Consider the following 56,303-nt stretch of genomic DNA (forward strand, 5'->3'; position numbering starts at 1 on the left):
GGATCCGTACCGCCTGTTCCGCTGCCACACGATCATGAACTGCGTCGACGTCTGCCCGAAGGGACTGAACCCGACCAAGGCGATCGGCAAGATCAAGGAATTGATGGTGCGTCGCGCGGTTTGAAGCACTTCCGATAGAACCTATCGGCATAGCATCGCGTTTGCCTGGAGTCTCGTTCCGAGACTCCAGCGCTACACGTTCAATCGCAGTTACAGATAGCTGCAGACGTAGTCGAGCGTTTCGATCACGTCGATGTCGAAGCGGCTCTTGCCGGGCACCGAAAACGACTCGCCCGCGCGATAGGTCTTCCATTCGTCGCTGCCTTCAAGGCGGATGCGGCACTGGCCGGCTTGCACTTCCATCAGTTCGGGCGCGTCCGTTCCGAAGTTGAGCGTGCCCGGCAAAATCACACCCAGCGTCTTGCGCGTGCCGTCCGCGAAGAGAACGGTGTGCGAAACGCACTTGCCGTCGAAATAGACGTTGGCACGTTTGATAACGGAAACCTGATCGAATTGCGTTGCGGCCGTCATGGCGGTCTTCCTATGAATCGTCGTGAAGGAATGCGTTGGCGCTGCGTTGCGGCAGCCCGTTGTGCGTAGTCTGCGCCGACCGTTTGCGCGAGCTTGCGGTCGAGCGCAACTCGCCATCATACAGACGTCGCGCATCGACATCGGCATAACGCCGAACATCAATCAGGCTTACGCCAGCGGCCCGAATCCGGACACACGACGACCGGTTCGCCATTCAGCAATACCTGCTCTTCAGCGGGCTGTGAGATGGGTAAAGGTGCAACGTCGAATTCGACTTGAAGCGCGCGTGCGACATGTACGTCTTCGATAGGAAGCTCCCACGTCAGGAAGATCTGCACGCTATCGCGATCCGGCGTGAAGTCGTCCACGTTGAAGCCGCTGCTGCCTCGCCGGATCACACCATGAGGCTGACCTGTGTCGAATATCACGGCCGTTCCGCGGGTCAACGGAATGCGCTGCCCCGAAGAGGCGAAATGCAGGTCGAGCCCCTTGTCGTCGCTCAGGAACAGGTTGCAGAATGCCGCGCCGCCGTATTGCATGGCGTCATGGTGATACGTGGCGCCGCGGCAAGCCATTAAGGCGACGTCGCTAGAGGCAAGTACGTCGGGCAATCCGAGTAAGCGCGTCCAGTCCGACATCGCCTGAACACAGAGCGTGTAATCCGGCCAACGCATACGTGTTCGCGCGAAAGGCATGACTTCCACATCGCCGGGATCGAGAACCATGCGCGACGACGTCTCCCTCTCCCAATCGACCAGCACACGATGAGGCAGTTCGGGCACGTCGACGACGCCCGACAGCACGATGTCGCTCACGCGCCGTGTGCGAATGGCGTCGCCACTGGAGAAACAGGAGATCAGCATGTCTGGCGCTCGATGCCATTGGGAAGGCAAAACATCCGCATATTGTAGCGATAGCGAGCCGCTCGCTCGCGCTGCGCCAGCCGCTTGCTAGTCAACGGAACTACCGCCCGCCGCTGCATAACGTCCGGGGGTGGTTCCCGTTGCGCGCCTGAACATGTCGATGAAAGCGCTCACGTTCTCGTGGCCTAGTTCGAGTGCAATGGTCGTGACGCTGACACCATCGGCGACCAGTTCCAACGCGCGCAGCAATCTGGCCTGCGCGCGCCATTGCGCAAAGCTGAACCCCGTCTCGGCGACGAACCGCCTGCTCAGCGTGCGCGGCGAAAGCCCTGCCCACTCGGCCCATTGTTCGAGACGGCGCGTGTCGGACAGATTGCAAACGAGCGCGTCGGTGATGCGCACTAGCCGTTCGTCTTCTGGGCCCGGCAAGCCCAGCAATTCCGCCTTCGACGCCGCCAGTTCGTCCAGGATCGTTCGGCCAGCAGACCACGAAAGACCTGTCGCCCGACGAATTCAGTTCGATGCGGGGCAGGACCATGACCGAAGAGAGCTACAAGCGGCTGGCCAACAGCGTGCGTGAAGTGACCGGCGTTGATGCGACGCCCGAGGCCTGGAAGGAGATCATCAATGGCTACATGATCGGGCCGCTGACGGGCATTGCGATGACGTTCAACGAGCCCGGCGAAAAGGGCCCCGCGCCGACCAACCGGGAACAACTCGGGCTGTGGGACGCGTTCGGCGCGTCGCGCATGCTCAAAAAGAATGCGCGTGAAGTCGAACGCTGCTCTATACCGAAGCTAGACCTGAGGAACGAGACATTCCGGGCAGGAGTGGCCGATACATCCAACTCGCGCCCGTTCCCCGCGTTCACCGCTCCGACCAGTCACGATCTGCGCGACCTGGAGGATCACTACCGCGACAATGAAGCGATCCTGACGCTCGTTGCGGAACTCCGGGATGCGCGGGTATTCATTCTCCAGCTGGGACGGTCCCACCAGGTCATAGCACGCTGCTGGCGCGCGGAATCAGACCGCGATCTCGCCGCGCTTGAAGAGTTGAGGCTTCGGCTGGATGCAGAGGAGGTGCGGGCCGGTCTCGCCGCACCAGCTGGGTCAGTACAGCGTGGAAGCTTGCGGTGGGCTGCCGCATTCTGTAATGAACTTCACCGGGTAGGCATGCCTATTCCTACGGCTGAATAGATGAAGTCTGACAAACGAAGTTGTGGAGTACTACGTTTAAATCCATTCAGCATGATTTAAGTTATCCTTGGTGAAAGTCAGGTGTAATTTTAAGAGTTGTCGCATTCCTCGTTCTTGGCGGTCCCGGTAGGTTGGTTGTGCATCAAACAACCATTCAATAACCGGCAGGGACGAAAAATGAAAAGACGCCGACGCTTGGGAGTGGCGACTGTATTCGCGAGACGCCTCTTTCCAGCTTTCACGCTGTTCCTCTCAATCAACGCAAACGCGGCAGACTGCTCGTCGCTATATGCGCAGTCCGGCGCGACGCCGGGTTCCCCGACGTGCAAGCTCGATGTAACTTCAAATTCGCCCACAGGAATGGGGAATTACGCCTGCATCAATGACCTTGTGCAGATTGAGCAGTGGTGTAACACACCGGCCGACCCGCCCGCAGATGGAACTTGCTCCGTCGCTGATCCGGTGTTCCCTGCTAACGGCATCGTCACCCTTTCGGAGACAGACTTCGCCAGCGGCGACGCTTCACCTCTTGTGTTTGCCCGCAGCTATCTTCCAAAGCCATTCGACAAAGCACAATCAGCTATGGGCGGATATTGGGTAAGCAACTGGCAGCGAAGGCTTGATCTGACCGCTGTCAATGCAAGCGCGCCTAAAATCACAGCCTACCAGAGCAGCGGACAGCCCCTGATCTTTAGGCCCAGCGGCGGAGCGTGGACCGTACCGGGAACTTCGGGCGTATCCCTGACGAAAAGTAGCGACGGTTACTACTACCTGAAAGACGAGCGACTCGGTACAACCGAGACATATTTTTTTGATACGGGTCGGCTGCACTCCGAGACAACGCGAATGGGCTTCTATCGCGAAGTTATCTATGACGGACAGCGAATAGATGGAATCGCACAGTGGCCCGTTGATCGGGTCGGGCAAACACCGTCGAGGCTGACGCTTAGCCTGACGTACGACAGCAGCGGTCGCGTCGTGAGCGTGGTACCGCCTTCGGGTAATGCCACGCACTATGCGTACGATACGAAAGGTAATCTCACTTCAGTAACCGCGCCAATCGGCTATGTACGTCAATACTTGTACGAGGATGCCCGCTTCCCCAATGCGTTGAGCGGCATAAAGGACGAATCGGGCTCGCGAATCGCGACATGGTCCTACGATTCCAAGGGGCGCGCAATCTCCGTTACGCATCCTGACACGACGCGCAATGTTTCGTTAGCCTACGGCTCCGGCACTACAACGGTCGGCAACTCGACTGGCAACACCATATATTCATTCATCGTCGGCGACGCGTCGCGTCCTGCATCGATTGCTACGCCCGGTGGCACGGTGTCCCGCACATGGGACACGTCTGGAAACCTTAAACAGAAAACAACCCCGGATGGTAATACCCAATACACCTGGGACGCCGTGAATCGGCCAACAAAAGCCACAGCAATCGTTGACGACATCAAGACGGTAACGACCGTCGAATACAGTGACGGCAATTCGCTGCGGCCGCACCTTGTGGCAACACCTGGAAAACTCAGGGCGTTCGTTTACGACACAGCAGGCAACGTCACTGGCTACGCTGAATGGCAGACCACGGACCAGACGGGCGAACAGGGATTGCACGCAGTCGCGGCAGGCGATCAGATGACCGTAGGGGCGCGCTACGATGCGGCGGGCCGAATGCTGTCTGCTACGGTCGTACGGAACGGTGCGACGACCGAAGACTGGACATATACGTATGACGTACGCGGCAACATCGCCACCACAATAGATGCCGTATCGGGATGGGCGATGCGGACTCTCAGCCGTAACTCCGAAAACCGTGCGATGCAGATAGCTGGTAATAGCGGGCAGGCAAGCGTCGCCTACGACGAGCGCGGTCGTGTCAAGAACTTCCAGTACAACGAGCCGGCAAGCACAATTAACGGAGGGCGGGCTCGTGTATTAACAGTGGACTATCAGTACGCGGCCAGCGGTACCGTTTCGTCGCGTTCGGCGAAGGTTTCTACCAACGGTGGATGGTGGCAACCAATAAGCGACACTGAACTTGGAGCATGGCTTGCCAATTGGGAACTAGGTAATGATCCGGTGGCTCCTCCTGCCAACCTCAGCGGCGTTAAGTCGGATGACCAGGCATTCGTTCCTGACATGTGTGTTGAGTGCTACGTCAGTTGGAAAGCGAAATTGACAGGCAGACTTTATCCAAACGAAGTTAGCGAGGCGCTTCCGAAGTGGGGAGAGACAACGGAGTTGATGCTGGCTGCTCAATCGCAGCTTCCCGTCATCTACCTCATACCCGAACTTGCGGCATCTTCGAAGAGGTCGATGATTTACACTGATTCTGTCTCCTCAGCCAAAAGCCTGGACAATGGATTCGTCAAGTGTGGAGGGAGCGGAGATAATGAATGGCGTGAAGCGGACTGTCACGCAAAGTACGAGCGCGATGTCTTCAAGTGCAACACGTTCGCCAAATACATGGGTGGTTTGCCCGGCCTCGCGCTTTGCAAGAAGCAGGCGTTTGATGACTACCAGGAATGCAGAGGACACTGACGATGAAATTTCCACCATGTTCAGTGGTCGTTACTTACGATCAGGACCGTCAACGGTTGATCCTGCAGACAGCCGACCGGGCAAAAATAGCCGGGGCGCTCAAAGGGGAATCCGAGATTCCGGTTTTGCTTGATGACTTTAAGTTCAAGCTTGACGACGAATTCGCGCGTCGATTCGGCGCCGGCGTGCTCGCTCTAATTGCGCTCGGCCAACCTGATCTCAAGCAATACATCAGCTTTACAGAGGCACCGCCCGACGAGCCGTCAGACGAGTAAGTTGTTCGCGATGGTGACTCGACCTAACGGCGCGACGCTGGTCGGGCAGCAGCGTGTCAAGCACCCAGCGCTGCACGTTAATTGCATGCAGGTTCGCCGCACGTGCCAGTTCTGCGCCCACGAACATTGCAGCGAGGTTGGCGAACCACAGCCGTTCGCCGCGGGCGGCATCCGTCGGGCGCATGAGTTCGTCGCATTTCTGCTGGATGAGCAGTGGCAAACGGTTTTGGTTGGCAACCAGCCATTGTGCATGGATGATTCCGGCGTGCCCATAGTTGCATGCCACCTGGTGGGTGATGGGCATTTCGCTAATCCATTGCCGGTCGTCAGGATCGATGCGGGGCAACTGCACTTCAGTGAGGCGGTTGAGGACCGCGACGTGATCCGCCTCCGCGCCGTTGACCAGCATTTCGCGGATTGACTTGTTGGCGCTGGAGAGGAACATCGCACGCCAGCTTGTCCCTTTGACGAGGTGCTGGTGTGCGTTCAGCCGGTTCGGCACGACGGCAACTGACGCGCATTGATCGAACGGTGGCCGCGTCGCCGAACCCTGGCAGATGAAATTCGATGCGCGTGCGCGAGCCGGCAACAATTCCAGCCACAGCGACGCGCTGGCGTTGACACATCTTCACTGCTGCGCATGCTTCGCTGCGTCTTCGATCACCGCGGCGACTTCCTTGGGACGCGATTCATACACGGAGTGGCTTGCACCCGCCAGTACCGTGGTGTGGCTATGCGCGCGCCGGTAGTAAAAGCGCTCGAGGTCCGGATTGATGATCTTGTCGTCGGCCGCCACGATGCCCCAACTCGGTTTCATGGTCCAGGCGGCGACCTTCATCGGCTCGGAGAAGACCTTGGCTGCCGTGAGAATCTGCGCCCGTGACTCGAACTCCGCTTCCTTGAGCGGCAGATCGGCTGCGAAATCTTTCGCGAAATCGGCGGGATTCAGATAGGTGTAACCGTCGTCCGTCTTCTTGATGGCGCCTGCCTGCTGCGACGTGTAGCTGGGCATCTTCTTACCCAGATCGCTTTCGTCTTCGCCCACTGCCGGCGCATGAGCCGCGACGTATACGAGCCCCGCTACTTTCGGATCGACGCCGGCCTCGGTGATCACCGAGCCGCCATAGCTATGCGCGACCAGAATGGTGGGACCGTCCTGCATGTCGATCACCCGCTTCGCTGCGGCTACGTCGTCGTCGAGCGAGGTCAGCGGCTCCTGCACCATTGTGACGTGGTAGCCGTCTTTGGTCAGGATGTCATAGACCGGCCTCCACCCCGAGCCGTCGACCCACGCGCCATGAACGAGAACGATATTGCGGATCGGCGCTTTGGCGGGTTGCGTGTCCTGCGCCATTGCGCTGGCGGATGCGAACATGCATGCAGACAAGGAAAGAACCGTTGCGGCTAATGGCAAGATTTTCACGGCGAAACTCCATTGATAACGATTAGATAACCAGTTGGGATCCTGTGCACGACTGCATGGTCCACAGGATCCGGCGTGCGGCACTTAACTACCGGCGTAGAGGTTGCAGAAGCTGACCGGGCCGACGCACGCAGATTGCATTGCCGTATGCGACGCAGCACCCGACGCTGAGCTGCCGCTTTGTGCGACACCGCCGACGGCTTGCATCGTCAGTTGCTGGTCGCCTTGTGCTGCGACTTTTGCTTCTGCTGCCTGGACATCTGCCGGGTAGTTAACATCGTCACCGCTGGTAGGCCGATATCCAGCGTGCTCGACGCGGACGAGATCTGCACGAACTTCCGCACGTGTGAGCGGAGCGCTGCTTTGAGCGAAGCTGAGTACCGGGGCGCCGAGAGCGGAAACGGCGAGAGCGAGGCTTACGAACAACTTGGACATGATCAATACTCCTTAATTAAGTGAATGGTTCGCGGCGGCAAGCCGCGGATAAAATCGCTTTGCACAGACCGACAGGATCATCTCCGCCGAACAACAATTACTATCGGATTCCTAACTATCTGACTTTCCGGTCTCACGGGTCGGCATTCGTTCCTTCGAACTTCCTTCTCGTCGGGTTCCGGATTAATGCGTTTGTATCTGGCTACATTGGGGCAAACACAGGGCCCCGACGTTTATTCCAAAGTTTTTTTGAAATTGATGGATCGCGGCGCTCACCTCGCGGCGAAGCCTTAGCAGGCGGCGTGCAAGCGGACATAAAGGAAAATGCAAGGAATGCGGTTGCGAGCCCGCGCACAAACGCCTGTTTGTTTCCGCGAGGCATGCCGCTGCGCGGCTCGGCATCCTGGTAAGAGACGTCGCGAAGTGCGCGTTCGCGCCGCCCTTATAGCTGGTAGCGGAAGATTCTGGACTTATCTACCCTGAAAATCAGCGAAAGATGCGTCCAGCTGACGAGCCTATAACCGCGCTTCTCAAGATAGTCGTACACTTTCGAGCCGACGACATCCCGCATTGAAGTAGATGAGGACTCGACAATGATGATTTTCGGCTTGTACTTTTCAATATTGATCGACATCAACACCTGATAATCGTGACCTTCGGCGTCGATGGAAAGTAGGTCGATCTCATGATCGGAGTAACGGCTGTGTTCGAGCACGTCGTCCAACGTCGTGGTCTCGACGCTGCGCACCGATGTAGGCGACGCCGTTCCATTTGCGGCTACTTCGGCATCGAGAGTGGAGGTCAACCCATAGCTCGAGAAGTTATAGACGTTCTTCACAGCCTTTTCGCTTGAAATAGCCGCACACACGTTGGTATCGGACGCCCGCGCGAGTCTGAACGCCTCGATCTTGATGGGGTCCATATCAATGTTGATGCCCCGCCAGCCGCGCTTGTACAACGCATACGTATTTGAAAACTTGATTGGGTGATAAGCACCCACATCCACATAGACGCCCTTGGAGCACGCAGGGCTGATTATCTCGCGGAGTACAGCATCTTCTCCGAACTGGGAATAATACAAGCGCGCTCCCCGTGTCAGCCACGTTTTCCGCACAAGCCAAAGAAAATGCCCGAAGGTCTTAAGCGAACTCATAGTAGCCCCACGCCCTGAAATCGATGCGATGGCGGAAGACTAATCAACATTCAGCGCTTTTCAAGGACATTAATTCAACGAATTGGGCCTTTCAGAAACAGGGGCCTATCATTTGCGTCTTTCGAAGACTTGATGTGCTAAGTCTTTAACACCTTTCAGCAGGCCGTCACTTTATTCTCAGTTCCTGAAAATCACCGCATAAAAAGATCTGCTTGATGTCGCGGGCTCGCAGCCCGGAAGAAGCGATTATGTCGTTGCTTTCGGGCCAGCATAGGATCTTTAGAACTTCGCAATCTGCGGAATCATGGCCGCCTGGCCACGCACCACGCCTGAGTCGTCGAATAACTGCCACACCGTTGCATGCTCGATCCAGAAACGCTGCCCGGACTTCGTCATGCGAATGCCACGATACCCGGTGACGAAACCGTCGCGCGCGACCTGATCCAGAAACGCCTGGCGCTCCCCGCGCTCCGGAAGTTCCGCTGAAAGCCGCGAGCGCAGAGACGTGATTTCGTCCCAGTCGTATCCGAAGATCGTCTGCGCTTTTGAGTTGCCATAGATAAACATCGGGTCGGCCTGCGTATCGTGCGCGAGAAGGCCAAACGGCGCTGACGAATAGAGCCATGCAGCGCCCTCGGTGTCGCTAATGCCGGACGGCACCAGCGATTTACCGAGCAAACGGCGATAGCTATTCGTGAGGAGGCGGAAGAATTCGACATCCGTCTTCAGTGACATGGTGTAGATCGCTCCAAATCTGGTTATCCAAAGCAGTGCAATGGGACCATTGTGAATACCGCTCGTCGCAACACGTGCGAGATTACGCAAATCACGACCGTTCTATCAACCGACAGAGAGAACGGGATCGATCTCTTTGTGCGTGAAGCCAAACCTCGCCATTTGCTCGCGATGCGCTGCCGAGCCCAAATACGATCGCAATTCCCGGTTAACCGCGTGGCGCAGATCATCGCTGTTCTTGCTGAACGAAAATGCACCGAAGGGTATTTCGAGCGCGCTGCCTGTCACTGGCCGATGCTCGACTGCACGGAGCACCGAGCCGCCAATGTGCTCAGCCAGTATGCGATTCCCGAGGGCGGTGCTCGCATAAGCGTCCACGGTGCCTGCGCGAACTGCCTCTATCGCTTCAGCCTGCTGCTGATAGACGACAATCTGGTCCTCGCTTACGCCAGCCGCTCTGGCCGACTCGTGCTGCACCTGTCCTGCGATGATGCCAAGCCGGGCATCGCGCCGCTCGGCGACCGACGCATAGCTGTCCAGCGCCTTGTCGTTGTCTGTACGAACGAGAAAGCCGTCTGCCATCGCCCACACGGGAACGCTGAAAGCCACCTGCTGTGCCCGCTCCGGCGTGATGAACAGAGGAACGTTCATATCCCAGCGGCCAGTTGCTACGCCATCAAGCAACTCGCTAAATGTAGTGAGGCAATGCTCGATCTCCGTCGCACCAATGGCACGAAGAACAACCGTGGCCAGATCGATATCGGCGCCCATAGCCGCCCCGTCCGGTCCGCTCCATCCAAACGGAGGTTCTTCCAGATACGCAATCCGAATCTTCATTGCTGCCTCGCACATCCGCGACGTCGATGGTGCGTCGATTGTACTGGCGCACGCGGCATCGTGAGAAAACGCAAAGTCTGATGCAAAGAAAAAGCCACCCATGAAGGGTGGCTTTTTCAATGTTTGGTGGGCCTCCCGTGAGTCGAACACGGCACCAACGGATTATGCTAACCAGCTACGGCTTTCGCCGCCCCTTTCGGGTTTGTGGTCTGGACTGTCTCTTGTCTTTACGACCTGCCCGTTCAGTCTCTACACGTTCTCTCAAAGAGAGCTTCGCTCGGGATTGCCACGCTGCGAGAACAGCAGAGGTTTCCCCGAATTTGAGCAGTTCTACCAAGGGGCAGAGCTAACTTACCCCAAGGCAACCCATTCATGACTCACCATGCCGTGCTGCGAGGTTTAGGTGAGTCTTTGCTAAGTCCGCTGCTCTAACCAAGCATGAGCTAGAGGCCCTGAGAACTCGAGATTTTACCGTATCTGAAGCTACCAACGTACAGCATGTTGCGCATGCCTGCTTGTCGAGTGGCCGCCATACTACACGAAAAAGGGGCCTCCGCGACCGCTCCGCTTTGACGGAACAATTGGGAGACCCCTTCAAACTGCTACTTACTCACTACGGCCACACCTGCCGATCAGTTGCCCTCAAGGAACGACTTGAGTTTGTCCGAGCGGCTCGGATGACGCAGCTTGCGCAGCGCCTTTGCCTCGATCTGACGAATCCGCTCACGCGTGACGTCGAACTGCTTGCCGACTTCTTCGAGCGTGTGATCGGTGCTCATCTCGATACCGAAACGCATGCGCAACACCTTCGCTTCGCGCGGCGTCAACGAATCAAGCACGTCTTTCACGACGTCGCGCATACTCGCGTGCAACGCAGCGTCTGCCGGCGCCACGGTGTTCGTATCTTCGATAAAGTCGCCCAGATGCGAATCGTCGTCGTCACCAATCGGCGTTTCCATCGAGATCGGCTCTTTCGCGATCTTCATGATCTTGCGGATCTTGTCTTCCGGCATTTCCATCTTCTCGGCCAGCGTTGCCGGATCCGGCTCGAGGCCGGTTTCCTGCAGAATCTGACGCGAGATGCGGTTCATCTTGTTGATCGTTTCGATCATGTGAACCGGAATACGGATCGTGCGCGCCTGGTCCGCGATGGAACGCGTGATGGCCTGACGGATCCACCACGTTGCATACGTGGAAAACTTGTAGCCACGACGATATTCGAACTTGTCCACCGCCTTCATCAGGCCGATGTTGCCTTCCTGAATCAGGTCGAGGAACTGCAGACCGCGGTTCGTGTACTTCTTCGCAATCGAGATCACGAGACGCAGGTTTGCCTCGGTCATTTCGCGCTTCGCCTGGCGCGCCTTCAGTTCGCCGGCCGCCATTTGACGGTTGGTTTCCTTCAGGTCCTTCAGCGGCAGCACCACACGCGCCTGCAGATCCAGCAGACGTTGTTGCTGCTCGCGAATGGCCGGAATGTTCCGCGTGAGGATCGCGCTGTACGCGTGACCTTCGCTGACGATCTTGTCGGCCCACTCGAGGTCCGTTTCGCTACCCGGGAAACGCGCGATGAACTCCGCACGCGGCATGCCGCACTTGTCGACCACCGTATGCAGGATCTGGCGCTCGACCTGACGCACTTCGTCCACCTGCGCACGCAACGTGTCGCACAAACGCTCGACGGTGCGCGCGGTGAAGCGGATCGTCATCAGCTCGTTCTGGATGGTTTCCTGCGCTTTCAGGTACGACTTCGACTTGTAGCCTTCCTTCTCGAACGCGCGACGCATCTTGTCGAACCACTCGCTGATCAGGGCGAATTTTTCGAGCGACGCACGCTTGAGCGCTTCCATTTGCGCTGCGTTGGCCGTGGCCTGCGCGGTGCCGTCGTCTTCTTCCTCGTCCTCTTCGTCTTCTTCCTCGGCTTCTTCGTCCTCGCTCTCGATCGCTTCCGCTTCCTGCACGGAGAAGCCGTCCGCGTCTTCTGCGTCGGCGTCGATCAGGCCGTCGACCAGTTCGTCGATGCGGATTTCCTCGTTCGCGACGCGCTCAGCCATGGCGAGAATGTCGGCGATCGTGGTCGGGCACGCGGAAATGGCCATCACCATGTGCTTCAGGCCGTCTTCGATGCGCTTGGCAATTTCAATTTCGCCTTCGCGCGTCAGCAGTTCGACCGTGCCCATTTCGCGCATGTACATGCGCACCGGGTCGGTCGTGCGGCCGAATTCCGAGTCGACGGTGGACAGCGCAACTTCCGCTTCTTCTTCGACTTCGTCGTCTGACGAAGCGGCGGGCGCGTTGTCGTTCAGCAGCAGCGTTTCAGCGTCGGGCGCCTGCTCGTACACAGCCACGCCCATGTCGTTGAACGTGCTGATGATGCCTTCGATCGCCTCGGTCTCGGTGAAGTTGTCCGGCAGGTGATCGTTGATTTCAGCGTACGTGAGGAAACCGCGCTCCTTGCCGAGCTTGATGAGCGCGCGCAATTTGGAGCGGCGCTCCTCGAGTTCCTCCACCGTGCCGGGCGCCGATGAAGAAAACGCGTCTTTCAGAAGCGCCTTTTCTTTGGCACGGCGGTCGCGAGCCTTGGCCTTTTCCACTTTGCCGGAAGCGGCCACAGGGGTTTCTTCGCTCTGGGTTGCGTCGTCATCGACGGGTACTTCATTCAGCTTTTTCGTCATGGAGTTCGCCGTACCGGCTGTAGTCTCGACTCGCGGCTGGTGGACAACAGCCGGTTGAACCGTGGATACTGGAGTCTCACGCACTGCCGCATCGTCCTGCGCGACAGCCGCTTCCCTTGCGCTTCTGACACCCGGTCGTTTCGCGGCCGGAGGTGGTACAGTTTTCGCCGCCTTGGCGACCGCCTTTGCCATCTGAGCCGGCTCCGCTCGCGCGGCCGGAGTGGCTAAAGACTTCTTCCCGGCAGCCGGTGTAACGCTAACGGCAGACGCTTTCCGGACGGAAGAATCTAACCTGGCCGAAGTGACCTTTCTGGTCTGCTCTCTGGAGCGTGGGCCGGGTGTGTTCTTTCCGCCTGTAGTCTTTGCCATCGCATCGCCTTTTCGCCTTTGCTAGGAAAACCCTTTGAAAAACAAACCGCTGGAAACCTTTTATTATACCACTCAGGTTTCTGCGCTTCCGCCTACAAGCCGAGCTGGCGCTTCATGTCAGCCCGCTTCCTGTTGAGCTCTGCAAGCTCCGCGAACTCCTCCGGCGTGTGCCGGGATTGTCGTGAAAGTTGCTCGAGACGATCGCAATAAGCGTCGTATCGCATCTTCAGAATCGCCGCTTTCAGCTCCTCTCCGACGATCCTCTCCTGCTCGCGCCGCTCTTCTATGACGGTCGCATCTTCCGGGTCCTTCAGCAACAAATCCCGGACATTTTCATCATAGTCCAGAATTTTGCGAAAGATTTCCTCGAAAGTTGGGGCGTTTGCGCCGTTTCGCAATAGGTCGGAGAGCAATTGAAACTCCGCCGAATCGCCGAGTGCGCGCGCATGCGTCGTCACTTCTTCAAATAGTTCGCCGTGCCGGGTCACGGTGAGAAGCGCCTGTTCGGCTTCTTCGTCGAGCACCGCGACCGTGCGCGGATACATCACAAGATTGCGCAGCGTCTTTTCTTCGATCCCAGTCACGCTGCGCCGGTCCTTACGGGCCGGCGCCGAACGCGCCGCCGCCGCAATGCGCGAGTCGACCTCGCAGAGCGCGGCAACCTCGTCGAACGGCACGTCGAGCCGATCGGCGAACATATGCATGATCTGCGCGCGCAGTGCATTGGCCGGCAGCGCCTGCAGCAGCGGCTTGGCGTCGAACAGCGCGCGTGCTCGGCCTTCCGGCTGGTCCAGCTCCTTGCCGGCGAGCACCTCGTTGAGCATGAACTGCGAGAGCGGCATGGCGCGTTCCACCTGCTCGGCGAACGCCTCGGTACCAAACTCGCGGACGTAGCTATCCGGGTCGTGTTCAGCCGGCAGAAACAGGAAGCGGATGGTCCGGTTGTCAGCCGCGTGCGGCAAACAGGCGTCCAATGCGCGCCGCGCGGCGCGCCGGCCGGCTGAATCGCCGTCGAAACTGAAGATGACCGTGTCTGTCTGGCGCATCAGTTTCTGCACGTGAATCGGTGTGCAGGCCGTGCCCAACGTCGCGACCGCGTTCTGAAACCCCAATTGGGCCAGCGCGACCACATCCATATAACCTTCGACGACCAGCACGTAGTGCTGTTCCCGGATCGCAAGACGGGCCTCGAAAAGCCCGTACAACTCGCTGCCTTTGTTAAATAGAGGCGTTTCCGGCGAATTCAAATACTTCGGCTCGCCGCCGTCCAGCACCCGGCCGCCGAAGCCGATTACCTGCCCCTTCACGTTGCGTATAGGGAACATGATCCGCTCGCGAAAGCGGTCGTAGCGGCGATTCTGGCCCTGCGCGTCCGACTTCTCGCTGACGATTACCAGACCCGATTCGACAAGGGAATCGTCGCGATAGTTCGGAAAAGCCGTTTCCAGGTTCTGCCAGCCGTCCGGCGCGTAGCCCAACCCGAAGCGAGCGGCGATCTCGCCGGTCAGGCCGCGTTTCTTCAGATATTGAATCGCGACAGGCGCGCCGCGCAATTGCTTGCGGTAGTAGTCGCAAGCCGTCTGCATGACGTCGGAAAGCGCGGTAGTTACTGCTTTCGAGGCCGTCGGTGCATAGCCGCCGGAACCGCCGCCTCCGTAGCCCGGCGAAGGCTCGTTCGGCACCGTCAACCCGACGGATTGCGCGAGTTCGTTGACTGCCTCGGGGAACGAGGCGCCGACGTGTTCCATCAGAAAGCCAATGGCCGTTCCATGCGCGCCGCAGCCGAAGCAGTGATAAAACTGCTTGGTCGGGCTCACCGTGAACGACGGGCTTTTCTCGTTATGAAACGGACACAGCCCCATGAAGTTCGCGCCGCCCTTCTTCAACTGCACGTACCGCCCCACCACGTCGACGATATCGACGCGGTTGAGCAGATCCTGCAGGAATGACGGAGGAATCACGTTAGACGACGCCAGCTTAGGAGCTCGATACCGCGCGCGCCGCCCATGGCGGCCGCGCGGGCCACAACGCGCGGTTTACTTCGCGAGCGCGGCTTTGACTTGCGCGGAAACGGCGGTCATGTCGGCACGACCGGCGAGCTTCGGCTTCAGCACGCCCATCACCTTGCCCATGTCCTGCGGGCCGGCGGCACCGGTTTGCGCGACGGCGGCCTGCACCTCGGCGACGATCTCCGCCTCCGACATCTGCGCGGGCATGTACGCCGACAGAATAGCCAGCTCGGCCTTTTCCTTGTCCGCGAGGTCCGTGCGGCCCGCGCCTTCGAACTGGCTGATCGAGTCCTTACGCTGCTTGATCATCTTGTCGATCACAGCAGTGATTGCAGTGTCGTCGAGCGTCACGCGCTCGTCGACTTCACGTTGCTTGATCGCGGCGAGCAACAGGCGAATCGTGCCGAGACGCTCCGTTTCACGTGCCCGCATGGCGGCTTTCATATCGTCGTTGATCCGGTCTCTGAGGCTCATTACTCACCTGAATGCGTTGAAAATTGAAAAACCGGCCGAGTGGACTGCATCGACATTCACCAACACGAATACCCGCTTGGGACAGCTTCCTCAAGCGGGTTGGCGCAATGTGCGTAGTGGATGCGACCCTGCCGGCTGGTCCGAAAAGACCTTGTTTTCCGTGGCAGCACCTGTTGTGCCGTCACCGGTTGCATGTCGCGGCTCCGTTTGAGCGGAACAGCGGCAACGCCAGAATCAGTAGAATTTCTTTGGCAGCATCTGGCCACGCAGACGCTTGAAATGACGCTTCACCGCAGCCGCCTTCTTGCGCTTACGCTCAGCCGTAGGCTTTTCGTAAAATTCGCGCGCACGAAGTTCCGTCAACAAACCGTTTTTCTCCATGGTGCGCTTGAAACGGCGCATGGCGACTTCAAACGGCTCGTTGTCTTTTACGCGGATGGTCGTCATTTTTCAATAACGGAACTTTGTAAAGGTTCAGGAGTATAGCAGAGCTTTCGCGCAAAGCCATTGCGCCGTCAAGCCCCCCGGGCATACTCCGCAGCGGCCTCGCCGGCCGCCACGCCTGATGCCCAGGCCCACTGGAAATTGTAGCCGCCGAGCCAGCCCGTTACGTCGACCGCCTCGCCGATGAAGTACAGGCCCGGCGCGCGGGCGCTCATCATCGAGGTGGACGAAAGGTCGCGCGTATCCACGCCACCGCGGGTCACTTCGGCCTTGCGGTAGCCTTCGGTGCCGTTGGGCGTGAGCGTCCAGCGCGACAAGGCTTCGCCGACACGGCGAAGCACCTTGTCCGGCAGGTCGGCCACGCGAGCTTCGGCGGGAATCTGATGGGTCTCGAGCCACACGTGGGCAAGCCGCTGCGGCACCCATTCCGACAACAGATTCGCAATCTGACGCCGCGTCCCGGTCTTCGCTTCAAGTAGCGCCGCGGCGGCGTCGCGGTCCGGCAGCAGGTTGATGTGAATCGGCTCCCCCGGCTGCCAGTAGCTGGAGATCTGCAGCACGCCCGGCCCTGAGAGGCCGCGGTGCGTGAGCAGCAGGTCTTCTTCGAATTCAGCGCCTGACTTCTTGTTGCCGGTCGCGATCCGCACTTCCAGCGACACGCCGGAGAGCGCCGAAAACGGCTCCCAGTCGGCGGCGGCGAACGTGAGGGGAACGAGCGCGGGACGCGTGTCGATGAGCTTGTGGCCGAACTGCTTGGCAAGACGATAGGCAAAGTCGGTGGCGCCGATCTTCGGGATCGACAAGCCGCCCGTAGCGACGACAAGCGCCCGAGCCGCAATTGAACCCGCGTTGGTGTCGAGCGTGAAGCGGCCTTCCACGTCATGCCTCACATGCTCGACCGAGAGCGGCGCACGCCATGCGACGCGTCCCGCGTCGCACTCCTTTTTCAGCACGTTGATGACGGCGTCGCTCGACTCGTTGCAGAAAAGCTGCCCCTTATGCTTCTCGTGCCACGTCACATGATGCCGCTTGAGCAGCGCCATGAAGTCGCGCGGCGTGTAGCGGGCGAGCGCCGAGCGGCAAAAATGCGGATTCGCCGACAGATAGTTGGCCGGGCCCGCATACAGGTTCGTGAAGTTGCAGCGGCCGCCGCCCGAGATCCGGATCTTCTCCGCGAGGCGCTGCGAGTGATCGATCAGCACCACGCGCCGGCCGAGTTGCCCGGCCACCGCCGCGCACATCATGCCGGCCGCGCCCGCGCCGATCACTGCAATATCGTAGGATTCCATGGGGCCGCATTGTACCTGCGCCGCCTGCGGCGTCCTGGCTCGCACTGCTATACTTTAACGCTTACCTTTTTGCATTTCGGGTGCGTCCAAGCGCCCGTTTCAGCCCACCAGACATGCTCGTTCTCGGCATCGAAAGCTCCTGCGACGAAACCGGCCTCGCGCTCTACGACACTGAGCGCGGCCTGCTCGCGCACGCGCTGCATTCGCAGATTGCGATGCATCGCGAGTACGGCGGCGTGGTGCCCGAACTGGCGTCCCGCGACCACATCCGGCGCGCGCTGCCCTTGCTCGAAGAGGTCATGGAGCGGTCGGGCACGGCACGCGGCGACATCGACGCGATCGCCTACACGCAAGGGCCGGGGCTCGCGGGCGCCCTGCTGGTGGGCGCGAGCGTCGCCAATTCGCTTGCCATGGCCTGGGACAAGCCGACCATCGGCATTCATCATCTTGAAGGGCATTTGCTGTCGCCTTTGCTTGTGGACGAGCCGCCGCCGTTTCCGTTCGTCGCGTTGCTGGTATCGGGCGGCCATACGCAATTGATGCGCGTGACCGACGTGGGCGTCTACGAAACGCTGGGCGAAACGCTCGACGACGCAGCGGGCGAGGCCTTCGACAAAACCGCCAAGCTACTCGGCCTCGGCTATCCCGGCGGCCCAGAGGTTTCGCGCATGGCCGAATTCGGCACGCCGGGCGCGGTGGTGCTGCCGCGTCCCATGCTGCATTCAGGCGATCTGGACTTCAGCTTCAGCGGCCTTAAAACGGCCGTGCTGACGCACGCAAAAAAGCTTGGCGGGGCGAATATCTGCGAGCAGGCGAAAGCGGATCTGGCGCGTGGCTTCGTGGACGCTGCCGTCGAAGTGCTCGCAACGAAGTCGATCGCCGCGCTCAAGCGCACGAAGCTGAACCGGCTAGTCGTGGCGGGTGGCGTGGGTGCGAACCGGCAGTTGCGCGAGGCCCTTTCGGCCGCCGCGCAAAAGCGCAACTTCTACGTGCATTACCCGGATCTGTCGCTGTGCACGGACAACGGCGCCATGATTGCGCTGGCAGGCGCGTTGCGGCTGCAACGCTGGCCCGATCAGTCGGGCAAGGACTACGCGTTCACCGTCAAACCCCGCTGGGATCTGACGTCACTCGCACGCTGAATGCTTGGCGAACGGCGCGTTACGCCGACAAAAAAGCCGCTTGTTTAGAGCGGCTTTTTTCATGCAATCAGGATTTCGAGGCAAAGCGTCAAACCAACCGCTTATCACGCTCGATCACGGCGTACGCGCTGTGATTGTGAATCGACTCGAAGTTCTCAGCTTCCAGCACGTATGCGACGATCCGCTCATCCGCGTTCAGACGCTGCGCGACGTCGCGCACCAGATCTTCGACGAACTTCGGGTTTTCATACGCGCGCTCGGTCACGAATTTCTCGTCCGGACGCTTGAGCAAGCCCCACAGCTCACACGACGCCTCTTCCTCGGCGATACGGATCAGGTCTTCTACCGCGACCTCGCCCGCCAGTTCCGCGTTGATCGTCACATGCGAGCGTTGGTTGTGCGCGCCGTACTGCGAAATTTTCTTCGAACACGGACAAAGGCTCGTGACCGGCACGAGCACTTTCAGGAACAGACGGGTTTCGCCGTTACGCGCGTCGCCGGTCAGCGTCACTTCGTAGTCCAGCAGGCTCTGCACGCCGGACACCGGCGCGGTCTTGTTCACGAAGTAAGGGAACGACACTTCGATGCGGCCCGCCTCGGCCTCGAGTTTCGTCAGCATCGCGGCGAGCATCTTGCGGAACGTGGCGGGTTCCAGCGGCGCCTTGTTCTCTTCGAGCAACGCAACGAAGCGGGACATATGCGTGCCTTTTTGCTCTGCGGGCAAATGCACGTCGAGATTCCATGTGCCGACCGTCGGCTGGGCGTCACCGCCTGGTGTGCGCACCGTCAGCGGATGGCGGACCGCCTTGACGCCGACCCGCTGAATTGGAATCTGGCGAGTATCGGGCGTGCTTTGCACGTCTGGCATCACAAAGGCGGGATTCATCTGATTCATGTTCTTGTCCTTTCAGGAAAACGCCGACCCGCCTCAGGCTTGCGGCTCCGCAGATAGCCCTGCGCCGGAGCAAATTTGCCGGACGTTGAGGCTGCCCATAACGGGCTTTGCGGAGCGACGGGGTCGGGAGTCCTCAGCGGCCGCGCGGAGCAGAAACCGCAACGGCAAACGCCGGCCCCTGCCGGCGTTCGATGATGAGCCACGCACGGGCCCATCGATTCAAGTTAGCGACTTCTATTGCCACCATGGCAACGGACGGCGCAATAAGCGGTGCCGGGCTTTACGGCGTGCCAGTCGATATGACTTTTATCGCCTGGCTCGCCGACAAGCTCATCAACTCACCTTAAGCGACGCGCTTGACCGACGACTGGCCGGCCACGGCGCCGCTCGACAAAAAGCGTTCGCGAATCGACTTCGCAATGCCCGTGGCGTCGAGGCCGCACGCGGCGAGCAGCTTGGCCGGATCTCCGTGATCGATGAAGCGGTCGGGCAAGCCCAATTGCAGTACCGGCCGCGTAACCCCACACGCGAGCAGGGCCTCGACGCATGCCGAGCCCGCACCACCCATCACGCAGCCTTCTTCGACGGTGACGATGGCGTCATGCGTTTCAGCGAGTTGACGCACGAGGTCAGCGTCGAGCGGCTTCACGAAACGCATGTTGGCCACGGTGGCGTCGAGTTGCTCGGCAGCTGCCAGAGACGGCGCGACCATCGTACCGAACGCCAGTATCGCGATGCGCTTGCCCGCCGGTTGCGACGTTTCGCGGCGCACTTCGCCCTTGCCGACAGGCAGAGCAGCCATTTGCTTGACGGTGGCCACGCCGGTGCCGGCGCCGCGCGGATAACGCACGGCCGTCGGACACGATTGCTGCAACGCCGTGTACAACATCTGACGGCATTCGTTTTCGTCGGACGCGACCATTACCATCATGTTCGGGATGCAGCGCATGAACGCGAGGTCGTAAGCACCCGCGTGCGTCGCCCCGTCCGCGCCGACCAGACCTGCGCGGTCGATCGCGAACACGACCGGCAGATTTTGCAGCGCGACGTCGTGGATCAGTTGGTCGTAGGCGCGTTGCAGGAACGTGGAGTAAATCGCGACGACAGGCTTCATGCCCTCGGCCGCGAGACCCCCAGCGAAGGTAACCGCGTGCTGCTCGGCGATACCCACGTCGAAGTAGCGGTCCGGGAAGCGCTTCTCGAACTCCACCATGCCGGAACCTTCACGCATGGCCGGCGTGATGCCGACCACGCGTGCGTCCAGTTCAGCCGCGTCGCAAAGCCACTCGCCGAACACCTGGGTGTAGGTTTTCTTCGACGGCGCAACAGCCGGCTTGATGCCTTCAGCGGGATTGAACTTGCCCGGGCCGTGATACAGCACCGGATCAGCCTCGGCGAGCTTGTAGCCCTGGCCCTTCTTGGTGACCACGTGCAGGAATTGCGGACCGCGCAGTTCCTTGATGTTTTGCAGCGTAGGGATCAGCGAATCGAGGTCGTGACCGTCGATCGGGCCGATATAGTTGAAGCCGAATTCCTCGAACAGCGTGGCCGGAACGATCATGCCCTTCGCGTGCTCTTCGAGCTTGCGGGCCAGATCGAGCATGGGCGGCGCGACGCGCAGCACGCGCTCGACGCCCGCACGCGCCGCGGCGTAAAAGCGGCCCGACATGAGACGCGCGAGATGGCGATTGAGCGCGCCGACCGGCGGCGAAATCGACATGTCGTTGTCGTTCAGGATGACGAGCAGCGGCACGTCGTCTTCTACGCCGCCATTGTTCAATGCCTCGAAGGCCATGCCCGCCGTCATCGCGCCGTCGCCGATCACGGCGATGCCCATGCGGTTATCGCCCTGCAGCTTGCTGGCGACCGCCATGCCGAGTGCCGCCGAAATCGACGTGCTCGAATGCGCAGTGCCGAACGTGTCGTATTCCGACTCGTCGCGTTTAGGGAAACCGGAGATGCCGCCCAACTGGCGCAGCGTGTGCATTCTGTCCCGACGGCCCGTCAGGATCTTGTGCGGATACGTCTGATGGCCGACGTCCCACACGATGCGGTCGTGCGGCGTGTCGAACACATAATGCAGAGCAATGGTCAACTCGACCGTGCCGAGGTTGGACGAAAGATGGCCGCCCGTCTGCGACACGCTGTCGAGCACAAAGGCGCGCAACTCGTCGGCAAGCGGTTGCAATTGGCGGCGATCGAGGCGGCGCAGGGCTGCCGGGTCGTCGATGGTTTTCAGCAAGTCGTACATCGTCGTTCCATTGTAGGAAAACTTACGCGCCCGCACTTCATACATGCGCCTGGTGGGGACGGCGCGCGGCGGCGGGCTTTCGCGTTCAGCTGACCCGGTTCACCACCAGATCTGCCAATTCGGCAAGACGCTGCGCGCGCGCGCCGAACGGCGCCAGCGCGGCGTGCGCGTCGCTGCGCAGCTGCGCTGCCAGCGAACGCGATGCGTCGAGCCCAATAATCGACACGTAGGTCGGCTTGCCGTCCTTCGCGTCTTTACCTGCTGTCTTGCCGAGCGTCGCCGAGTCGGTCGTGACGTCGAGAATATCGTCGACGACCTGAAACGCGAGGCCGACCGCGGCCGCGTATGCGTCGAGCGAACGCATGGCGTTCGCGTCCGGCGCTTCACCCGCCAGCGCGCCCATGCGCACCGCGGCGCGCAGTAACGCGCCGGTCTTCATGCGGTGCATGGTTTCGAGTTGCGTACGCGTGAGCGTGTGACCGACGCTTGCAAGGTCGATTGCCTGACCGCCGCACATGCCGATCGAACCGCTGGCAAGAGCCAGTTCGCGCACGAGCGCCGCTTGCTGCGCGTGCGCCAGAACCTCGGAAGTCAACGCGACGAACGCCTGCGACTGCAATGCGTCGCCGACCAGCAGTGCCGTGGCTTCGTCATATTTGACGTGTACCGTGGGTTTGCCGCGGCGCAGCGCGTCGTCGTCCATGCACGGCATGTCGTCGTGCACGAGCGAGTACACGTGGATCATTTCGAGCGCCGCCGCTGCTGCATCGAGACACTCGGCGCGCGCGCCGGTCAGCTCGCCTGCTGCATGGCACAGCAGCGGGCGAACCCGCTTGCCGCCGCCCAGCACGGCGTAGCGCATCGCCTCATGCAGCTTGGCCGGCTCCGTTGTTTCAGCCGGCAGGTAGTGTTCGAGTGCCGTTTCGACGCGCTCGAGCACCGAGCGCGTCCATTGTTCGAATGTCATAGGTCGTCCCCGCTTTCAGTAGCGGCTGTTCCTGCGGTATTCACGGGCAGTGGCTTGAGCGTCTCGCCGTCGAGCACCCGCACCTGCTGCTCGACTTTCTCGAGCTGCTGCTGGCAAAACGCCACCAGAGCCGCGCCACGCCGATAGGCGGAGAGCGATTCTTCGAGGCTGAGATTGCCGCTTTCCATGCGTGCAACGAGCCCTTCAAGCTCTGCCTGCGCCGCCTCGTAGTTCTCAGGCAGCGGCGTGCTTTCGACGCCTTCGGCCGGCGCCGCAGCAGTATCGTTCGACGCGGTCTTCGCCATGAATAGTCGCAAAATTAAAACAAGTCGGACATTCTACGGCAAAAGAGACAAATCCGACTCGCCAGCCGACCTTCGGGCCGCCTGTCCGCCCTTCGCCGCCCTGTCAGTCTCGCAGAAAAAAAACGATTGGTCTGCGGCGAAAAGGCCGAACTTTCTCGACATTTTTGACCCAAATCAGTGACTTAACTGTCCCAAGGAGGGGGAAACAGGTATAATCTTGGGCTCCCTAAATCGAATCTTCGATGGTTGGGTTGTTCACTGCTTTCACGTCTTCATCGGGAGTGGGAATGTCCAATCTGAGCAATGCATTGCAGTTGCGGTCTGTTCACAGCCAACTGCCAGTCACGGCTTACTTTGACGAAGCGCTTTTAACGCGCGAAATCGAAACCCTGTTCAGGAAAGGTCCTCGTTACGTCGGGCACAATCTCATGGTGCCGGAAGCGGGGAATTATTTTGCCTTGCCCAGCGAGAGCGAGGGGCGTGTGCTCGTTCGTAACCAGCAGTCGCAAGTCGAACTGCTGTCGAACGTGTGCCGCCACCGGCAGGCCATCATGCTCAACGGCCGCGGCCACGCGGAGAATATCGTCTGCCCGCTGCATCGCTGGACGTACGATCTGAACGGCCAGCTTCTCGGCGCTCCGCATTTCGCGGACAACCCGTGCCTGAACCTGGGCGCCACGCCGCTGCAGAACTGGCAGGGGCTGCTCTTCGAAGCGCAAGGCCGCAACGTCGCACGCGACCTGGCCAACCTCGGCACGAAACGACATTTCGACTTCTCGGGCTTCATGTTCGACCATGTCGAGGTGCACGAGTGCAACTACAACTGGAAGACCTTTATCGAGGTCTATCTGGAGGACTACCACGTCGCGCCATTCCATCCGGGACTCGGCAGCTTCGTCAATTGCGACGATCTCACGTGGGAATTCGGCGAGTGGTACAGCGTGCAAACGGTCGGCGTTCACAAGGACCTCGAGCAGCCGGGCAGTCCGACCTACCGCAAATGGCACGACGAAGTGCTGCGTTTCCGCGGCGGCACTCCGCCGGAGTTCGGCGCGATCTGGATGGTGTACTACCCCGGCATCATGATCGAATGGTATCCGCACGTGCTGGTCGTGTCGTGGCTGATTCCGCGCGGTCCACAGAAGACCACGAACGTGGTCGAGTTCTATTACCCAGAGGAAATTGCGCTGTTCGAGCGTGAGTTCGTCGAAGCGGAACGTGCCGCCTATATGGAAACGGCCCGCGAAGACGACGAAATCGCCGAACGCATGGACGCTGGTCGCCGCGCGCTAATGGAGCGCGGCGAATCACAGGTCGGCCCATACCAGAGCCCAATGGAAGACGGCATGCAGCACTTCCACGAGTTCCTGCGGCGCGAGCTCGGCACGATCTGATTGCGGCCTCGCTGCAACTCACTTGCCTTTGCATCAACACACGGAAAGACGGGCTTCGGCCCGTCTTTTTTTGTTTAGACTAACAAGGTAGCCCGGCCATCCGGTCGCGTCATGAGACCGCCGGCAACGGAGCCGCCATCGCCCGCATCGAGGAGACGTCATGCCCCACACTCACTACACCACTTTGATCTCTGCGACGAATCTCGCCGAACGACTCGCCGAGGCGCCGGGCAGCGTGTTCGTCATCGACTGCCGCTTTGATCTGGCCGACCCGGAATCCGGTGAAAAAGCCTACCTCGCAGGGCATCTGCCCGGCGCGCATTATCTGCATCTGGACCGCGATCTGTCCGGGCCGAAGAACGGTACGAACGGGCGCCATCCGTTACCCGATCGTGCGCGGCTCGTTGAAACGCTGGAATCGCGCGGGTTGAAGCAAGGCCAGCAAGTCGTCGCCTACGACGCGCAAGGCGGCATGTACGCCGCGCGCGCCTGGTGGCTGCTGCGCTGGCTCGGCCACGACGCGGTGGCGTTGCTCGACGGCGGCCTGCAAGCGTGGGAAGCCGCGGGTCAGCCGTTGACGCAAGACGTGCCGCCGCAAAATACCGGCGACTTCAAAGCCGGCGCCCCGCTTTCCGTCACCGTCGATGCAAACATGGTCGAGCGCAATCTCGGTTCTAAAGAGCGCGTGGTGGTCGACGCGCGCTCAGCCGATCGCTATCGCGGCGAGAACGAGACGCTGGATGCGGTGGGCGGGCACATTCCGGGCGCGCTCAATCGCTTCTTCAAGGACAACCTGACCGCTGACGGCCGCTTCAAGCCGGCTCATACCCTGCGCGACGAGTTCACCGCACTACTCGGCGATACGCCGCCGGAACATGTCGTCCTGCAATGCGGCTCTGGCGTGACGGCGTGCGTCAATGCGCTGGCGATGGAAGTCGCCGGTCTGCACGGTGCAGCGCTCTACGCGGGCTCCTGGAGCGAATGGAGTTCTGATCCGAAGCGGCCCGTCGCAACCGGCCCGAATCCCTAAGCGAAGCAAAGCGCCGCCAGGAAAGCCGAAGGCCGTTGCCGCTCACGAGCGGCAACGGCCTTTTTATGTGTTGTATGCGGCGGGGACCGGGCGGCCCGAAGGAGTCGCAGCGGCAAGTCACGCGCGGCGCAGAAGCAGAAGCCGCACTGTCGAAGCTCAAAGCTCAAAGCTCGAAGCCCGAAGCTCAAACCACTCCGTGCTGCCTGAACCACGCCAGCGTTCGACTCCAGCCGTCTTCCGCGTCGGCCTTCTTGTAGCTCGGCCGGTAGTCCGCGAAAAACGCGTGGCCCGCATCGTCGTACACAACGAATTGCGAATCGCGCGCGACCTGCGGCCCTTGCGCAATCGCCTGCTTCATCTGCTCGAGCGAGTCCTGCGGAATGCTTTGGTCCTGCAACCCGTAGAGACCGAGCACCGGCGCATGCAGATCCGCCACGCGGTCGAGCGGGTTCGTGGGCGTAGTCGCCGTGCGATCGCCGGTAACACGTCCATACCACGCAACCGCCGCCTTGAGCCGCGGATTGTGCTCGGCGTACAGCCACGCGATGCGCCCGCCCCAACAGAAGCCCGTCACGCCCAGCCGGTTCAGATCGCCGCCATGCTCGCCGGCCCACGCGACTGTCACGTCGAGATCGGCCATCGCCTGTTCGTCCGGCACCTTGCTCAAGATCTGCTGACTGATTTGCTGGATGGTCGGAAGCGCCATCGGATCGCCTTCGCGGACAAACAGATCCGGCGCGATCGCCAGATAGCCGAGCTTGGCGAAACGCCGGCACACGTCGGCGATATGCTCGTGCACGCCGAACGCCTCATGAATGACGATGATCACCGGCAGATGCGTCTTACCCTTTGGCTGCGCGCGGTAGGCCGGCACGAGCGTGCCGCCTGAACGCACGGCGATCTCGCCGGCTTCGAGACCTTCGCTGTCGGTATGGATGGTTTGCGCCGACACGGGCAACACGGCGGCAGCAAAACCAGTGCCGATCGCGGCCTTGATGAAAGTGCGCCGGTTGAAGGGAACGTGCGGGACCAGGCTGTCGACATCGGGATTCAGCATGCGGGCGCTCCTCGTTGAACGGTGGAGGCAACAGGATACGCCTCACGCGCGTCCTGTTGCAGATGCAACCTCTTCGCGAGGCGCGCCTTTAGTGCAGCTTCACGCGCGGTAACGTGGTGCGCCGCAGCCAGTGCGCAAACGTGTCGAGCACCATTCGGGCGTAGCCGTGTAGCGCGGCAATATGCAGCCGGTACAGCGACATGTACATGAAACGCGCGAACAGTCCTTCGATCAGCATATTGCCGCCGATCACGCCGCCCATCAGATTGCCGACCGCGCTGAAGTGTCCAAGCGACACGAGCGAGCCGAAGTCGCGATACGTGAATTCCGGCAGCGGCCTGTTTTCAAGCCGCGCAGCGAGCGCTTTCAGAAGAAAGCTCGCCTGCTGATGCGCGGCTTGCGCGCGAGGCGGCACATTCTTTTCGTTACCGGGCCAAGGGCAGGCAGCGCAATCGCCAAGCGCGAAGACGTTGTCGTCGATCTCGGTTTGCAGCGTGCGGCGCACGTTGAGCTGACCGAGGCGGTTGACCGGCAAGCCGTCGAGCTGGCTCAGAATAGCGGGCGCCTTGATACCTGCCGCCCACACCGTCAGATCGGCACGCACGGTTTTTCCGCTCGCGGTGCGGATGATGCCGGGCGCGACCTCGGCCACGGTCTCGCTCGTCATGAGCTTTACGCCGAGCTTGGTGAGCAGCTCGGCGGTGGCCGTCGACACACGTTCCTGCAGAGCCGGCAAAATGCGCGGCCCTGCCTCGATCAACACAATGCCCACGTCGTGCCGAGGATCGAGCTTGTGCAGACCATACGCGGACAACACCTGAGCCGTATTGCGCAACTCGGCCGAGAGTTCGACGCCCGTCGCGCCGCCGCCGACAATCGCCACCTGAATGCGCGGCTCGGAAGAAGGCGACGTGCCCGGTCCCGATTCGACCGGCTCGTGCGCCTGATGCTCGGCCCGCATGCAAGCCGCGATAAGGCGCTTGCGAAAGCGCTCGGCCTGGCTCACGGTGTCGAGTGCCAGAGAGAACTCGGGCGCGCCTTTCACGCCGAAGAATGCCGTCGTGCTGCCGATCGCGATGATCAGCGTGTCGTACTCGAGCTGGCGTTCGGGAAGGAGTTCGGCGCCGTCGTCGTCGAGCACTGTGCCAAGGGTAAGACGCCGGTTCGCGCGGTCGAGGCCCGTCAGTTCGCCCTGCTGGAACTCGAAGCCATGCCAGCGCGCTTGCGCGGCATATTCGAGTTCCTGCGTGAACGGGTCCATACTGCCGGCCGCCACTTCGTGCAGCAGCGGCTTCCAGATGTGCGTCGGATTGCGGTCGACGAGCGTGACCTGAGCCCGCGTACCGGCTTTGTTCTTGTGACCATAGCGATCGCCTAAGCGAGTTGCCAGCTCCAGTCCTCCTGCGCCTCCGCCAACGACGATAAACCGATGCATTGAACTCTCCGTATTTGCCAATGGGTTGTGCGTCGTGATCGCGCGCGAGAGGCACGCGTCTTTACCGATTGTCCGCGAGCAGCATGGTTTGTCACAAGCCGCCAATACGCATATGTGACATGCACACGACGATATCGCGCGCCGTCACACAGGCGTCAATGCGCTTCCTCCCAGTTGAGGCCCGCGCCCACTTCGGCGACCAGCGGGACTTTCAGCGCGGCGACACCGCACATCAACTCGGGCAGACGCTGGCGCACTTCGGACAGTTCCGCGTCCGGCACTTCGAGAATGAGTTCGTCGTGCACCTGCATGATCATGCGGGTGCCGATCCTGGATTGTTCGATCCACTTCTGCACCGCGATCATCGACAACTTGATCAGATCGGCAGCCGTACCTTGCATTGGCGCGTTAATGGCCGCGCGCTCCGCGGCCTGGCGGCGCGGACCATTGCCGCCGTTGATTTCCGGCAGCCACAGCCGGCGGCCGAACACCGTTTCGACATAACCCTTCGCCTTCGCGTTCAGACGCGTTTCGTCCATATAGCGAGCGACGCCCGGATAGCGCGCGAAGTAGCGGTCGATATAGAGCTTCGCGGCGTCGCGCGTAATGCCGAGGTTCGACGCGAGGCCGAACGAACTCATGCCATAGATCAGACCGAAGTTGATGACCTTCGCCACGCGCCGCTGATCGTTCGACACTTCGAGCGGCGTCACGCTGAAAATCTCGGACGCAGTCGCGCGGTGAATGTCTTCCCCTTGGGAGAACGCGCGCAGCAACGATTCGTCGCCGGAAATGTGCGCCATGATGCGCAGTTCGATTTGCGAGTAATCCGCCGAGACGAGCTTGTGCCCCGGCGGCGCAATGAAGGCCTCGCGAATACGGCGGCCTTCGCCTGTGCGCACGGGAATGTTCTGCAGGTTCGGATCGTTCGACGCAAGGCGCCCCGTGACCGCAACGGCCTGCGCGTAATTCGTGTGCACGCGACCGGTTGTTGCGTTGACCATGCGCGGCAGCTTGTCGGTGTAGGTGGACTTGAGCTTCGACAAGCCGCGGTGTTCCAGCAGGATTTTAGGCAGCGGATAATCTTCCGCGAGCTTCTGAAGGACTTCTTCGTCAGTGGACGGCGCGCCGCTCGGCGTCTTCTTCACGACTGGCAATTCGAGTCTCTCGAAGAAGATCTGACCGATCTGCTTCGGCGAGCCGAGATTGAATTCGCCGCCGGCGAGCACATACGCCTCGCTCTCCAGCTGAATCAGACGCGCGGCGATTTCGCTGCTTTGCTGACGAAGTTTTTCCGCGTCGATCAGCACGCCGGTACGCTCCATCTTGCGCAACACGCGCGACGTGGGCACTTCGATGTCGCGATAGACATGCTCGAGCGCCTCTTCCGCAGCAAGCTGCGGATACAGTGCCTGATGCAGACGCAATGTCACGTCGGCGTCTTCTGCCGCATATTCGGCGGCTTTGTCCAGCGCGACTTCGTCGAAACCGATTTGCTGGGCACCTTTGCCCGCGACGTCTTCGTACTTGATCGTTTTGATGCCGAGATGGCGCAACGCCAGGTTGTCCATGTCATGCGGACGATGCGACTCCAGCACGTACGATTGCAACAGCGTGTCGTGTTCGACGCCGCGCATCTCGATACCGTAATTGGCCAGCACCTGCTCGTCGTACTTCAGATGCTGACCGACCTTCTTGTGCTCCGCGCTTTCGAGCCACGGCTTGAGCCTCGCAAGCACTTCGTCGCGCGGCAGTTGCACAGGCGCGTCGGGGCCGCGATGCGCGAGCGGCACATAAGCGGCATGACCCGCTTCTACCGACAGTGACAGACCCACGATTTGCGCGGTCATTGGATCGAGCGACGTGGTTTCGGTGTCGAACGAGGTCAACTCAGCTGCGTTGATTTTTTGCAGCCACGCGTCGAACTGTTCCCACGTTTGCACGGTTTCGTAGTGGCGCTCGTGATCGACGCTGAGCGCGGGCGGCACGTCGGTTTCCGGCCCTTCGACCGCATCGGCAATTTCGACCTCGCGCAGCCAGGTCTTGAACCCGTGACGCGTGAAGACATCGCGCAATTCTTCGCGCGATTCGGGCCGGCTCTGCAAATTCTCCTCGATCGACGTGAGATGCCCGGTCAGATCGCAATGACGCTCCACGGTGACGAGCTTACGCGCCATCGGCAGAAAATCCAGAGCTCGTCGCAGATTGTCTCCTACCGCACCTTTGATCTCGTCTGCATGTGCGACGATGCCATCAAGCGACTCGAATTGCGACAGCCATTTGAGCGCGGTTTTCGGCCCGCATTTCTCGACGCCGGGCACGTTGTCGACGGTATCGCCGATCAACGACAGGTAGTCGACAATGCGCTCCGGGGGGACGCCGAACTTCGCAAGAACGCCGGCGCGGTCGAGTTTTTCGTTGGTCATCGTATTGATGAGGGTGACATGATCCGACACGAGCTGCGCCAGATCCTTGTCCCCGGTCGACACGATCACGTTCATGCCACGCTTTTCCGCCTCGGTGGAAAGCGTGCCGATCACGTCGTCGGCTTCCACGCCGTCGATCATCAGAAGCGGCCAGCCGAGTGCACGCACGGCCACATGAATTGGCTCGATCTGCCGCGAGAGATCGTCCGGCATCGATGGCCGATTCGCCTTATAGTCGGGATACCAGTCGTCGCGAAACGTTTTGCCCTTGGCGTCGAACACGCACGCGCTATACTCTGCTGTGACTTCCTTGCGCATGCGCCGCAGCATGTTGATCATCCCGTAGAGCGCACCTGTGGGACCACCATCGGGCCCGCGCAGATCAGGCATCGCATGGTAGGCCCGGTACAGATAACTCGAACCGTCGACCAATAGCAGGGTCTTACCTTCAAGGCTTCGTTCTTCAGGCATTATGACTAAGAGAAAAGTGATTCCGAGTCTGCGATCACTCGCAGATCAAGAGCGCGCAACGGCAAAAAAGGCCCGCGCATCGTGGCAGATGTTCACGATTATGGCAGAGTTTATCGAGGCGACCGAGTACCTCTCGGAGATCCGCCCCGCTGTCAGCATCTACGGTTCAGCGCGCCTGAAACCCAGCTCGCCGTACTACAAACTCGCCACGCAAATTGCCCGCAAGCTCTCCGATGCAGGCTTCGCCGTGATCTCCGGCGGCGGCCCAGGCATCATGGAAGCCGCAAATAAAGGCGCTCATGCAGGCAAGGCGCCTTCGGTCGGGTTGAATATCGAGTTGCCGCACGAGCAGTCCGGTAACCAGTGGCAAGACATCTCGCTGCGCTTCCGTCATTTCTTCACGCGCAAGGTTACGTTCGTGAAGAATTCAGATGCCGTGATCGTGATGCCCGGTGGCTTCGGCACGCTCGACGAACTCGCGGAAGTACTCACGCTCATTCAAACCAAGAAGTCGCGTCACGTGCCGATCATTCTGGTGGGCGCAGAGTTCTGGGAAGGTCTGCTTGCGTGGTTCAACAACTCGCTCACGCCTATGGGCCTCATCAATCCGACGGACATCGACCTGATGCAGGTGATCGACGACCCGGACCAGGTGCTCGAAGCGGTGCTCAAGTTCTACGAAGATCGCGAAGGCGCTGAGCCGCAACCCACCAAGTCTGAAGAAGACCGCATGTTCTATCTGTAACGTGCGAGCGCAGCGTTCGCGCTGCAACTCTGCTGGATCACTCATTCAAGCGGGCGGCCTCGGGGCTGCCCGTTTGCGTTTGCGCCTGATCGGTCTGATCGCCTTGCGCCTGCAACCATTCGCAGAATTGCGCGACGAGCGGCGCATGGGCGACCTCTCTTCTTGCCACCCACCAATAGCCGCGCGCGTCGATGCGCGGCGCCGCCAGCGGCATCACGAGGCGGCCGGACGCGAGTTCGTCGGCAAGTAACGGCAGCGGGCCCAGCGCCACGCCGAGTCCATCTACTGCGGCCTGCAAGGCCAGATAGAAGTGATCGAACGATTGCTTCTTCCGGCATTTCGCCGTCACGCCCGCGGCCGACAACCAGTTGCCCCAGGCATCGGGCCGCGTGTCGGAATGCAGGAGAACGTGTCGCGCGAGGTCGTCCGCCGTGTTGATCGGCGAGCGCTGCAGTAGCGCGGGACTGCACACAGGAAGCTCGCTCTCGCCAAGAAAGTGGCCGCTCACACAGTTTGGCCAGTGAGCGGGGCCTCGCCTCACCGCAACGTCGAAGCTATCCAATGTTTCGACCGGCGCGTTCGACGTCGCCAATCGCAATTCGACGTTCGGCACCTTGCGCTGGAATTGATGCAGGCGCGGCAGCAGCCATTTCATCGCGAACGTGGGCAGCGCATTGACCCGCAGCACGTGAACCACGCCGGTGTCGCGTAATTGATCGGTGGCGTGCGCGATGCTGTCGAACGCGGCCTGCACGGTGGACAGATAGCGGCGGCCAGCCGTCGTCAGGCGCACGCGCTTGCCGTGACGATGGAACACCTGCACGCCGAGCCACGACTCGAACGCCGCGACTTGCCGGCTGATTGCACCGTGCGTCACATGCAGTTCGTTCGCCGCAGCGGTGAAGCTTTCGTGTCGCGCCGCAGCTTCAAAGGCGCGCAGCGCGGGAAAAGGAGGAAGATTACGGGCCATGCTTGTGATTGTAGATCACAAAGACGCGCGCAAAAATCGTTTTGCCGCATGGCGTTTCGGCGCTAACCTCTTGAGCTTGAACGGAAAGCGAAGCGCCATGGACCACAATCTCACCTCACTCGACTCCGCCGCAGGGCCGAGGCCCACTCTGCGGGAAATTTTCAGCGGTTTTCTGGGCTTGGGACTCATCTCATTTGGCGGAGCACTGCCGCTCGCGCGCCGCGCGCTTGTCGAGCAACGCCGCTGGCTGAACGCGGAAGACTTCACCGATCTGCTGGGGCTTTGCCAGTTTCTGCCGGGCGGCAATGTGATCAATCTCTCAGTAGCCGTCGGCATGCGCTTTCGCGGAATCCCGGGCGCGCTCGCTGGATTGCTCGGCTTGATCGCCGGGCCGTCGCTGGTGGTGATCGGTCTTGGCGTGTTGTACGAGCGCACGCAGGACGACCCGCACGTGCGTCATCTATTTGCGGGACTCGCGGCGGCCGCAGCGGGGCTTCTCATTTCGATGGCCGTAAAAATCGTGCTGCCGCTGCGCAATAAACCGATGGCCGCGCTCATCGCCGCCCTCGGCTTCGTTGCTATCGCGATCATGCGGCTACCGCTGTTGCCTACCATGCTTGTGCTGACGCCGCTCAGCATCTACGTTGCATCGAGGAGCGCACAATGAACGACACGCTCGTTTCCCTCGCCATCATTTTCAGTCAGCTTTCGCTGCTCGCATTCGGCGGCGGCAATACCATTCTTCCGGAGATGCAGCGTCAGGTGGTCGAGGTGCATCACTGGATGCCGGCCAGCGAATTCAGTGCGCTCTTCGCGCTTGCCCAAGCCGCGCCGGGCCCCAACCTGATGATCGTCACACTGATTGGATGGCACGTGGCCGGCTGGCCTGGCATGCTGGTGACGTCGATCGCGAAGTTCGGGCCGTCGTCGATCGTGACCATACTCGCGCTCCACGCGTGGGACCGCTTCAAGGACCGGCCGTGGCGGCGTTATGCGCAGTTGGGGCTGGTGCCGGTTACGGCAGGCATCGTCGCAGCGAGCGCGGCGCTGATTGCGGAAGCGTCGGATTCGACGGCGATTGCGTGGGCAGTCACGGCGGCCACCGCCGCAATCGCATTGAAAACACGCATTCATCCGCTATGGCTGCTGGCCGCCGGAAGCTTGATCGGGCTGACCGGCTTTGGGCAGTAGACGCATCGGTTGATGTCCTTGCTCTTCCGCCGATCGCAGCCGCCGGCGGAAGAACCGCCCGACCCAACACTCCATTTACTGAAACGCCACCTCTGCAAAGCTGCGCAGCTTGCGGCTATGCAAACGATGCAGCCCGTTCTCGCGCAAAAGCTCCATGGCTTTCACGCCGATCTGCAGATGCTGGTCGACCTGCGCGCGATAGAACTGATCGGCCATGCCCGGCAACTTCAGCTCGCCGTGCAGCGGCTTGTCGGACACACATAACAAGGTGCCGTAAGGCACGCGGAAGCGGAATCCGTTTGCTGCAATGGTCGCGCTTTCCATGTCCAGCGCGATCGCGCGGCTTTGCGACAGCCGCTGAACCGGCTCACGATGATCGCGCAACTCCCAGTTGCGGTTGTCCACACTCGCGACCGTGCCCGTGCGCATAACCCGTTTGAGTTCCACGCCGTCGAGCCGCGTGACTTGCGCGACCGCGCGCTCCAGCGCAACCTGCACTTCGGCGAGCGCTGGAATCGGAACCCACAGCGGCAGATCGGCGTCGAGTACATGATCTTCTCGCACGTAGCCGTGCGCGAGCACATAGTCGCCGAGGCGCTGCGTGTTGCGCAGGCCCGCACAGTGGCCCAGCATGATCCACGCATGCGGACGCAGCACGGCGATGTGATCGGTGATGGTCTTCGCGTTCGACGGCCCGACGCCGATGTTGATCATCGTGATGCCGCTGCCGTCCGCGCGCTTCAGGTGATACGCGGGCATCTGCGGCAGACGCGGCGGCGCCGTGCCTTCCTGCGCCTGCTCGCCGAGATTCTCGTTGTAGATGACCACGTCGCCCGGTTCGACAAACGACGTGTATTCGCTGCGATAGGCGCGCAGTTCCTCGTCGTCTGTATGGGCCATCATGGTGCGGCCAAGTTTGACGAATTCGTCGATATAAAACTGGTAGTTCGTGTACAGCACGTAGTTCTGGCAATGCGTGGGCGAAGTCGCCGTGTAGTGCTTCAGCCGATGCAGAGAGAAATCCACGCGCGCCGCCGTGAACAGCGCGAGCGGATGCGGCTCGCCCGCCAGCGGCTCATACGTGCCGTTGACGATACGGTCGTCGAGCAGCGCCAGGTCGGGCGTGTCGAACACGTCGCGCATCAGGAAGAGGCGCTCGCGATCCAGATCGCCTTCGAGGTGAATGCCCTCGGCAAACGCAAAATGAATGGGGATTGGCTGATTCGACACGCCAACTTCGATCTTCACGTGATGGTTTTTAGCGAGCAGACGCAACTGCTCACGATAGTAGTTGCCGAACAGGTCGGGGCGCGTAACGGTCGTCTCGAACACGCCGGGGCCGGCGACAAAACCGTACGAGCGGCGCGAGTCGATATGCGTGTTGACTTCGGTGCAGACGCGCACGAACGGGTAGCAAGCACGTACCCGGCGTTCGAACAGCTCGTTGCGGCGATAGCGCGCGAAGGCGTCGCGCAGAAATGACGTGTTGGCTTCGTAAATGGCCGACAGGCGTGTGACGGCCTCGGCGGCGTCGTCAAAGGATTCGGTCGGGAAGCTGTTGGCGGGAGTTTGCACCGCGCGTTGATTGGTATCGTTGTTCATCTTCATTCGCCTCTATTGATGAGACGACATTACCACGGAACCCATGATCGCCAAATGACCTCGCGGCGCACGCAGCAGCCGCCGCCCGGGGGCGAGCGAGATTGCGGGCGCACTGCGCGAAAGCGGCGCAAAATAAGGCGATTGCGCCCGTGGCAGAAGCTGGATTTGCTAGAATCGGGGCACCATTCCGGAGAATCACCATGAAGCCGCTCCTTCCCGTCGCCGTTGCACTGGCCCTTGCCTTTGGCAACGCCGCGATGGCTGCCCAGCCTGTCGACGACACTCCGCCCCCGGGCGCGCCGCAGTCCGCCAACGAACGCGCCGGCCTGCCCGACCTGGAGAAGATCAACCGGCCGGCAGCCGAGGTCAGCTCGAAGGTGGAAATCAACGTCCCGCGCACGCCGAGCTTCCACGAGCGCAGCGGGAACGGCACGGAAATCACTGAATACCGCGACAAAGGCAAGCCCGTCGAAATCAACGTCCGCTCGAACCTTGGCACGCGCTATCAGATGAGCGCGCCGCTCGATACGTCGCCCACCGTGCGCGACAACGGACGCGCGAGCACGCGTCTGCCTTCGGTGAACCTGAGGTACTGATGCCTGGCGGGGCGCCGGCGCCGCTCCTGATCAATGCCCTGCGCCGGCGCGCGTCGCCGGTGCTGTGAGCTTGAATTCCGCATCGCGCGGCGGTGCGCCGAGCTTCGCAACCGTTCCACCGACCTGCCTGAACGCGCGCTCCACACTGCTTTCACCACCGCACGTAGCCCGCTGGCCACATCGCGCCAGCCCGACCAACCTGACCTGACGTTTCCCGCATGGCTGTCTTCACCGCTGTCACCGAATCCCAACTAGCAGACTGGATGCGCCATTACGATCTCGGCGAAGTTGTCGAATTTCGCGGCATTACGTCCGGCATCGAAAACAGCAACTTTTTTCTCACGACGACGCGCGGCGAATACGTCCTCACCATTTTTGAAAAGCTCACGGCCGGGCAGTTGCCGTTCTATCTGAACCTGATGCGCCATCTTGCGGAGCACCGCGTGCCGGTGCCGGACCCCATGCCGCGCGAGGACGGGTCGCTGTTCGGCATCCTGCACGGCAAGCCCGCCGCTATCGTGACGAAGCTCGAAGGCGCGCCTGAACTGGCGCCGGGCGTCGAACATTGCATCGAAGTCGGACAGATGCTTGCGCGCATGCATCTCGCCGGGCGCGATTACACCGGCTATCAGCCGAACCTGCGTAGCCTGCCGTGGTGGAAGGAAACGGTGCCGACCATCCTGCCGTTTCTCGAAGGCGAGCAGCGTGACTTGCTGTCGTCCGAGCTCGCGTATCAGGAGGCGTTCTTCGCGTCGGCAGATTACGCGGCGCTGCCTGAGGGACCCTGTCACGCCGACCTGTTCCGCGACAACGCCATGTTCGCGCATGCCGCGCCGGAAACCGGTCACGAGGTTCGTCTCGGCGGCTTCTTCGATTTTTACTTCGCCGGCTGCGACAAGTGGCTGTTCGACGTCGCGGTCACCGTCAACGACTGGTGCGTCGACCTCGCCACGGGCAAGCTCGACGAGGCGCGCACCGAAGCCATGCTGCGCGCGTATCAAACGGTGCGTCCTTTTACCGTCGAAGAAAACCGTCATTGGGGCGACATGCTGCGGGCGGGCGCGTACCGTTTCTGGGTCTCGCGCCTGTATGATTTTCATTTGCCGCGCGCGGCCGAACTGCTTAAACCGCACGATCCCGGCCATTTCGAACGCATTCTGCGCGAGCGCCTACCCGGCGTCGCACTTCCAGGCATTCACACCTCATGCAACTGATCGAAGTTCCCGCGAAAACTGGCTATGTATGGTTCCGGCAAGGTATCTGGCTGTTCCGCAAGAATCCGCTCGCGTTTCTCACGCTCTTCTTCACCTATCTGCTGGTGATGACGCTGGTTGCGCAAATCCCGCTGATCGGCAGCGTGTTGCCGCTCGCATTTATTCCAGGCGTCGCCGTCGGCTTCATGGCCGCATGCCGCAATACGATCGCGGGCAAGCCCGTCTTTCCGACAATCCTCGTGGATGGCTTCCGTTCGTACGGACCAGTGGTCGCCCGGCGGCTGATCGTGCTCGGCGTGTTCTACGTAATCGCAATGGCGGTGGTGCTCGCGGGTTCGGCACTCGCCGACGGCGGCATGTTGCTGAAGGTGATGCTTGGAGCGGGCGCGGCAATGGACCCTCAGGCAGTCGCCAACAGCAATATGCCGCTCGCCGTGGTTACGGCCTTTGCGTTCTACATTCCGGTGGCCATGCTGTTCTGGTTCTCGCCCATTCTTGCGGCATGGCACGATGTACCGCCCGTCAAGGCGATGTTCTTCAGCCTCGTCAGTTGCTGGCGAAATCGCGGCGCATTCATCGTGTTCGGCGCACTGTGGTTTGCCGTGGCAATGATAGTGTCGCTCGGCTTGTCGGCATTGATGCAGGCGCTCGGCGCGGGTGACTTCGCGTTCGCCGTGCTGATGCCCGCCACGATGATCGTCACGACCATGCTGTATTGCTCGTTCTACGCGACATATCGCGGCTGCTACGGCGTGCAGACTCCGCAAACGCCTGATCTGCCGACTACACCGGCAGCCTGAGGCCTTACGCCGGGCGCCCATTGCCGCTCGCAACACGGGCGCTCTGTTGCTTGTTTGGCGGCGCTGCGTCTACCGCGGCGCCCGCTTCTCGTAGTCCGCCTTTACATCTCATAGTCGTCAATGTGCGCCGATTTGCGGCACAATGGTTTGCACTCAATCTATTTGCGTGCACTCCTTTGACACGAGATGCATCATGACCCAGCGCCCCGCTTTGCCCTTCACGCTCGACGAGCAACTGTGCTTCGCCCTCTACTCCACGTCGCTGGCGATGACCAAGGCCTACAAGCCGCTTCTCGACAAGATCGGTCTCACGTATCCGCAATATCTGGCGATGCTGGTGCTATGGGAAAGCGACGACGTCACGGTCAAGGGAATGGCCGCGCGGCTGAACCTCGATTCGGCAACTGTTACGCCCCTGCTCAAGCGCCTCGAGACGCAAGGTCTGGTGGAACGGGTGCGGGGAGTGGAAGACGAACGTCTCGTCTACGTTCGGCTCACCAAGGCCGGCGCAGCGCTCAAGCGTCAGGCCCGCGAGGTGCCCGCCGAAATCTTTTGCGCCACGCAACAGACGCCCGAATTCCTGCTGCGTTTGCGCGATGATCTGACTCGCCTGCGCACCACGCTTAACGACTACACGGATAACTAGACGCGCCGGTGCAAACGCTGGCTATCGACGCCATGCAAAATTTAATTTGTACACAAATGATTTGTGTACTATATTTATCACATGCCGCTTCACTGGCACCGCGCCACAACGGCAGGTAGCGCGAAGCGGCAACATGCAGATCTTCCCAAACCCAGATCAAGGAGCAGCGCGATGAACATCCTCTACAAAGCAAGTGCAACGAGCACCGGTGGCCGCGACGGCCGTGCAGTATCGTCCGACAACGCGTTGGACGTGAAGCTCGCTGCGCCGCGCGAATTGGGAGGCAACGGCGCAGCCGGCACGAACCCTGAACAGTTGTTCGCCGCTGGCTATTCGGCATGTTTTCTCAGCGCAATGAAGTTTGTCGCGGGTCAGCACAAGCAGACGCTGCCTGCCGATACTCAGGTCACCGCAGAAGTCGGCATCGGTCCGAACGACAAGGGCGGCTTCGCACTGGACATCGATCTTCGCATCTCGCTGCCGGGTCTGGATGCAGATGCAGCTAAAGAACTGGTCGACGCCGCTCACCAGGTTTGCCCGTACTCGAACGCTACGCGCAACAACGTCGCAGTTCGTCTGCAAGTCGCGTAAGCTGCCAGGTCGGCGGATCGCTCACGGCTCGCCGGGAAACGCGGCACTTCAACTGCCGGCCTCATCCGCGCCCGCCCTCGACGCCGAGGGCGGGCGCGCAGCCATTTACATCTCAACTTGCCGATGACACGCGTCCGACGACTGAACGACACCTTCGACACCGGCCTGGTCTGGTTTCGCCGTGACCTGCGCAGCACCGATAACGCCGCGCTGTACTATGCGCTCAAGCATTGCGAGCGCGTGTGGTGCGTGTTTGTGTTCGATACGACGATCCTGCAACCGATCGTTGATAAGTGGGTGACGCGTCATCCGGGCACGCAGGCGCAAGATCGCCGTGTCGAGTTCATTCTTGCGTCGCTGGGCGAACTCGACGACGCGCTGCGCGCTCAGGGTGGCGGGCTCGTCGTGCTGAGCGGCGATCCGGCCGATCTCGTGCCGAAGCTCGCCAACGAGTTGCAGGTCGATGCGGTATTTGCGAACCACGACTACGAACCCGCCGCGATCGAGCGGGACGAGAACGTGCGCGAGCGTGTCGCCGAGGCAGGACGCCAATGGCTGACTTTCAAGGATCAGGTGATTTTCGAGCGCGCCGAACTGTTGACTGGCCAGAACAAGCCATTCACGGTTTTCACGCCGTACAAGAACGCGTGGCTCAAGCAACTGACGAGCTTTGATCTGAAGCCTTATCCGGTCGAAACCTACGCAAACCACCTGGCGAAGCTGCCGGCAAAGCTAGACCGGCATCTACCGACGCTAGATCAACTGGGTTTCGCGCCCAGCAATCTCGGAGAGCTCGAGTTGCCCACCGGCATGAGCGGCGCCCGGCGGCTGCTCGACGACTTTCTGACGCGTATCGACAGCTACGCAGAACGGCGGGATTTTCCGGCGGCCAAGGGTCCTAGCTATCTGTCGGTGCACTTGCGCTTTGGCACCGTGTCGATTCGCACGCTCGCACGGCTCGCTCATGAGATGTCTCTGCAACCGGACGGCCAAGGCTCGGCCACGTGGCTCTCGGAACTGATCTGGCGGGATTTCTACTTCATGATCCTGTCGCATCACCCCAGGTTGGCGGGCGGGGCGTCGTTCAAGGAAGAGTACGACCGTCTGCGTTGGGAGCAGGGCCCGGAAGCGGATGAAGCGTTCGCCGCATGGTGCGAAGGCCGCACCGGCTATCCGCTGATCGACGCGGCCATGTTGCAGCTCAACAGCACCGGCTACATGCATAACCGCCTGCGCATGGTGACCGCGAGTTTTCTGGTGAAAGACCTAGGCGTGGACTGGCGGCTCGGGGAGCGCTATTTCGCCGATCAACTGAACGATTTCGACTTCGCGGCGAATAACGGCGGCTGGCAATGGGCGGCTTCCACAGGATGCGACGCGCAGCCCTATTTCCGGATCTTCAACCCAGTCACGCAATCGGAGAAATTCGATGCCGACGGCCGGTTCATCAAACGCTATTTGCCGCAGTTGGGGAAACTGCCGGCCAAATGGATCCACGCGCCGTGGCTGGCGGGCGCGGAACGGCTCGCACAATACGACGTTGTGTTAGGCAAGGATTACCCGGAGCCGATTGTCGACCACGCGCAGGCGAGAGCCCGGACGCTGGCTCGATTCGGAAAGTGAGCACACGCTCACCGCGTCTTGTGACGCAGCCGGAAAGCGGGTTTTTGTAGCAGCGCTACTGGCTTGGAGCCGACGCTCAGCCCTTCGCCAGCACCGGCGTCATTTGCTACCGCCGATGCTTCAATTACAGCGCAGCTTAGTGCTGGCTCATCCACGACGGCTGACGAAAGTTCGCGTCGCGATCCAGCTTGCGCATGCGGAACTCGAGGTCGTACAGGTCTGTCGCTTCGGCCAGGAACGCGTCAGCGCGTTCTTTTGCGAGTTGTTCGGGCGACTTGGTCAGAAAGAGGAACAAGCGGGTAAGCAGGTACATGATGAGAACCTCGGCAATGAGTGTAGGCATTAACGCCTAGGGGATAACCCGTATTATAGGGAAAACCCTAGGATTACGCCAACATTCATTTTCGGCTGTTGCTCAAAAGTCACCGTGCGTACGCAGAGGCGTCGGCCGAAGTGCTCTCGGCGACGCCCGCGCCCACCCGCCGTTGGTGCTTGAAGAACTCCCACACCATGGCGCTGGCGTCCGGGCCCTTCGCGGAATGAAACGGCACAGAGTCGTCTCCGCCGCTCCAGGCATGCGCGACGCCTTGCACGTGACACACGCGAACGACGCGCCGGCCGCTGCGGAAATAGTCGCGTAGCGTCATGCCGCCCTTGCGGTCTTCGCGCATTTCGCCGGATTTGCGCGCGCCTTTGGGATCGATCATCCGATTCAGACGCAAAAATTGCGTCGCAAGCTGGTCGGCGTTGACCGGCGCAACCACATGATCGGCGTCGCCGTGGATGATGAGCGCCGGCATGCCCGGGTAGTGCGCAACGTCCGCCACCTCATCGACGAGTTCAGCAGGATCGCGCCGCGCGCCGCGCCGCATCACGTCCATCGCCGTAATGCCGGAGCGGGCTTCGCCAAAAGCAGGTCCAGAGTGCAGCGCGACCGCCGCAAAGCGGTCCGGAAAACGCAGCGCCAGCAGCGCCGCGAGCCCCGCCCCCGCAGAAATTCCAGCCACATAAACGCGCTCGCTGTCGAAACCATGCTGGGCGACCAGCGCATCGACGAGCGACACCACCGCCCGCGCCTCGGCACCACCGGCGCTTTCGCCGGCGTCGTACCAGTGCCAGCAGCGGTGCGAATGCGCATGCTTCGACTGTTCCGGATAAACGACAGCAAAGCCGTAGCGGTCCGCCAGCACGTTCATCCGGGTACCTTGCGCGAATTCGTCGATGGATTGCGTGCAGCCGTGCAACATCACAAGCAGCGGCATGGCTTCGAGAGCGTGGCCCGACGGAACGTAGAGGCCGTATTGAAGATGATTAACCAGCCGGCCGGGCGCCGCAGGCGCCGAATGGAACGAACGCGTCCACGATCCGCTCGCCCAGGCGGCCGCCCGTGGCCGCACCCGCGATTCGCGTGCGGCCGCGTGCGGCGCTTCGCGTTTGACGGGCGAACGCAATGCGGCAGATTTCAGCGGGCGGACCTTCGTCGACGGCTTGCTGGAGGCCGCGCGGGCCGGGCGCTTAGTGGCGCGCTTGGCGGTCGTGTGGACGTGCTCGGTCTGAATAGCGAGCAGGCGCTTGAGGCCGCGGAGCCAGATTTTCGATAGACTTTTTGCCATCGGCGCTGAACCTCGCAAAAAGGGCAGGATTGACGAACGCACATGCGTTTCTTGTGCAATGCACAATAACATCAATCCTCAGGCGATGCAGGAGCCGCCTAGCGAGTCCGCCGGCATCGCTCGCCGCACCAAACCTTGTCCCCGACCGCCATTAAAGGTTGCTGGCGCCTGTTAGCCGCCTAACATCCCCAGGCAAAAAGCTTGTCTGCGCGCCGCGAGCCGTCGGCAGGCGCCGTCTATACTAGGCGCTTACCCCAACGCGTCGGCGCTTTGCCTCGCTCGCGCGTTAGTGAGATATCAATGATTCTATGCGGCTCTGACCGCCTTTTCTCGATGCCCGACCTACCAGCCCAACTGTGGTATTCGATCACCAGCCTCGGCGGCGCCGGCATGACGCTGCCGCTAGCGTTCGCCATCGCGCTGTGGCTCGGGGTCGGCTACACGTGGCGCATGGCGGCCGGCTGGCTGTTGCTGCTCGGCGCGGCAATCGGCGTCGTGACGGTGACGAAGCTGGCGTTCCTCGGCTGGGGCGTAGGCGTGCGCGAGTTCGATTTCACGGGCGTCAGTGGCCATGCCATGCTCTCGACGGCCGTCTATCCGGTCGCCCTGTTCCTGATGCTTTTGCGCACGCGACCGCCCGTCCGCGTGCTGGGCGTTGTACTCGGGCTGGCTGCCGGAATGGCGGTTGGGTTGTCGCGCGTCGTGCTGAGCGCGCACTCGCCTTCGGAAGCAATTACTGGGTGTCTCGTCGGCGCGCTAGCCGCGCTTTTGTTCGTGCGGATGGCGTGGAACGCTGTCCCCGAGCGCCTTTCCGTGCTCCCCGTCGCGGTCAGCCTGATGGCGCTTGCCGTGCTGATGCACGGCGTTCACGTGCCGACTCAGCGCTGGGTGACGCACATCGCGCTGAAAGTCTCCGGCCACGACCGGCCGTTCATCCGCGCAAAGTGGAAGGCCGTGCGCGATGTCCGGCCGGCCGCCGCGCCGCTCTCGCAGACGCGAAACAGCCTCGCGCCGCCGCGCTCTCTGAACGCCTAAGCCGTTTTCTGCCTCGCCATCCGCCTTCTTCGCGCAACGGCATGCTCGTCGCGCCAGCGCTATAACCTCGTCTATATTACGATACGGGTTTCCAATCATGGTCCGGCGCGCGCCGGACTTCCACACGTTCATGACACTGTCCCGCCGCCTGCTGAAACAAGCGCTGCTGATGACCAGCGCGGTTTCTATTGTCTTTAGCGTCAACGCCCGCGCCGATGAACTGGTGGTGTCCGCCGCCGCGAGCCTGACCAATGCGTTCACCGCAGTGAGCGAAGCCTTCGAAAAGCAGCACGCCGGCACCAAGGTTCTGCTGAATTTCGGCGCGTCCGACGTACTGATGCAGCAAATCGCCAAAGGCGCGCCCGCCGACGTTTTTGCGTCGGCCGACCAGAAGGCCATGGACAAGGCCGCGGCGGAGAAAGTCATCGTACCGGCCACGCGTAAGGACTTCGCTGCCAATTCGCTCGTTCTGATCGTCCCGGCGGACAGCCGTTTTGCGCCGTCCAGTCTCAACGAATTGACGTCGTCGAATGTGAAACGGATTGCGTATGGCGATCCGGCCTCCGTGCCGGTTGGCCGCTACACGCAAGGTGCGTTGCAAGCCGCCGGCGTGTGGGATGCCGTGAGCGCCAAGGCCGTGCTGGCGGCGAACGTGCGTCAAAGCCTCGACTATGTGTCGCGTGGTGAAGTGGACGCCGGTTTCGTGTTCGGCACCGACGCCGCCATCGTCCCCGGCAAGGTGAAGGTCGCGCTGACGGTGCCGACGCAAACCCAGATCACCTACCCGATCGCGCAAGTGGAGGGCAGCCGTCATGCAGCGGACGCGCAGGCCTTCGTGAGCTTCGTTTTGTCGCCGGCCGGCCAGGCGGTGTTGGCGAAGTACGGTTTCAAACCGGCCCACTAACGTCCGGATCGCTCCACCTCCATCAACGTCGACAACGGACCGCAGACGATCATGCAACAAGCCTGGATTCCGCTGATGCTGTCACTCAAGGTGGCAGGCTGGGCGACCGCGCTGAATCTGGTGTTCGGTGTTGCCGCCGGTTTCGGCCTGTCGCGCTGGCGCTCGGGAGCGCGCGACGTCGTCGATTCGTTGCTGACGCTGCCGCTCGTCATGCCGCCCACGGTGCTCGGTTACTACCTGCTCGTCCTGCTCGGGCGACGCGGTGTGATCGGCGCCTGGCTCGACCGCTTCGACATTCAACTGGTGTTCACCTGGCAAGGCGCGGTGATCGCGTCGACGGTGGTGGCGTTCCCGCTCGTGCTGAAATCGGCGCGCGCCGCCTTCGAAGCAGTCGATCCCCAACTCGAACGCGCCGCGCGCACGCTCGGCGTCAGCGAAACGGCGGTTTTCTTTCGCGTGAGCCTGCCGCTTGCCGCGCGCGGAATTCTCGCCGGCGGGCTGCTCGCCTTCGCGCGGGCGCTCGGCGAATTCGGTGCCACGCTGATGATCGCGGGCAACCTGCCGGGCCGCACGCAGACGCTTTCGGTCGCGGTCTACTCAGCTGTGCAAGCGGGCGACGACGCCACGGCGAACTTCCTCGTGATCGTGACCTCGGTGACGTGCGTCGTGATCCTGCTGCTCGCCGGCCGCCTCGTGCCGCAGCGCACGCTTCTGGTTTCCCGCTGATATGCCGCTCGAAGTCGACATCCACAAGACATTCGTGAGCGCCGAGCGCCGCTTCGCGCTCGACGTCGCTTTCACTGCGACCACGCAGCGCGTGGTGCTGTTCGGCCCGTCCGGCGCGGGAAAGAGTCTGACGTTGCAGGCGATCGCCGGTCTGTTGCGTCCCGACGAAGGCAAGATCACGCTGCACGGCAATGCGCTGTTCGACAGCAAGCTCAATGTCGATCTGAAGCCGCAGGCGCGCAAGGTCGCGTACCTCTTCCAGGACTACGCGCTGTTTCCGCATCTGAACGTGCGTCAAAACATCGGTTTCGGCTTGCAGCGCGGCTGGTTCAATCCGCGCGCGCGCAGCAGTCATGCGCAGATCGATTACTGGCTCGACGCGCTGGAGTTACGCGGTGTCGCCGGCAACTATCCGGCGCAACTTTCGGGCGGACAGAAACAGCGCGTCGCGCTTGCGCGTGCGCTCGTCGCGCAACCTCAACTGCTGTTGCTGGACGAGCCGTTCTCGGCGTTGGACAGCACGCTGCGTCAGCGCATGCGGCTTGAGTTGTCCGACTTGCAGACACGGCTTGATATTCCGATGGTGCTTATCACGCACGATCCCGACGACGTAGCCGCCTTCGGCGATCAGGTCGTGCAGATCAGCGACGGCGGCGTTCGCGAAAGCCAGGCATTCAGCGGCTACGCACGCAGCGAAACCTGATCGGCGCGCGCCCTTGGCCTTGCTCTCTCTCGCACGAGCCCTCAGTCTTTCACGCCGAGTATCACGCTGGACGCCTTGAATGCCGCGACGGCGCTCGCGCCTTGTGCGAGACCGAGTGATTCGGCGCTCTCGTTCGTGACCACGGCGGTGATGATCGCGCCGCCTTCCAGCATGAGCGACACCTCGGCACTGACCGCGCCCCGCTTCACGCTTTGCACGATGCCGCGCAGCTGGTTGCGCGCAGAAAGCTTTAGCGGCGCGCTGTTTTCCCGTTCGACTAGCAACACGACCCACGACGCCTTGATCAACGCGAACGCCGCCGAGCCGACTGCAAGGCCGAGCGATTCAGTGCTTTCGTGCGTGAGGACGGCGACGATCGTGTGGCCGCCGGGGAGCGCGAGCGAGACTTCGTCGTTGATCGTGCCACGCGCGATATGCGCCACAGTGCCGTACAGCTGATTGCGTGCGCTCGTTTTTACACCGATGCGGCCGATCAGATCCCAGTCCGGCGCGAAACCTTCGATTGCGGCGCCCGCCCGCTCGAGAAAGCGCCGATGTTCGCGCTCTACCGCGCGGAATGTTTCGATGAGCTTGAGTGCGCGCGGCGTCAGCGTGGTACCGCCGCCACCCTTGCCGCCAGTCAGACGCACGACGAGCGGCTCGCCGGCGAGATTGTTCATTGCATCGACGGCGTCCCACGCGCCCTTGTAGCTCATGCCGACGGCCTTCGCCGCGCTGGTGATGGAGCCGGTTTCGCCGATCGCCGCGAGAAGCGCGATTCGCGACGCGCCGCCGAGCGTATTGGCGCCCGCCTGGAACCAGACCGAACCGCCGACTTCCAGCGGTTCGTGAGACGGATCGTTGAGCTCGGGTGCCATGGCGAGGAGCGGTCAGTGAATGATCGGAAACAGCGGATCATTATAGCGACCGGTGCTGCGCCCCTCGGAGGCTGAAGGCTACGCTAGCCAGGCAAGCCGAAAGGTAACACTGCCGCGCCGCCCGGACCGCATCGGTTGAAGCGAGCGCCGCCGCTCAAAGCGCGTATTGAGCGATCCCGTTGCCGAACGACCAGTTCTCCTTCAGGACTTCGACGAGGTTAATCAGCACATCCTCTCGCCTCAGCCCGGGCGACTCGTGCAACTCATCGACCATGCGCTTGTAGAGCGCCTTCTTCTGCTCCAGCGTGCGCGTGTTGTTCAGCGTTATCTGAATCATCACGAGATCGTCGGTTCGCTGCACATTCAGGTACTGGTTGTCGTACACGAAGTTGTCCGCTTCGTGCTCCGTGATCAACATGAAGATGTCGTCCTTCGGCACGTTGAATGTGGCAACGAGCGCCCGCTGGGTGCTGTCCGCAATTGCCTTCCGATATTCGGCGGGCTTGCCGGCGCGCAAAGCGATTCGGGTAATCGGCATGACTGACTCCTCAAATGTTTGAATACGTGCACACAGCTTAGGCCGGCCGGTTAATAATGAACAGATATTGCTAGCTATTTCATCTATATTCACTCGAAATGAAAGTCCTCGATCTGGATGCCGTCCGCGCGTTCGTGCTTGTCGCCGATCTGTGCAGCTTCACGCGCGCCGCCGCTGCGCTCGACACGACGCAATCCGCGGTCAGCCTCAAGCTCAAGCGCCTGGAAGTGCATCTGGGCAAGCAGTTGCTGGAGCGCACGCCCCGCGTGGTGCGTCTTTCCGTCGACGGCAAAGCGTTTCTCAGCGCTGCCCGCGAGCTGTTGACCGCGCATGAACGGGCGCTGGGGTCGCTGTCAGTGGACCGTCGGCGGCTCTCGCTCGGCCTGAGCGAACACGTTGCGGGGCCCGACCTGCCGCAACTGCTGGCGCGACTGAACGCGCACGACCCGGGGCTCGTGGTCGAACTGCACCTGGGTACGTCCGCTGCGTTGCTCGCCCATTTCGACGAACGCCGTCTCGATGCGGTGATCATCCGGTATGGCGCGGACGAACCGCCGCGCGACGACGCCCAGGTATTGTTCAGCGAGCCGCTCGAATGGCTGGCAACGCCGGCATGGCTGCCGCGAATGGGCGAACCATTGGCGCTCGCGCTGTTGAGCCCGCCGTGCAACGTGCGCGATGTCGCGCTGCGTACGCTGACGGAGGCGTCGGTGGCGTGGCAGGAGGTCTTCGTCGGTGGCGGCGTCGCGGCTGTCGGCGCGGCGGTGGCTGCGGGACTCGCGGTGTCGCCACTTGCGCGCAGAGTCGCGCCGCGCGGTTTGATCGATGTCGGCGGACGGCTTGGGTTGCCGCGACTGCCGGAGTCTCGCGTGACGCTGCACTCCCGCGTGCGGGACGAGCGTTCAAAGGAAACGCTGCGGCTCGTGACGAACGGGCTGGCGAGCGGGTGAGCTTGCTACGGAACGCGTTGTGGCTGCGTTGGCGATTAGCGGTTGGCCGACTCAGTGCAAGATCGGCGGAAGTGAACCGCTGCGGGCTGTTGCCGGGTCCGCGGTTGCTGCCGTCTGATTAGCGCTGGTATTTGGCGAGGGCGCGGAGGCGTGAGGCGCGATCGTCGCCGATGTTTTCGCCGCACTTCGCTTGCTCCCGTTGTCGCTCATCGCGCCGTCCCCGGCGGTGTGGCTTTGGGTCGTAGCGCCGTGCGTTGCCTTCGACTGAGCGGGTTGCATCTGCGCCACTTGGGCGCGGCCCTTCGTGGCTGGGGCGGCGACCGCTACCTTCTGCTTCGACTTACCTTGCGCCGTGTGAGAAGCTTTGGTGGTGCCCGTGGCCGCCACGCGTTTGCTAGCGCCGTGATCGGTCGACTTTTCCAGGTGACCGGCCGCGGTCGCCGACTTCGTAGCACCCTTCCCACCTCGCACAGACTGCCCGGAAAGCGCGCCGTGCTTGCCATGCGCGCTCGCCTCAGGCGGGTTCCACACTTCTGTATAGCCGGCCGCCATGGCCGCTCCAGACGCACACCACACGGCGATCCCCGTTGCTACTGCTCGAACCCACATCTGCCGCATCTCCTGAATCTTTGACTTTCGTGACGAGCCGGGATTATATTCCCTTGCAAAAATCCATATTTGGACTAGTATATGCAATAAGTACATATAAGGACTTACCCGCTCATGGCTCATGCCGCCCGCGCCACTCAGCCCGAAGCGCCTGTGCATCGGCCGACTTCGGAACCATCGTTTGCAGAAATGTCTGCGGCGGGTTTGCGCGCGTTCTTCAGAATTGCGCAAGACTGGGATCTGAGCGCCGACGAGCAGATCATGCTGCTCGGTTCGCCAGGCCGCTCCACTTTTTTCAAGTGGAAGCAGGCGCCGGAAACGGCGCGCGTCGGTCGCGATACGCTGGAGCGCCTGTCGTTGCTGCTCGGCATCTACAAGGCGCTGCAAATCCTGTTGCCGCAACCGGGCACAGCGGACACGTGGATCAAACGCCCTAATAGCGCACCGCCATTCGGCGGCCGTCGCGCGCTGGACCGCATGCTGGCGGGCAATGTCAGCGACCTCGTGGCCGTGCGCCAGTATCTCGACGCAATGCGAGGCGGCTGGGCGTGACAGAACCGCATTGGCAGGACCGCTGGCGCAGCGCGCCTCTGGATTGGTCGCCCGCGTATCGCGTGATTCCCACTCGCTTTCCGGCCGTCAATCTGTTCGATCGCGTTGCATCGCCGGAAGATTTCGACGCGTTATACGCGCTCGAAGCAATGACCAACGACCGTCTGCGCACCGAAGTCGGAGAACTCGATCTCGTGCCGCGTGAAGAACGCCGTTTTGGGCCGGGCTACGGACCGATCATGGCCGCGCTCACGCATCTGAATCCCCTAGGCAGCAGGTTTTCCGACGGCACCTACGGCGTGTTTTATTGCGCCCGTTCGCGCGTCACGGCCATCGCCGAAACGCGGTATCACACGGCCAGATTTCTCGAAGCCACCGCAGAGCCGCCAATGCGTCAGCAAATGCGCCTCTATACCGTCGTGGCACAAGGGGAAGTGGTCGACCTTCGCGGCGATCCGAAACTCGATCTCGCAGTGCTCTCTCCCGACGACTACCTCGCCGGTCAATCACTCGGCCGTGCGGTACGTGAGGCGGGAGCGCCGGGCATCGCGTATCCATCAGTGCGGGATACTGAAGGCGAATGCCTCGCTGCATTCAGGACAACGCTGTTGCGCGACTGTCACCACGCGGCGTATCTGGAATACAACTGGAACGGCACGAGCGTGGATATGGTGTTCGAGCTCAACCAGGTCGGCTGAGAGCGCCTCGATGGGCGCCTCGATAAGCGCCTCGTCAGGGCAGCGCCAGCGCCGCCGCGCCTTCGGCGCGCGCTTCTTCCACTGAAATCGACCAGCGCCGCAGCGCTCGCGGCTCGACGATAGTCAGCCTGCCGCCCGGGCCAAATGCGCCCGTGTCGATGAACACCTGCGCGCCGACCTGCTTGATGTCGCGCATCGGAGTATGGCCGCAGTACGTGAGCGACAAACCACGCTGCCGCTGCGGATCGCCGTTGCCCATCGCGAGATCACGTCCCCACAGCAATTGCTGCCGCGTGTCCGCGGAGAAATTGCCGGCATCGAGTTCGGCGTCAGTGCCGAAAAATTCGGCGTGCAGAACATTGAAACGTTCAGGGCCGCTGCCCACCACGCGCACGAGCGGCAGTGTGCGCAGCCGCTCGGCATAGCGACGCAAACTCTCGTCGGGCAGATTCGCTGCCCACGCGCCGCCAATGCCGTACCACCATTGCCGCCGCAACCGGCCATCGGCGACGGCGCACAGCGCGTCTTCGTGATTACCGAGGACGGCGAAAAACCACGGCTTGTCGAGCAAAGCCAACGCCTGTTCGGAATGCTCGCCGCGATCCACCAGATCGCCGACTGAAAAAAGCCGGTCACATGCAGGATCGAACGAGACGAGGCGCAGCAGATAGCGCAACGCATCGACACAACCGTGCAAGTCGCCGACTACGAAGTCGCGGCCGCTCCGGTTCGCCGAATGGTGCTGAACAGAGGTGTCGAGTACGGAAGCCATACGTTCATGATAATGCGCAATCTCCAATGCGTATGAGCGCTGCCTCTCGTAGCGCGGCAGGAGAAAGCGCAAAGTTGACAGTAAACCACGCAAAAACCCGCGCGTACGCGGCAGAGTTTGCCGAAAACAGCCTGTTTGGGGGCGCGGTCTTGCTGGCTTCGCGTTTTGACAACTTATGTTGCCCGCAAGCCGCTGTCACGCGCGCGCGAACAGCAATCCGACCTAAATTGGCCACTGAAAGTTGCGCACACCAGTGCTGCGAGCTTGCATCCGGGCTTCGACTGAAAGGCGCTCGCAAAGCCGTTGTAAGCGGCTGTGAGTGCGACGCGCCCCGTTCATCAATCGACGCACGCAGACGAGTAGAATCCGCGACACACCCGCCTTCCGCTCCCCTTCCATGCTCATAAAATATTATCCGCAAACGCTTCGCAATCGTCCGCGCATGTTGATCGCTCTCGCGGTCGGCGTCGTCGTCGCCATATTGACGCCACAACACATGCGTCCGATGGTCCGCGTGCTGGTCGGTTGGGACACTACGGTGTGGACTTACCTGGTGCTGATCTGGGCGCACATGGCCGCCGCCGATGCAGGTCGCGTGCGCGACTCCGCGCGCCGTGACGACGAGAACGCAGGCGTCGTACTGTTCGTGATCTGCATGGCGACCATTGCAAGCATTGCCGCGATCGTGCTGGAACTCGCCTCGGCGAAGGGCACGGCGGGTGCGTCGACGGTATGGCACTACACGCTGACCGGCCTCACGCTGATGGGCGCGTGGTTCCTGATTCCCACCATCTTCACCCAGCACTACGCCCGGCTCTACTACGATACCGACGTACAGGAGACGCCGCTTCTGTTTCCCGATCATTCGCTCACGCCGAACTATTGGGACTTACTTTACTTCTCGTTCACGATCGCGGTTGCCTCGCAAACCTCGGATGTCGTGCTGCGCTCACGTCCCATTCGCCGGGCCGCGCTCGCACAATCCGTTTTGTCGTTCTACTTCAACGTCGCCGTGCTCGGCTTGTGCGTGAACATCGCGGCGGGCCTTCTCGGTTCCTGAGGTTCGCCACTGCTCGAAGGCGAGCACGCACCAATACGACGCGCGCGCCTCGCCGAGCCGTGAGTCGCGCGTGCCGCTCCCAATGACGGCGCTTGCCAGTCCCACCGCAAATCTCGTGTAAAACGCGGACCATCTCAGGCCCGTTTTACACGTGCCCGCAGCCCTCTCCAGCAGCGCGCCGACTTCGCTGCCGCACACCTTCCCATAAGGGCACTCCGTCGCCCTGCACTGCCAGTCGCATCAGTTCAGTGGCACAAGCCTTGCTGACCTCCGCAGACGGTTCTGGCCGGCCCGCCCCGACGCCTGGCGTCTGTGCACCTGTAACTGGCCAGCGGCGTGACGATCTTTGCACTACATTGACCAGTACGCGCCACAGTCTACGGACCGCGCGGCCTCCGGCTCTGGAAGCCCAATGAGCGCTGTGATCGCATGTCACTTGCATCCACACCGCAGCAGGACAAATCTGGAAACGACCGATGGAATCTCCAAACGGGTACGCGCCGCGGATCTATTTTTTTCATTCACTTCTGGTTGGACCGCTTGACGCGTGGCCCGCGCAGTTCGCCCACGCGGCCGCACTGGGCTTCGATCACGCGTTGATCGGCAGCCTCTTCGAACCGGGCCGGGCGAGCCACGGGCAGGTGGTCGGCAACCATGCGCGGCTGCATCCCGTGTTCGAAACCGAACAGCCCGCCGTCGACGCCATCCGCACTCTCGCAAGCGGGGCGCGTCAGCAAGGGCTCACGTTGCTGGTCGATCTGGTGATCGACCGGGTGGCCGCCGATGGCGCACTCTACGCGGAACATGCGGACTGGTTCCATCCGCTGGAATCCGAAGAGGCGCGGCTAGACCCGCGGCATGTGCATCGTGAGGACAACGTCGCCTATGCGAACTTCAACGACGCCGGCACGCGTGCCGCGCTAGCCGACTGGTGGACGCAGCAGCTGCTGGCGCTCGCCGACGCCGGCATTGGCGGTTTCCGCTTCGATTCTCCACATCGCGTACCCGCCGAGGTCTGGCGGCATTTGCGCGACGCCGTACGCACCGCGCATCCCGACGTGCGATTCCTCGCCGCAACGCCAGGCCTTGCCCGCAGCGATCTGATCGGTCTTCAGGGCGCGGGCTTCGACAGCGTGTTCTCGTCGGTGCGCTGGTGGGACTATCGCGCGAGCTGGATGGTGGAAGAGCATGCGGTGCTCGCGCGCATCGGCGGACCGATTGCGTTTCCCGAAGCGCCTTACGGCACGCGCCTCGCCGCCGAGTTGAGCGACCCGCATGATTCGAGCATCGTCGAACGCGCGTATCGCCGCGCGCTGTACGCGGCGTCCGCCATCGGCACCGGCTGGCTGATGCCGATGGGCTTCGAATACGGCGTGAGCGAACCAATGTCGCAAACCCGAGGCGACGCGTCGCAATTCGCACTGGCTTGCCAGGCGAAAAAATTCGACCTGACGCCGCAGATCACGCGCGCCAATGAACTTGCACGCACATCAAGAGCGCTGCACGCGAACGGGGAATTGCGCGCGTTGAGCGGGCCTGGCGCACCCGCCGCGGTGCTGCTGCGCGCCGACCAACCCGACCTGCGCGATGCCGCCGAGGCGGTTCTCATCGCAATCAATCCGGAACTCGGCGCGCCTGTGCGCGTCGATCCGGCGCGTTTTCTCGCCAGCGTGCCCGGCAATTTCACGCGCTTCGTCCCTCTCGATGCGCCAGGCCGTGCCTCGCCTGCGGCTTTAACGCCGTTCGCGCTGGCACCCGGTGCCGTGCGCCTCTTCCAGGCCGTGGCGGAGAAGCCGATCTGTCTTGCGCCGCCCATCGACAAGCCCAACAGCAAGCGTAGCGGTCGCAAGACCGTGATCGAAGCCATCAACGCGCCGCGCGTGGCGATCGAAAGCGTGACGCCTTCTGTGGACAATGGCCGCTTCCCAGCCAAGCGAAGCGTGGGTGAGCGCGCTGAAATCAGCGCCGCGATTTTCGCGGAAGGACACGACAAGATCGCCGCCGCCGTGCTGTGGCGTGCTGCCGACGAGAACACCTGGCACGAAGTGCTGATGGCGCCGGCGCAGCCCGCGGGTCTCGACATCTGGAAGGCGCGCATTCCGCTCGATCGCATGGGACGTCACGAATTCACCGTGATCGCCTGGCGCGACGACTTCGCTTCGCTCGTCGAACATGTCGAGAAAAAGTTGAAGGCGGGCCAAACCGTCGAGACCGAACTCGATGAAGCCGCGCATCTGTTCGCGCTCGTGCTGGCCGAAGTCGAAACGACCGAAGGTGCGGTCATCGAACCGCTCAAAAATATCGTCGAGCATTTCACCAAGGCCGACGCCGAAACGAAGCTCAAACTGCTTCTGGATGCGGGCACCAGGAAGGCGATGACCGCCGCGCGGCATCGTCCGTTCCTGAGTCGCGATCCAGTGACATACAAGATCGACGCCGAGCGCACCGCCGCGCGCTTTGCAAGCTGGTACGAAATCTTCCCGCGCTCGATGAGCGACGACGAATCGCGCCACGGCACGTTCGCCGATGTCACGACCAAGCTGCCGCGCATTCGCGACATGGGCTTCGACGTGCTGTACTTTCCGCCGATTCATCCAATCGGCGTGTCGAATCGCAAGGGCCGCAACAACACGCTGAACGCACAGCCCGGCGACGTAGGCAGTCCGTATGCGATCGGCGCGGCAGAAGGCGGACATACCGCCGTGCATCCGCAACTGGGCACGCTCGACGACTTCAAGAAGATGCTCGCCGCCGCACACGCGCATGGCCTCGAAATCGCGCTCGACTTCGCTGTGCAGTGCTCGCCGGATCATCCGTGGCTGAAGGAGCATCCCACGTGGTTTGCGTGGCGTCCCGACGGCACGCTGCGATATGCGGAAAATCCGCCGAAGAAGTACCAGGACATCGTCAATCCCGACTTCTACGCGCACGACGCGAAGCCCGATCTGTGGCTCGCATTGCGCGACGTGTTTCTGTTCTGGATCGACGCGGGCGTGCATATCTTCCGCATCGACAACCCGCACACCAAGCCGCTGCCTTTCTGGGAATGGGTGATCGGCGACGTGCGTGCGCGGCATCCGGACACGATTTTCCTCGCCGAAGCATTCACGCGTCCGCGCATGATGAACCGGCTCGGCAAGATCGGTTTCTCGCAGTCGTACACGTATTTCACGTGGCGCGAGTCGAAACGCGATTTCATCGAGTATCTGACGGACCTCACGCAAACCAGCGCACGCGACTTCTATCGGCCGAACTTCTTCGTAAATACGCCGGACATCAACCCACGCCATCTGCAATCGCAGGGACGCACCGGCTTTCTGATTCGCGCGGCGCTCGCTTCCACGCTCGCCGGCTTGTGGGGCGTGTATAGCGGCTTTGAACTCTGCGAGGCGGCTGCGCTGCCGAACAGCGAGGAATATCTCGATTCCGAGAAGTATCAATTGCGCGCGTGGGACTGGAACCGGCCCGGCAACATCACGGCGGAGATCGCCGCGCTGAACCGCATTCGCCGCGCGAATCCAGCGCTGCAAACGCACCTCGGCCTAACGTTCCTGCCCGCGCACAACGACAACATTCTATTCTTTGAGAAGGCAACCGAAACGCGCGACAACGTGATTGTCGTCGCCATCAATCTCGACCCGTTCAACGAACAGGGCGCGGACATCGAATTGTCGTGGGAGACATTCCAGAATTGGAATCTGCACGATCAGGGCGCGCTCGAAGTGACCGATCAGATGACAGGCGCGCGTTTCACATGGCACGGCCGCTGGCAACATGTGCGGCTCGGCCCGGGCCAGCCCTTTTCTATCTGGCGCATTGCGCCGCTCGGCGGCCTGCCCGCAGAGCGTCCCGATGAAGCCGACAGCGATTCGACCAGCGACCTTCACGCAGACGCTGGCAACCCTACCCCGACGGAAGGTGTGATATGAAGCGTGACGATCCCTCACAAGGCACGTCGGAAGCCCAGGCAAGCACGGCAACCGCCACCGCAACAAAAGCTCGCGCGCGCCGCCGCGGCAAGCCCGCGACATTGAGCGACGATCCGCTCTGGTACAAAGACGCAATCATCTACCAGGTGCACATCAAGTCGTTCTTCGATGCGAACAACGACGGCGTCGGCGATTTTCCCGGCCTGATCGCCAAGCTCGATTACATCGCCGAACTCGGCGTGAATGCGATCTGGCTGCTGCCGTTCTATCCGTCGCCGCGTCGCGACGACGGATACGACATTGCCGATTACCGTAACGTGCATCCTGACTACGGCCAGCTTTCCGACGTCAAGCGCTTCATTCAGGAGGCGCATGCGCGCGGCATCCGCGTGATTACCGAGCTCGTGATCAACCACACGTCGGATCAGCACCCGTGGTTTCAGCGCGCGCGCCGCGCGAAGCCGGGCTCGAACCATCGCAACTTCTACGTGTGGTCCGATACCGACCAGAAGTATCAGGAAACACGGATTATTTTCATCGACTCGGAGCCGTCGAACTGGACGCACGATCCGGTCGCGGGTGCTTACTACTGGCACCGCTTTTACTCGCACCAGCCCGATCTGAATTTCGACAATCCGGCCGTGCTGCGCGAGGTGTTGCAGATCATGCGCTTCTGGCTCGACATGGGTATCGACGGGCTGCGGCTCGACGCCGTGCCCTATCTGGTCGA

General features: G+C 61.6%; 53 protein-coding genes and 2 pseudogenes (1 of these 55 running past the window's edge). 26 read left to right on the forward strand and 29 right to left on the reverse strand.

Annotated features, from left to right (window positions below; genetic code table 11):
• A pseudogene (sdhB, locus tag ACTJLB_RS28180) lies at nt 1-124 on the forward strand (succinate dehydrogenase iron-sulfur subunit); the annotation flags it as partial.
• Between the two features lie 86 nt (nt 125-210).
• Here sdhB and ACTJLB_RS28185 read toward each other — a convergent pair.
• From ACTJLB_RS28185 to ACTJLB_RS28195, 3 genes and pseudogenes are all read right to left on the reverse strand, one after another.
• Nucleotides 211-531 carry a pyrimidine/purine nucleoside phosphorylase gene (locus ACTJLB_RS28185; protein ID WP_027802956.1) on the reverse strand — a complete coding sequence of 107 codons (321 nt, stop codon included), beginning with the start codon at nt 529-531 and terminating at the stop codon, nt 211-213.
• A 158-nt stretch (nt 532-689) separates the two neighbouring features.
• The gene (locus ACTJLB_RS28190; RefSeq protein ID WP_440785225.1) at nt 690-1,394 is read right to left on the reverse strand and encodes a hypothetical protein; all 705 of its coding nucleotides are present in this window, start codon (nt 1,392-1,394) and stop codon (nt 690-692) included.
• An 87-nt stretch (nt 1,395-1,481) separates the two neighbouring features.
• Nucleotides 1,482-1,865: pseudogene (locus ACTJLB_RS28195) on the reverse strand (helix-turn-helix domain-containing protein); the annotation flags it as partial.
• 65 nt (nt 1,866-1,930) lie between these two features.
• On the opposite strand from ACTJLB_RS28195, the gene ACTJLB_RS28200 reads away from it, so the two are divergent.
• From ACTJLB_RS28200 to ACTJLB_RS28210, 3 genes are all read left to right on the forward strand, one after another.
• Nucleotides 1,931-2,593, forward strand: a complete 663-nt coding sequence (locus tag ACTJLB_RS28200) for a hypothetical protein (protein WP_440785226.1) — start codon at nt 1,931-1,933, stop codon at nt 2,591-2,593.
• 177 nt (nt 2,594-2,770) lie between these two features.
• Nucleotides 2,771-5,137, forward strand: coding sequence for a DUF6531 domain-containing protein (locus tag ACTJLB_RS28205; protein WP_440785227.1), 2,367 nt, complete (start codon nt 2,771-2,773; stop codon nt 5,135-5,137).
• A gap of 2 nt (nt 5,138-5,139) precedes the next feature.
• Nucleotides 5,140-5,412 (forward strand): hypothetical protein, encoded by a 273-nt coding sequence (locus ACTJLB_RS28210; protein ID WP_204523802.1) that lies wholly within the window; start codon nt 5,140-5,142, stop codon nt 5,410-5,412.
• On the opposite strand, the gene ACTJLB_RS28215 is transcribed toward ACTJLB_RS28210, so the two are convergent.
• The 11 genes from ACTJLB_RS28215 to ACTJLB_RS28265 all read right to left on the reverse strand — a co-directional run bounded on the left by ACTJLB_RS28215 (nt 5,375) and on the right by ACTJLB_RS28265 (nt 17,255).
• The gene (locus tag ACTJLB_RS28215) at nt 5,375-5,857 is read right to left on the reverse strand and encodes a hypothetical protein (RefSeq protein ID WP_440785228.1); all 483 of its coding nucleotides are present in this window, start codon (nt 5,855-5,857) and stop codon (nt 5,375-5,377) included. The genes ACTJLB_RS28210 and ACTJLB_RS28215 overlap by 38 nt on opposite strands.
• 183 nt (nt 5,858-6,040) lie before the next feature.
• Entirely contained in the window at nt 6,041-6,787 is a 747-nt protein-coding gene (locus ACTJLB_RS28220; protein ID WP_440785229.1) for an alpha/beta hydrolase, read from the reverse strand.
• A gap of 132 nt (nt 6,788-6,919) precedes the next feature.
• Nucleotides 6,920-7,270, reverse strand: coding sequence for a DUF4148 domain-containing protein (locus ACTJLB_RS28225; RefSeq protein ID WP_087752657.1), 351 nt, complete (start codon nt 7,268-7,270; stop codon nt 6,920-6,922).
• A gap of 442 nt (nt 7,271-7,712) precedes the next feature.
• Nucleotides 7,713-8,351 (reverse strand): FkbM family methyltransferase, encoded by a 639-nt coding sequence (locus ACTJLB_RS28230; protein ID WP_440785230.1) that lies wholly within the window; start codon nt 8,349-8,351, stop codon nt 7,713-7,715.
• Between the two features lie 351 nt (nt 8,352-8,702).
• A complete protein-coding gene (locus tag ACTJLB_RS28235) occupies nt 8,703-9,158 on the reverse strand; it encodes an MEKHLA domain-containing protein (protein WP_440785232.1) in 456 nt (151 codons plus the stop codon).
• A 105-nt stretch (nt 9,159-9,263) separates the two neighbouring features.
• On the reverse strand, nt 9,264-9,995 hold the full coding sequence (locus ACTJLB_RS28240; RefSeq protein ID WP_440785285.1) for a transporter substrate-binding domain-containing protein: 732 nt from the start codon (nt 9,993-9,995) through the stop codon (nt 9,264-9,266).
• A 632-nt stretch (nt 9,996-10,627) separates the two neighbouring features.
• Nucleotides 10,628-13,039, reverse strand: a complete 2,412-nt coding sequence (gene rpoD / locus ACTJLB_RS28245; RefSeq protein ID WP_408194497.1) for an RNA polymerase sigma factor RpoD — start codon at nt 13,037-13,039, stop codon at nt 10,628-10,630.
• A gap of 92 nt (nt 13,040-13,131) precedes the next feature.
• Complete coding sequence (dnaG, locus tag ACTJLB_RS28250; protein ID WP_440785233.1) at nt 13,132-15,000, reverse strand: DNA primase; 1,869 nt, start codon at nt 14,998-15,000, stop codon at nt 13,132-13,134.
• A 75-nt stretch (nt 15,001-15,075) separates the two neighbouring features.
• Nucleotides 15,076-15,522 (reverse strand): GatB/YqeY domain-containing protein, encoded by a 447-nt coding sequence (locus ACTJLB_RS28255; RefSeq protein ID WP_027805093.1) that lies wholly within the window; start codon nt 15,520-15,522, stop codon nt 15,076-15,078.
• Between the two features lie 234 nt (nt 15,523-15,756).
• Nucleotides 15,757-15,969 (reverse strand): 30S ribosomal protein S21, encoded by a 213-nt coding sequence (gene rpsU, locus ACTJLB_RS28260; RefSeq protein WP_028196180.1) that lies wholly within the window; start codon nt 15,967-15,969, stop codon nt 15,757-15,759.
• Nucleotides 15,970-16,037: 68 nt separating this feature from the next.
• Nucleotides 16,038-17,255, reverse strand: coding sequence for an NAD(P)/FAD-dependent oxidoreductase (locus ACTJLB_RS28265; protein ID WP_440785234.1), 1,218 nt, complete (start codon nt 17,253-17,255; stop codon nt 16,038-16,040).
• Nucleotides 17,256-17,368: 113 nt separating this feature from the next.
• Here ACTJLB_RS28265 and tsaD point away from each other — a divergent pair, with 113 nt between their 5' ends.
• Entirely contained in the window at nt 17,369-18,397 is a 1,029-nt protein-coding gene (gene tsaD / locus ACTJLB_RS28270; RefSeq protein ID WP_310358864.1) for a tRNA (adenosine(37)-N6)-threonylcarbamoyltransferase complex transferase subunit TsaD, read from the forward strand.
• A gap of 88 nt (nt 18,398-18,485) precedes the next feature.
• Here the strand turns inward: tsaD and folE2 are convergent, their stop codons facing one another.
• From folE2 to ACTJLB_RS28290, 4 genes are all read right to left on the reverse strand, one after another.
• Entirely contained in the window at nt 18,486-19,292 is an 807-nt protein-coding gene (folE2, locus tag ACTJLB_RS28275) for a GTP cyclohydrolase FolE2 (RefSeq protein WP_204523795.1), read from the reverse strand.
• A 343-nt stretch (nt 19,293-19,635) separates the two neighbouring features.
• A complete protein-coding gene (gene dxs / locus ACTJLB_RS28280) occupies nt 19,636-21,543 on the reverse strand; it encodes a 1-deoxy-D-xylulose-5-phosphate synthase (protein ID WP_440785235.1) in 1,908 nt (635 codons plus the stop codon).
• Nucleotides 21,544-21,628: 85 nt separating this feature from the next.
• Entirely contained in the window at nt 21,629-22,510 is an 882-nt protein-coding gene (locus ACTJLB_RS28285) for a polyprenyl synthetase family protein (RefSeq protein WP_440785236.1), read from the reverse strand.
• Nucleotides 22,507-22,815: an exodeoxyribonuclease VII small subunit gene (locus tag ACTJLB_RS28290; protein WP_392395470.1), complete on the reverse strand. Its 309-nt coding sequence runs from the start codon at nt 22,813-22,815 to the stop codon at nt 22,507-22,509. The genes ACTJLB_RS28285 and ACTJLB_RS28290 overlap by 4 nt, the downstream gene beginning before the upstream one ends.
• A 287-nt stretch (nt 22,816-23,102) precedes the next feature.
• Between ACTJLB_RS28290 and ACTJLB_RS28295 the strand changes: the two genes are divergently transcribed.
• Nucleotides 23,103-24,209, forward strand: a complete 1,107-nt coding sequence (locus ACTJLB_RS28295) for an aromatic ring-hydroxylating oxygenase subunit alpha (RefSeq protein WP_440785237.1) — start codon at nt 23,103-23,105, stop codon at nt 24,207-24,209.
• Between the two features lie 160 nt (nt 24,210-24,369).
• A complete protein-coding gene (locus ACTJLB_RS28300; RefSeq protein ID WP_204523793.1) occupies nt 24,370-25,239 on the forward strand; it encodes a sulfurtransferase in 870 nt (289 codons plus the stop codon).
• 184 nt (nt 25,240-25,423) lie between these two features.
• Here the strand turns inward: ACTJLB_RS28300 and ACTJLB_RS28305 are convergent, their stop codons facing one another.
• The 3 genes from ACTJLB_RS28305 to polA form a co-directional block, all read right to left on the reverse strand.
• Nucleotides 25,424-26,296 (reverse strand): dienelactone hydrolase family protein, encoded by an 873-nt coding sequence (locus ACTJLB_RS28305; protein ID WP_440785238.1) that lies wholly within the window; start codon nt 26,294-26,296, stop codon nt 25,424-25,426.
• 88 nt (nt 26,297-26,384) lie between these two features.
• Nucleotides 26,385-27,731 (reverse strand): NAD(P)/FAD-dependent oxidoreductase, encoded by a 1,347-nt coding sequence (locus ACTJLB_RS28310; RefSeq protein WP_020071007.1) that lies wholly within the window; start codon nt 27,729-27,731, stop codon nt 26,385-26,387.
• A 155-nt stretch (nt 27,732-27,886) separates the two neighbouring features.
• On the reverse strand, nt 27,887-30,628 hold the full coding sequence (gene polA, locus ACTJLB_RS28315) for a DNA polymerase I (protein ID WP_440785239.1): 2,742 nt from the start codon (nt 30,626-30,628) through the stop codon (nt 27,887-27,889).
• A 1-nt stretch (nt 30,629) separates the two neighbouring features.
• Here polA and ACTJLB_RS28320 point away from each other — a divergent pair, with 1 nt between their 5' ends.
• Nucleotides 30,630-31,373 (forward strand): TIGR00730 family Rossman fold protein, encoded by a 744-nt coding sequence (locus ACTJLB_RS28320; protein ID WP_440785240.1) that lies wholly within the window; start codon nt 30,630-30,632, stop codon nt 31,371-31,373.
• A gap of 37 nt (nt 31,374-31,410) precedes the next feature.
• Here the strand turns inward: ACTJLB_RS28320 and ACTJLB_RS28325 are convergent, their stop codons facing one another.
• Complete coding sequence (locus tag ACTJLB_RS28325; RefSeq protein ID WP_440785241.1) at nt 31,411-32,343, reverse strand: transcriptional regulator GcvA; 933 nt, start codon at nt 32,341-32,343, stop codon at nt 31,411-31,413.
• A gap of 97 nt (nt 32,344-32,440) precedes the next feature.
• On the opposite strand from ACTJLB_RS28325, the gene ACTJLB_RS28330 reads away from it, so the two are divergent.
• The gene (locus ACTJLB_RS28330) at nt 32,441-33,010 is read left to right on the forward strand and encodes a chromate transporter (RefSeq protein ID WP_027805094.1); all 570 of its coding nucleotides are present in this window, start codon (nt 32,441-32,443) and stop codon (nt 33,008-33,010) included.
• Nucleotides 33,007-33,534 (forward strand): chromate transporter, encoded by a 528-nt coding sequence (locus ACTJLB_RS28335; RefSeq protein WP_020071012.1) that lies wholly within the window; start codon nt 33,007-33,009, stop codon nt 33,532-33,534. Before ACTJLB_RS28330 ends, ACTJLB_RS28335 begins: the two co-directional genes overlap by 4 nt.
• Before the next feature lie 75 nt (nt 33,535-33,609).
• On the opposite strand, the gene ACTJLB_RS28340 is transcribed toward ACTJLB_RS28335, so the two are convergent.
• A complete protein-coding gene (locus tag ACTJLB_RS28340; RefSeq protein ID WP_088176594.1) occupies nt 33,610-35,136 on the reverse strand; it encodes an AMP nucleosidase in 1,527 nt (508 codons plus the stop codon).
• A 200-nt stretch (nt 35,137-35,336) separates the two neighbouring features.
• On the opposite strand from ACTJLB_RS28340, the gene ACTJLB_RS28345 reads away from it, so the two are divergent.
• From ACTJLB_RS28345 to ACTJLB_RS28370, 6 genes are all read left to right on the forward strand, one after another.
• Nucleotides 35,337-35,732 (forward strand): hypothetical protein, encoded by a 396-nt coding sequence (locus tag ACTJLB_RS28345; protein WP_020071014.1) that lies wholly within the window; start codon nt 35,337-35,339, stop codon nt 35,730-35,732.
• A 218-nt stretch (nt 35,733-35,950) separates the two neighbouring features.
• Entirely contained in the window at nt 35,951-36,946 is a 996-nt protein-coding gene (locus ACTJLB_RS28350; RefSeq protein WP_440785242.1) for a homoserine kinase, read from the forward strand.
• The gene (locus tag ACTJLB_RS28355) at nt 36,937-37,746 is read left to right on the forward strand and encodes a BPSS1780 family membrane protein (protein ID WP_020071017.1); all 810 of its coding nucleotides are present in this window, start codon (nt 36,937-36,939) and stop codon (nt 37,744-37,746) included. Before ACTJLB_RS28350 ends, ACTJLB_RS28355 begins: the two co-directional genes overlap by 10 nt.
• Before the next feature lie 193 nt (nt 37,747-37,939).
• Nucleotides 37,940-38,392, forward strand: a complete 453-nt coding sequence (locus tag ACTJLB_RS28360) for a MarR family winged helix-turn-helix transcriptional regulator (RefSeq protein ID WP_440785243.1) — start codon at nt 37,940-37,942, stop codon at nt 38,390-38,392.
• 171 nt (nt 38,393-38,563) lie between these two features.
• Complete coding sequence (locus tag ACTJLB_RS28365; protein WP_020071019.1) at nt 38,564-38,983, forward strand: organic hydroperoxide resistance protein; 420 nt, start codon at nt 38,564-38,566, stop codon at nt 38,981-38,983.
• Between the two features lie 123 nt (nt 38,984-39,106).
• Entirely contained in the window at nt 39,107-40,606 is a 1,500-nt protein-coding gene (locus ACTJLB_RS28370; protein WP_440785244.1) for a cryptochrome/photolyase family protein, read from the forward strand.
• Nucleotides 40,607-40,742: 136 nt separating this feature from the next.
• Here ACTJLB_RS28370 and ACTJLB_RS28375 read toward each other — a convergent pair whose 3' ends face one another.
• Nucleotides 40,743-40,919: a DUF3563 family protein gene (locus ACTJLB_RS28375; RefSeq protein WP_084530981.1), complete on the reverse strand. Its 177-nt coding sequence runs from the start codon at nt 40,917-40,919 to the stop codon at nt 40,743-40,745.
• A 109-nt stretch (nt 40,920-41,028) separates the two neighbouring features.
• Complete coding sequence (locus ACTJLB_RS28380) at nt 41,029-42,219, reverse strand: extracellular catalytic domain type 1 short-chain-length polyhydroxyalkanoate depolymerase (RefSeq protein WP_440785245.1); 1,191 nt, start codon at nt 42,217-42,219, stop codon at nt 41,029-41,031.
• Nucleotides 42,220-42,552: 333 nt separating this feature from the next.
• Here ACTJLB_RS28380 and ACTJLB_RS28385 point away from each other — a divergent pair, with 333 nt between their 5' ends.
• From ACTJLB_RS28385 to ACTJLB_RS28400, 4 genes are all read left to right on the forward strand, one after another.
• Complete coding sequence (locus tag ACTJLB_RS28385; protein WP_087752728.1) at nt 42,553-43,254, forward strand: phosphatase PAP2 family protein; 702 nt, start codon at nt 42,553-42,555, stop codon at nt 43,252-43,254.
• Between the two features lie 130 nt (nt 43,255-43,384).
• Nucleotides 43,385-44,158: a molybdate ABC transporter substrate-binding protein gene (gene modA / locus ACTJLB_RS28390; RefSeq protein ID WP_027805097.1), complete on the forward strand. Its 774-nt coding sequence runs from the start codon at nt 43,385-43,387 to the stop codon at nt 44,156-44,158.
• Nucleotides 44,159-44,209: 51 nt separating this feature from the next.
• Nucleotides 44,210-44,884 (forward strand): molybdate ABC transporter permease subunit, encoded by a 675-nt coding sequence (gene modB, locus ACTJLB_RS28395; protein WP_020071025.1) that lies wholly within the window; start codon nt 44,210-44,212, stop codon nt 44,882-44,884.
• 1 nt (nt 44,885) lies between these two features.
• The gene (locus tag ACTJLB_RS28400) at nt 44,886-45,587 is read left to right on the forward strand and encodes a sulfate/molybdate ABC transporter ATP-binding protein (RefSeq protein WP_440785246.1); all 702 of its coding nucleotides are present in this window, start codon (nt 44,886-44,888) and stop codon (nt 45,585-45,587) included.
• A gap of 41 nt (nt 45,588-45,628) precedes the next feature.
• Here ACTJLB_RS28400 and ACTJLB_RS28405 read toward each other — a convergent pair whose 3' ends face one another.
• Together ACTJLB_RS28405 and ACTJLB_RS28410 are read right to left on the reverse strand one after the other, a co-directional pair.
• Nucleotides 45,629-46,465 (reverse strand): TOBE domain-containing protein, encoded by an 837-nt coding sequence (locus tag ACTJLB_RS28405; protein ID WP_020071027.1) that lies wholly within the window; start codon nt 46,463-46,465, stop codon nt 45,629-45,631.
• A 154-nt stretch (nt 46,466-46,619) separates the two neighbouring features.
• Entirely contained in the window at nt 46,620-47,003 is a 384-nt protein-coding gene (locus ACTJLB_RS28410; RefSeq protein ID WP_020071028.1) for a tautomerase family protein, read from the reverse strand.
• Between the two features lie 98 nt (nt 47,004-47,101).
• Here ACTJLB_RS28410 and ACTJLB_RS28415 point away from each other — a divergent pair, with 98 nt between their 5' ends.
• On the forward strand, nt 47,102-47,953 hold the full coding sequence (locus tag ACTJLB_RS28415) for a LysR family transcriptional regulator (protein WP_440785247.1): 852 nt from the start codon (nt 47,102-47,104) through the stop codon (nt 47,951-47,953).
• Between the two features lie 51 nt (nt 47,954-48,004).
• On the opposite strand, the gene ACTJLB_RS28420 is transcribed toward ACTJLB_RS28415, so the two are convergent.
• Entirely contained in the window at nt 48,005-48,562 is a 558-nt protein-coding gene (locus ACTJLB_RS28420) for a hypothetical protein (RefSeq protein ID WP_440785248.1), read from the reverse strand.
• Nucleotides 48,563-48,676: 114 nt separating this feature from the next.
• Between ACTJLB_RS28420 and ACTJLB_RS28425 the strand changes: the two genes are divergently transcribed.
• On the forward strand, nt 48,677-49,114 hold the full coding sequence (locus ACTJLB_RS28425; protein WP_087752677.1) for an MbcA/ParS/Xre antitoxin family protein: 438 nt from the start codon (nt 48,677-48,679) through the stop codon (nt 49,112-49,114).
• Nucleotides 49,111-49,812: an RES family NAD+ phosphorylase gene (locus ACTJLB_RS28430; protein WP_088176547.1), complete on the forward strand. Its 702-nt coding sequence runs from the start codon at nt 49,111-49,113 to the stop codon at nt 49,810-49,812. The genes ACTJLB_RS28425 and ACTJLB_RS28430 overlap by 4 nt, the downstream gene beginning before the upstream one ends.
• Nucleotides 49,813-49,846: 34 nt before the next feature.
• Here the strand turns inward: ACTJLB_RS28430 and ACTJLB_RS28435 are convergent, their stop codons facing one another.
• The gene (locus ACTJLB_RS28435; protein ID WP_020071033.1) at nt 49,847-50,584 is read right to left on the reverse strand and encodes a metallophosphoesterase; all 738 of its coding nucleotides are present in this window, start codon (nt 50,582-50,584) and stop codon (nt 49,847-49,849) included.
• A gap of 397 nt (nt 50,585-50,981) precedes the next feature.
• Between ACTJLB_RS28435 and ACTJLB_RS28440 the strand changes: the two genes are divergently transcribed.
• The 3 genes from ACTJLB_RS28440 to treS form a co-directional block, all read left to right on the forward strand.
• Nucleotides 50,982-51,644, forward strand: coding sequence for a DUF1345 domain-containing protein (locus ACTJLB_RS28440; protein WP_087752679.1), 663 nt, complete (start codon nt 50,982-50,984; stop codon nt 51,642-51,644).
• Nucleotides 51,645-52,120: 476 nt separating this feature from the next.
• Complete coding sequence (locus ACTJLB_RS28445; protein ID WP_440785249.1) at nt 52,121-55,573, forward strand: maltotransferase domain-containing protein; 3,453 nt, start codon at nt 52,121-52,123, stop codon at nt 55,571-55,573.
• Nucleotides 55,570-56,303 carry the beginning of a maltose alpha-D-glucosyltransferase gene (gene treS / locus ACTJLB_RS28450; protein WP_204523781.1) on the forward strand. The gene runs 2,728 nt beyond the window's last position, so 734 of the gene's 3,462 nt are visible here — the first part of the coding sequence; the start codon lies at nt 55,570-55,572; its stop codon lies off the right edge, out of view. Before ACTJLB_RS28445 ends, treS begins: the two co-directional genes overlap by 4 nt.

The organism is Paraburkholderia sp. 22098, from assembly GCF_052045935.1.
GTDB classification, from domain to species: domain Bacteria; phylum Pseudomonadota; class Gammaproteobacteria; order Burkholderiales; family Burkholderiaceae; genus Paraburkholderia; species Paraburkholderia caledonica.

Bases quoted from the DNA above. Each gene is read 5' to 3' on its own strand.
- ACTJLB_RS28185 (WP_027802956.1), bottom strand. From the start codon at position 531: ATGACGGCCGCAACGCAATTCGATCAGGTTTCCGTTATCAAACGTGCC.
- ACTJLB_RS28190 (WP_440785225.1), bottom strand. From the start codon at position 1,394: ATGCTGATCTCCTGTTTCTCCAGTGGCGACGCCATTCGCACACGGCGC.
- ACTJLB_RS28200 (WP_440785226.1), top strand. From the start codon at position 1,931: ATGACCGAAGAGAGCTACAAGCGGCTGGCCAACAGCGTGCGTGAAGTG.
- ACTJLB_RS28205 (WP_440785227.1), top strand. From the start codon at position 2,771: ATGAAAAGACGCCGACGCTTGGGAGTGGCGACTGTATTCGCGAGACGC.
- ACTJLB_RS28210 (WP_204523802.1), top strand. From the start codon at position 5,140: ATGAAATTTCCACCATGTTCAGTGGTCGTTACTTACGATCAGGACCGT.
- ACTJLB_RS28215 (WP_440785228.1), bottom strand. From the start codon at position 5,857: ATGTTCCTCTCCAGCGCCAACAAGTCAATCCGCGAAATGCTGGTCAAC.
- ACTJLB_RS28220 (WP_440785229.1), bottom strand. From the start codon at position 6,787: ATGTTCGCATCCGCCAGCGCAATGGCGCAGGACACGCAACCCGCCAAA.
- ACTJLB_RS28225 (WP_087752657.1), bottom strand. From the start codon at position 7,270: ATGTCCAAGTTGTTCGTAAGCCTCGCTCTCGCCGTTTCCGCTCTCGGC.
- ACTJLB_RS28235 (WP_440785232.1), bottom strand. From the start codon at position 9,158: ATGTCACTGAAGACGGATGTCGAATTCTTCCGCCTCCTCACGAATAGC.
- ACTJLB_RS28240 (WP_440785285.1), bottom strand. From the start codon at position 9,995: ATGAAGATTCGGATTGCGTATCTGGAAGAACCTCCGTTTGGATGGAGC.
- rpoD (WP_408194497.1), bottom strand. From the start codon at position 13,039: ATGGCAAAGACTACAGGCGGAAAGAACACACCCGGCCCACGCTCCAGA.
- ACTJLB_RS28255 (WP_027805093.1), bottom strand. From the start codon at position 15,522: ATGAGCCTCAGAGACCGGATCAACGACGATATGAAAGCCGCCATGCGG.
- rpsU (WP_028196180.1), bottom strand. From the start codon at position 15,969: ATGACGACCATCCGCGTAAAAGACAACGAGCCGTTTGAAGTCGCCATG.
- ACTJLB_RS28265 (WP_440785234.1), bottom strand. From the start codon at position 17,255: ATGGAATCCTACGATATTGCAGTGATCGGCGCGGGCGCGGCCGGCATG.
- tsaD (WP_310358864.1), top strand. From the start codon at position 17,369: ATGCTCGTTCTCGGCATCGAAAGCTCCTGCGACGAAACCGGCCTCGCG.
- folE2 (WP_204523795.1), bottom strand. From the start codon at position 19,292: ATGAATCAGATGAATCCCGCCTTTGTGATGCCAGACGTGCAAAGCACG.
- dxs (WP_440785235.1), bottom strand. From the start codon at position 21,543: ATGTACGACTTGCTGAAAACCATCGACGACCCGGCAGCCCTGCGCCGC.
- ACTJLB_RS28285 (WP_440785236.1), bottom strand. From the start codon at position 22,510: ATGACATTCGAACAATGGACGCGCTCGGTGCTCGAGCGCGTCGAAACG.
- ACTJLB_RS28290 (WP_392395470.1), bottom strand. From the start codon at position 22,815: ATGGCGAAGACCGCGTCGAACGATACTGCTGCGGCGCCGGCCGAAGGC.
- ACTJLB_RS28295 (WP_440785237.1), top strand. From the start codon at position 23,103: ATGTCCAATCTGAGCAATGCATTGCAGTTGCGGTCTGTTCACAGCCAA.
- ACTJLB_RS28300 (WP_204523793.1), top strand. From the start codon at position 24,370: ATGCCCCACACTCACTACACCACTTTGATCTCTGCGACGAATCTCGCC.
- ACTJLB_RS28305 (WP_440785238.1), bottom strand. From the start codon at position 26,296: ATGCTGAATCCCGATGTCGACAGCCTGGTCCCGCACGTTCCCTTCAAC.
- ACTJLB_RS28310 (WP_020071007.1), bottom strand. From the start codon at position 27,731: ATGCATCGGTTTATCGTCGTTGGCGGAGGCGCAGGAGGACTGGAGCTG.
- polA (WP_440785239.1), bottom strand. From the start codon at position 30,628: ATGCCTGAAGAACGAAGCCTTGAAGGTAAGACCCTGCTATTGGTCGAC.
- ACTJLB_RS28320 (WP_440785240.1), top strand. From the start codon at position 30,630: ATGACTAAGAGAAAAGTGATTCCGAGTCTGCGATCACTCGCAGATCAA.
- ACTJLB_RS28325 (WP_440785241.1), bottom strand. From the start codon at position 32,343: ATGGCCCGTAATCTTCCTCCTTTTCCCGCGCTGCGCGCCTTTGAAGCT.
- ACTJLB_RS28330 (WP_027805094.1), top strand. From the start codon at position 32,441: ATGGACCACAATCTCACCTCACTCGACTCCGCCGCAGGGCCGAGGCCC.
- ACTJLB_RS28335 (WP_020071012.1), top strand. From the start codon at position 33,007: ATGAACGACACGCTCGTTTCCCTCGCCATCATTTTCAGTCAGCTTTCG.
- ACTJLB_RS28340 (WP_088176594.1), bottom strand. From the start codon at position 35,136: ATGAACAACGATACCAATCAACGCGCGGTGCAAACTCCCGCCAACAGC.
- ACTJLB_RS28345 (WP_020071014.1), top strand. From the start codon at position 35,337: ATGAAGCCGCTCCTTCCCGTCGCCGTTGCACTGGCCCTTGCCTTTGGC.
- ACTJLB_RS28350 (WP_440785242.1), top strand. From the start codon at position 35,951: ATGGCTGTCTTCACCGCTGTCACCGAATCCCAACTAGCAGACTGGATG.
- ACTJLB_RS28355 (WP_020071017.1), top strand. From the start codon at position 36,937: ATGCAACTGATCGAAGTTCCCGCGAAAACTGGCTATGTATGGTTCCGG.
- ACTJLB_RS28360 (WP_440785243.1), top strand. From the start codon at position 37,940: ATGACCCAGCGCCCCGCTTTGCCCTTCACGCTCGACGAGCAACTGTGC.
- ACTJLB_RS28365 (WP_020071019.1), top strand. From the start codon at position 38,564: ATGAACATCCTCTACAAAGCAAGTGCAACGAGCACCGGTGGCCGCGAC.
- ACTJLB_RS28370 (WP_440785244.1), top strand. From the start codon at position 39,107: ATGACACGCGTCCGACGACTGAACGACACCTTCGACACCGGCCTGGTC.
- ACTJLB_RS28375 (WP_084530981.1), bottom strand. From the start codon at position 40,919: ATGTACCTGCTTACCCGCTTGTTCCTCTTTCTGACCAAGTCGCCCGAA.
- ACTJLB_RS28380 (WP_440785245.1), bottom strand. From the start codon at position 42,219: ATGGCAAAAAGTCTATCGAAAATCTGGCTCCGCGGCCTCAAGCGCCTG.
- ACTJLB_RS28385 (WP_087752728.1), top strand. From the start codon at position 42,553: ATGCCCGACCTACCAGCCCAACTGTGGTATTCGATCACCAGCCTCGGC.
- modA (WP_027805097.1), top strand. From the start codon at position 43,385: ATGACACTGTCCCGCCGCCTGCTGAAACAAGCGCTGCTGATGACCAGC.
- modB (WP_020071025.1), top strand. From the start codon at position 44,210: ATGCAACAAGCCTGGATTCCGCTGATGCTGTCACTCAAGGTGGCAGGC.
- ACTJLB_RS28400 (WP_440785246.1), top strand. From the start codon at position 44,886: ATGCCGCTCGAAGTCGACATCCACAAGACATTCGTGAGCGCCGAGCGC.
- ACTJLB_RS28405 (WP_020071027.1), bottom strand. From the start codon at position 46,465: ATGGCACCCGAGCTCAACGATCCGTCTCACGAACCGCTGGAAGTCGGC.
- ACTJLB_RS28410 (WP_020071028.1), bottom strand. From the start codon at position 47,003: ATGCCGATTACCCGAATCGCTTTGCGCGCCGGCAAGCCCGCCGAATAT.
- ACTJLB_RS28415 (WP_440785247.1), top strand. From the start codon at position 47,102: ATGAAAGTCCTCGATCTGGATGCCGTCCGCGCGTTCGTGCTTGTCGCC.
- ACTJLB_RS28420 (WP_440785248.1), bottom strand. From the start codon at position 48,562: ATGTGGGTTCGAGCAGTAGCAACGGGGATCGCCGTGTGGTGTGCGTCT.
- ACTJLB_RS28425 (WP_087752677.1), top strand. From the start codon at position 48,677: ATGGCTCATGCCGCCCGCGCCACTCAGCCCGAAGCGCCTGTGCATCGG.
- ACTJLB_RS28435 (WP_020071033.1), bottom strand. From the start codon at position 50,584: ATGGCTTCCGTACTCGACACCTCTGTTCAGCACCATTCGGCGAACCGG.
- ACTJLB_RS28440 (WP_087752679.1), top strand. From the start codon at position 50,982: ATGCTCATAAAATATTATCCGCAAACGCTTCGCAATCGTCCGCGCATG.
- ACTJLB_RS28445 (WP_440785249.1), top strand. From the start codon at position 52,121: ATGGAATCTCCAAACGGGTACGCGCCGCGGATCTATTTTTTTCATTCA.